Raw genomic sequence first — 56,363 nt, 5'->3', positions numbered from 1 at the left:
GCGGCGGTGACGGTCACGAGGTTCCGCTCGCAGCCGTTGCCTTCCGGCGTGACCGACGGGGTGGCTGAAGGGGATGCTGTGGGTTCCGGGCCGACGGCGGGTCCCGATTCCTGCCCGGCCGGAGATGTTCCCCCGCCCGGGTCTGTCTGACCGCCGTTAAGAACGCTTGAGACGGCGGCAAATCCCCCGATGGCGACGGCAATGACGAGGAGCAGGGCGGCGCCCACGAACAGCCGGCGGCGGCGGTAAACGGGGCTCACCGGTTTCCGCGAAGGTTTGCGGACCGACTTCCGGGCAGGCTGGGGCGCCGGCTTGCGCGGGGACTTGCCCGCCGACGGGCCGGACCTGCCGCCCGCGGCGGAGCCGTTGCCGGATGCCCTTGACCCTCGGGATCCTGAATTGCCATGCGTGCCCATCCTTCTAGGCTAGAGAACCGGGCCGGGTATGCGGCCCTCCCACGCCGCAGGCGGACTGTGGCCCTCATCTATTAGGCTGAATCCATCAAAGCTCCCGCCGTTTCCCCCGCTTCCCCCGCCGCTGCCGCGCGCCGCCCGGCGGACCAGCCCGCACCCCTTCCGCTGTCCGCCATCCACGAGACCCTGGCCGGCTGGTTTGCAGCAAACGCCCGCGACCTTCCGTGGCGGGATGCAGACTGCACGCCGTGGGGTGTGCTGGTGAGCGAGGTCATGCTCCAGCAGACACCCGTGGTGCGGGTCCAGCCGGTCTGGGAGGAGTGGCTGCGGCGCTGGCCGGAGCCGTCCGACCTGGCCCGCGAGCCCTCCGGGGAAGCCGTCCGGGCCTGGGGCCGGCTGGGGTATCCCCGGCGCGCGCTCCGGCTGCATGCGGCCGCCGCCGCCATATGCGCCGGCCACGGCGGGAACGTCCCCGGAACGTACGCGGAACTCCTGGAGCTGCCGGGGGTGGGGAGCTACACGGCGGCGGCTGTCGCCGCCTTCGCCTTCGGACGCCGGGAAACAGTGGTGGACACCAACATCCGCCGGGTGCATGCACGCCTGTTCTCCGGCGCGGCCCTGCCGTCGCCGGCGCTGACCGCCGCGGAGATGCGCCTCGCCGCGGAGTCCCTGCCGGCCGGGCCCGGCCCTTCGGTCAGGTGGAACGCCGCCGTCATGGAACTCGGCGCCCTGGTGTGCACCGCGCGGGCACCGAAGTGCCGGGAATGCCCGGTCAGCGCCTCCTGCGCCTGGCTGGCCGCCGGCGAGCCGCCGCCCACGTACACGCCGAAGGGCCAGTCCTGGCACGGCACCGACCGCCAGGTGCGCGGTGCCGTCATGGCGGTGCTCCGCGAGGCCGAGTCGCCGGTGGCCCCGGAGTTGTTCCGGCAGCCTGCAGCGGACCTTGGCTTCGAACCGGCCGGGATCGGCATTCCGCTGGCCGCCCTGCACCGGCTCAATCCCGCCCCGGAGCAGCTGGAGCGGGCCCTGGCAGGGCTACTGGGCGACGGGCTGGCGGAACTGCATCCCGCAGGGTTCCGGCTTCCCGCCTGAGCCCGCCGCCACGGGCCGGGGCGGTCCCTAGGGTTCGCCGAAGCCCGCCGTGATCAGTTCGCGCAGGTAGTCCACAGCTTTGGCGGCATCCGGTCCGCTGGCCTCAACGTGCAGCACCGTACCCTTCACGGCGCCGAGCATCATCAGCTCCGTCATCGACGCACCGTCGGCGCCGTTGACGGTCACCTCGGCGTCCATGCCGGACAGCCCGCCGGCAATTTTCGCCGCCGGGCGGGCATGCATGCCGGCCTGGTTGATGAGCTCGAAGTCCCCCGCGGCCTCCGGGGGCAGGTGCCCGTGCGGGTGGGCAGGCGCGGCCGGAGGCCGGTACACAGCCTCCGCGGCCTCCTTCACACCCGCGGCGTCCGCTCCGGCCTGGGCGGCCACAGCCGCCGCGACCAGCCCTTCAACGAGGGGCGCGTCGGCGAGCAGCACAGAGGAGGGGTCCGCCAGGAATTCCACGGCGGATTCGGCCGTCATCACGGCCGAGCCCAGGTCCGTCAGGACCACTGTGCCGTCCGTGTTGGCATCTACCGCCTGTTCCAGCGCCCCCATGACCCGCTCGAGGCTGGTGCCGATCCGGCCGTCGTCGGTGCCCCCAGCCGCGAGGATAAGGACGTCGGGGGCCATCTGGGCCGCCAGCTCGACGGCGCCGTCGGCGATCTTTTCACTGTGGGAGACGACGACGAGCTTGACCGTCATCCGGCTGCCCCGACGGCGGCACGCAGGATCAGCGCGCTGGACACCGCGCCGGGATCCCGGTGCCCGATGCTCCGCTCCCCCAGATAGCTGGCGCGTCCCTTCCGGGCGAGCATGGGATCCGTCGAGACGGCGCCCGCCTCCGCAGCCTCCGCGGCGGCGACCAGGACCTTGTGCACATCGCTGTCCCCGGCGGCGGCTACTGCCGCGTCGACGGCCGGCGTCCAGGCATCAACCATCGTTTTGTCGCCGGATTCCGCCTTGCCGCGGGCCACAATGCCGTCCCTGGCGGCCTGGAGCGCCGCGGCCAGGGTAGCGGCGTCAATGTCGTCCGCATCGCCCAGCGCCGTGGCGGCCCGGAGGAACGCGGTGCCGTAGAGGGGGCCGGCGGCTCCGCCGACTTTGGACATCAGGGTCATCGCGGTCAGTTTGAGGGCCGCGCCCGCCGTATCCGGCGGCGCCTCCGAAATCTTGACCATCACGGCTTTGAAGCCGCGGTCCATGTTCTCGCCGTGGTCCGAATCGCCGATCGGCCGGTCCAGTTCGATGAGCTCTTCGCGGTGCTCGTCCATGGCCTCGGCGGACAGTGCCAGCCACCGCAGTGCCCACTGGACATCCAGCCCCACGGTCAGACGCCCCAGCGGAGGGCCGGGGTGTGGACCGGCGCATCCCAGAGCGCCGTCATCTCATCATCGAGGCGCAGGACGGTGATGGAGCAGCCCTGCATTTCGAGGGAGGTGATGTAGTTGCCCACCAGCGAGCGGGCCACGGTGATGCCCTTCCCGGCCAGCTGTTGCGCTGCCCGGCGGTAGACAATGTAGAGCTCGCTCTGCGGGGTGCCGCCCATGCCGTTGACGAACAGGAGCACCTTGTCCCCGGAGGCCAGGCCCAGGTCGCTCACCACCGGCTCCAGCAGGCGGTCGGTGATGCCGTCCGCGTTTTCCATGGCAATGCGGTGCCGGCCGGGTTCGCCGTGGATGCCGATGCCGATCTCTATTTCGTTTTCCTCAAGGACAAAGCTTGGCGCCCCCGCGTGCGGGACGGTGCAGGCGGTCAAAGCGACGCCCATGCTGCGCACGTTCTGGTTGACCCGGTCACCGACGGCGGCCACGGCGTCGAGGCTGTCCCCGCGTTCGGCGGCGGCACCGGCGATCTTCTCCACCAGGACTGTCCCGCCGACGCCCCGCCGCCCGGCGGTGTACAGCGAGTCCTCCACGGCGACGTCGTCGTTGACCAGCACGGTGCGGACGTCCACGCCTTCGGCCTGGGCCAACTCCGCGGCGGTCTCGAAGTTGAGCACGTCGCCGGTGTAGTTCTTGACGATATGCACGACGCCGGCGCCTGAGTTGACGGCGAGGGTGGCCGGAAGGATCTGGTCCGGCGTGGGCGAGGTGAAGACGGCGCCCGGCACCGCGGCGTCGAGCATTCCCATGCCGACGTAGCCGCCGTGCAGCGGCTCGTGGCCGCTGCCGCCGCCGGAGACGAGTCCGACCTTCCCGGCCACCGGCGCGTCTTTGCGCACGATGTAGGCGGGGTCCGCAAAGACGGTCACGAGGTCGGCATGGGCAAGCCCGAAGCCCTCCACTGACTCGTCAACCACGGCGCGGGGATCATTGATGAGTTTCTTCATGGCTGTGCTCCCTGGATGGTGTCCTGGCTGCTTGCTTAGACCCTACTACCGGGGCCTTGCCAGCGGTAGGCTCCGGTTTTCCAACCTCTCACGCGGAACTTGGGGTTCCCTCGGACGGTCGCCAACCCCCTGGATCCGGCGTGCCTCAACTTGTTTAGCCGCCCGGCGGGAAGCTCGGCCAGGCGTCGCTGCCCAGCCAGGAGAACGGCGGCGCGTTAAGCCGGCCCGGTTTGGTCCCTGCCCTCGGGCCCGGAACGGGCTGATGGCCCGGCGCCGGGCCTGCCGGCGGTTCTACCCGGCCACCGGGTACCCGGGTGCCCGCAGCCGGGACTGCAACAGTCATTTGGAATGCGGAGAAATCTGGAAAAATCACGCGATCGTGCAATTTCTTGCCTCCGGTGCTCGGGCGGTCCACCCCTGGACCGGAGCCAGTTTATCCATCAAGTTTATTGATGGGAAGGCCCGGCCTGCCCTATCTAGAGGGCCTTGATCATCCGGGTGTTGCCGAGGGTGTTGGGCTTGACCCGGGCCAGGTCCAGGAACTCCGCCACGCCTTCGTCGTGGGAGCGCAGCAGTTCCGAATAGACCACGGGGTCGACGGCGGTCTGGTCGGCCATGACTTCAAACCCGTGCTTCTTGAAGAAATCCACTTCGAAGGTCAGGCAGAACACGCGGGAAACGCCCAGCGCACGGGCTTCCTCCAGCAGCCGCTCCACCAGCAGGTGGCCCACGCCCTTCCCGCGCCAGCCGTCCGAAGCCGCGAGCGTGCGCACTTCAGCGAGGTCCTCCCACATGACATGCAGCGCTCCGCAGCCGATCACTTCGCCGTCGGGTGACTCGGCGATCCGGAACTCCTGCAGGCTTTCGTAGTAGGCCACCGTTTCCTTGGCCATGAGAATCCGCTGGTCGGCCAGGGGCGCCACAAGGGTTTTGATCGCCCCGACATCGCTGGTGCGGGCAGGGCGGATGCGGATTGTCTCAGTCACAGACCAATCCTACTGGCGGCACCGGCAGCGCTCCGGCCCGGGCCCGGCCCACCTGGCTGGCAGCAGTCCGCCAGCCAGGCGGGCCGGAAGCGGGGGCTAGAGGCCCAGTTCGGCCGGGACAGGCAGGTCTTTATCGAGCAGGTTCCTGGCGAGGAAGTGCTCGACGACGCCGTACCAGACCTTGGCGTGCTGGGGCTGCAGGATCCAGTGGTTCTCGTCCGGGAAGTAGAGGAACCGGTGCTCGGTCTCACCGTTCGCATCGGCGGCGAGCTGCGACTTGGAGAGGAGTTCGTACCAGAGGCGCAGGCCCTCGCCGATCGGAACGCGGTAGTCCTTGTCGCCGTGGATCACGAGCATGGGGGTGCTGATGTTTTCCACGTGCAGGTGCGGAGAGTTCTCCAGCGCCATGTCCGCCGTCATTTCCTTGAGCCAGTACTGCGCGGCGTCCGTGGTGGGGCCGAACTGGTCCAGGGCCCACAGGCTGGCGTGGGTGACGATGGCCTTGAACCGGCCGGTCTGCCCGGCCACCCAGTTGGCCATGTAGCCGCCAAAGGAGCCGCCCATGGCAGCCGTGCGGGTCTCGTCGATGTCCGGCCGCTGCACAACGGCGTCGGTGATGGCCATCAGGTCGGTGAAGGGGGCCTTGCCCCATTCGCCCCAGCCGCGCTGGATGTGGTGCTGGCCGTAGCCGGTGGAAAGTGCCGGGTCCGGCAGCAGCACGGCGTAGCCCCGGGCCACCAGCAGCCAAGGGTTCCAGCGCCAGGTCCAGGCGTTCCACGAGCCCAGGGGGCCGCCGTGGATCCAGAGCAGCAGCGGTGCCGGGTTCCCTGCGGTGGCGCCTTCGGGCAGCGCCAGGTACGCCGGCACGCGGGTTCCGTCGGCCGCCGTGGTCTCCACCCGCTCCAGTGAGCCCTGGTAGCGGGGGCGCTCGGCGGGGGCGGGGAGCCGGACGACGCCGCCGGCGAGGTCGATCCGCACCGCTTCGGCCGGGAACTCGTAGGAGCTGCGCAGCGCGTAGGCCGTTTTTCCGTCGGGGGCAACCACCACGTCGGTGTAGGCGGAGTCGTCCGGGGTCAGGCGGACCACCTGCCCGGTTCCCCTGTCTGCGCCCACGCTGATCCGGAAGACCGGCGAGGCGCCGTCCTCGTCGGCGGTGGCTAGCACGGCCGAGCCGTCCGGGAGCCACGCGGCGGGCCGCGGCCAGCGGTCCCAGTCGTGCGCGAGGGGCGTCAGGGCGGATCCGGCGCCGGGCACGCCGCCGGACACGTCCAGCAGGTGCAGCTTGACCTGCGGCGCGGACGCCGGGGTGGTCTCGCTCTCGCTTACCACCACCAGGGTCCGGTTGTCCGGGCTGACCGGGCCGGGGAAGTAGCTCATGCCCTCGGTGTCCAGCAGGACCCTGCGGGTGCCGGTGGCTACGTCGATCGCGACCAGGACGGACCGGGAATCGGCGCGGGCCAGCGGTTTGCTGAAGCTGGTGTAGATGGTGGCCCCGTCCGGGCTGACCACGGCGTCGGCGTCGCGGAGCCCGCTCCCGGCGTCGGGCGTCAGGTTGCGGAGCTTCAGCGGCGCCGCGGCGTCCACGGTTGCGGGCTTGCCGGGTTCCGGATCCGGGCCCGGTTCGACGGCGAAAAGCCTCGGCTGGGCGGGGCCCAGGTCCGCGTCCCAGTAGCGGACGGGGTAGCCGCTGTGCAGGATGGCGGCGACTTTGTTGTCCTTGCGCGCCTTGCGGCGTTCCTCGTCGCTGTCCTCGTCGGTCGAACCCGCCAGCACAGAGGCGTTGACGAAGAGGGCGCCGGTGTCCTTGGCGGCCAGCAGCCCACTGACTCCGCCGGCGCGGGTGAGCACAACGCGTGCCTCGCCGCCGTCCACGGGCAGCATCCACAGCGCGTTCACGGGGTCCGCGTCGGGGGTTTCCGGGTCGGGGCGGGCGGAGGTGAAGTACAGGTCGCCGCTGGCGGCGAACACGGCCCCCGCTTCGCCTTTCGCGCTGCGGGTGATCCGGCGGGCCTGTTTGCGCCCTTCCGGATCCAGCTCCCACAGGGCGGTGCCGTACTCGGTGCCCTTGGCGTTGAGGGTGGCTACCGTGGTGACCAGCCGCCTGCCGTCGGGACTCAGCGCCAGGCCGCTGACCCTCGGGATGGCGAGGTAGTGGTCCAGGTCGTGGAAGGGTGTTTCGGGGTTTTCGCCCAGGGTCTCTGAATCGGTGGAAGACATGCACCGATTCAACACCCCCTGTGTACTGGATCACACCGATTTCACCGACAGTGAAACACTGCTTTCACACTGTCCGGGTGCCGGGCCCACAGCAAAGGCCCCGCCTCCCTTCCGGGAAGACGGGGCCTTCAGCATCGCGCCCAGGCGGGCGGTTAGACGCTCGGAGCGATTTCCGGGATGCGCGGCTTCGCGTTGCCGGCGAAGGTGAACTTGGCGTCGTCGCCTTCGCCGTCCACATCCACTACAACAATGTCGCCGGCGTGGAGTTCGCCGAAGAGGATCTTCTCGGAGAGCTGGTCCTCGATCTCGCGCTGGATGGTCCGGCGCAGCGGCCGGGCACCCATGGCGGGGTCGTAGCCGCGGGTCGCCAGGAGCACCTTGGCCGCGGGCGTGAGCTCGATGCCCATGTCCTTGTCCTTGAGGCGCTTCTCCAGACGGGCGACAAACATGTCCACGATCTCGATGATCTCGTCCTGGGTCAGCTGCGGGAAGACCACAACGTCGTCAACACGGTTCAGGAACTCGGGACGGAAGTGCTGCTTGAGCTCCTCCGTAACGCGGGCCCGCATCCGGTTGTAGCCGGTCTGCGTGTCCGTGCCGGACTGGAAGCCGGTGGCAACGCTCTTGGAGATGTCCCGGGTGCCGAGGTTGGTGGTCATGATGATCACGGTGTTCTTGAAGTCCACCACGCGGCCCTGGGAGTCGGTCAGGCGGCCGTCTTCCAGGATCTGCAGCAGCGAGTTGAAGAGGTCGGCGTGCGCCTTCTCCACTTCGTCGAACAGGACCACGGAGAACGGACGGCGGCGGACCTTCTCGGTCAGCTGCCCGCCTTCCTCGTAGCCCACATAGCCCGGAGGGGCACCGAAGAGGCGCGACACCGTGTGCTTCTCCGAGTACTCGGACATATCCAGGGTGATCAGGGCGTCCTCCTCGCCGAAGAGGAATTCGGCCAGCGCCTTGGCGAGTTCGGTCTTGCCGACGCCGGTGGGGCCGGCGAAGATGAACGAACCGCCCGGACGCTTGGGGTCCTTCAGGCCGGCACGGGTGCGGCGGATCGCCTGGGACAGGGACTTGATGGCCTCGTTCTGGCCGACGACGCGCTTGTGCAGCTCGTCTTCCATCTTCAGCAGCCGCGAGGATTCTTCCTCGGTCAGCTTGAAGACCGGAATGCCGGTGGAGTTCGCCAGCACTTCGGCGATCAGGTCCTCGTCAACCTCGGAGATGTCGTCCATGCCGCCGGTCTTCCACTGGCGTTCCTTCTCGGCACGCTCGGCAATGAGCTTCTGCTCCTTGTCGCGCAGCGAGGCGGCGCCTTCGAAGTCCTGCGCGTCAATCGCGGATTCCTTCTCCAGCTTCATGGCGGCGATCTTCTCGTCCATGACCTTGAGCTCCGGCGGGGCGGTCATCCGGCGGATGCGCAGCCGTGCGCCAGCCTCATCGATCAGGTCGATGGCCTTGTCCGGCAGGAAGCGGTCCGAGATGTAGCGCTCGGAGAGGCTGGCCGCCGAGGCCAGGGCGCCGTCGGTGATGGTGACGCGGTGGTGCGCCTCGTACCGGTCACGGAGGCCCTTGAGGATCTCGATCGCGTGGGCGACGGAGGGCTCCTTGACCTGGATCGGCTGGAAGCGGCGTTCCAGGGCAGCATCCTTCTCGATGTGCTTGCGGTACTCGTCCAGCGTGGTGGCCCCAATGGTCTGGAGCTCGCCGCGGGCCAGCATGGGCTTGAGGATCGACGCGGCGTCGATGGCACCCTCGGCGGCACCGGCACCCACCAGGGTGTGGATTTCATCGATGAACAGGATGATGTCGCCGCGGGTGCGGATCTCCTTGAGGACCTTCTTGAGGCGCTCTTCGAAGTCGCCGCGGTAGCGGGAACCGGCCACGAGGGACCCGAGGTCCAGCGTGTACAGCTGCTTGTCCTTGATGGTTTCCGGAACATCGCCGCGGACAATCGCCTGGGCGAGGCCTTCGACGACGGCGGTCTTGCCGACGCCGGGCTCGCCGATCAGCACGGGGTTGTTCTTGGTGCGGCGGGACAGGACCTGCATGACGCGTTCCATTTCGGATTCGCGCCCAATGACGGGGTCCAGTTTGTTCTCGCGCGCGGCCTGGGTCAGGTTCCGGCCGAACTGGTCCAGGACGACGGAACCGGCAGGAGTGCCTTCGGCCTGGCCGGGGCCCACGCCTGCTCCGGTGGTTTCCTTGCCCTGGTAGCCCGAGAGCAGCTGGATGACCTGCTGACGGACACGGTTGAGGTCTGCGCCGAGCTTGACCAGCACCTGGGCGGCTACACCTTCACCCTCGCGGATGAGGCCGAGCAGGATGTGCTCGGTGCCGATGTAGTTGTGTCCCAGCTGCAGGGCCTCGCGGAGCGAGAGTTCCAGAACCTTCTTGGCGCGCGGGGTGAAGGGGATATGCCCGGACGGGGCCTGCTGGCCCTGGCCGATGATCTCCTGCACCTGTTCGCGGACGCCGTCGAGCGAAATGCTCAAGGACTCAAGGGCTTTGGCCGCAACACCTTCACCTTCATGGATCAGACCCAAGAGGATGTGTTCGGTACCAATGTAATTGTGGTTCAGCATGCGTGCCTCTTCTTGGGCAAGCACAACTACGCGACGGGCACGGTCCGTAAATCGCTCAAACATTTCGCCACACTCCTAGCTACGACGTACTTTGAATGCTACGTGGCCGGGTTCCGGATTTGGGGCTTGTTCGCCACAGGGGAAACCGGGACGTCTTGCCGGTGTTCCGTCAGCGCCCCTGACGGCGCGTGCTGCGGCCCGGGGCGGCGTCCGGACACCGGGTGCTGGAACGCCGCGCATCACCCCGGCGGGTCCGCCGTCGCACTTCGGGCGGATACGACAATGCCCCCGCCGGACAGCGGGGGCATTAAGTCGCAATGCGCCGGGGGCACGACTTCGACGCGGCGCTCCTGGTGCGCGGGCTAGGAATTGGCCTTTTGGTAGGCTTCCTGAATTTCTGCCTGAATGCGGCCGCGGCTGTTTACTGCATAGCCGTTATCGCGGGCCCACTGCCGGATCTGGGCGGAGTCCTGATTCCGGCCAGAGGAAATCTTGGTGCGCGTTGCCCGGCCGCTGGAAGTCTTGCGTGCGTGGGCGGTAAAACGCTCGACGGCGGAGCGGAGTTCTGCTGCGTTGCCCGATGACAGGTCGATTTCGTAGCTGACGCCGTCAAGGCCGAACCGGACGGTCTCGTCCGCGGTTCCCCCATCCAGATCATCGACGAGGATGATTTTTACTTTCTGTGCCATTAAAGACTCTCTTTCCAAATGGATGAGTTTTTAGGAAAAGCAGGATGTATCTGGTTAAAAGTATCCTCTGCTTTAAGGCAGCGAGTCAAAGCGAAAAAGAGTTTCCAAAGGAAAACCCAAGGCGGAATAGCCCGCTATTAGTTCTGGCCGCTGGAATGGCCGTCGCGGCGGGGGGTATCCGCTCCGGGGGCATTTCCTTCGGCTTCCGCCTGGGCGCGCGCCTCGGCCTGGCGCTCCGATTTGTCGGCATTGAATATCGATTTCATGGCGAACCAGAAGATCAGGCCCACCACCACGGAGGGCAGCAATACCGCGATGTACTCCATGGTCAGTGTCCCTCGGGCTTGAGCAGCGGGAACAGGATGGTTTCGCGGATGCCGGCACCGGTGAAGAGCATGACCAGCCGGTCGATACCCAGGCCGATCCCGCCCATGGGCGGGGCGCCGTATTCGAGGGCGCGGAGGAAGTCGTCGTCCAGCTGCATGGCCTCGACGTCGCCCGCGGCGGAGCGCCGGGACTGCTCGGTAAGCCGTTCACGCTGGATCACCGGGTCAATGAGCTCCGAGAACGCCGTACCGCGCTCCATGCCGCCGATGATCAGGTCCCAGGCCTCGATCAACCGGCCATCCTCGCGGTGCTGGCGGGCCAGCGGCTGCGCGGAGGGCGGGTAGTCGTAGACGAAGGTGGGGTTCAGGAGAGTCGGTTCCACCAGCTCGCCGAAGAGTTCCACCGCAAGCTTCTCGGCGTCCCAGCTGGCGTCCACCTTCACCTCGTGCTTGGCGGCCAGCGCCAGCAGTTCCGCGGCGGGGGTGTCCGGCGTGACTTCCTGGCCCACAAAGTCGGACAGGCCCGGGTAGACCGCCATCCAGGCCCAGTCGCCGTCGAGGTTGATCTCCCCGGCTTCGGTCTGCAGCACGCGGCCCACTCCGGCTGCGTCCGCGGCGTCGAGGATGATTTCCTTGATCCGGTCCGCCATCACGAACTGGTCGGCCCAGGCCTCATAGCTTTCCAGGGTGGTGAATTCCGGGCTGTGCGTGGAGTCCACGCCCTCATTGCGGAATACACGGCCCATGTCGTAGACGCGGTCGATGCCGCCGACGACGGTGCGCTTGAGGTACAGCTCGGTGGCGATCCGCAGGGTCATCTTCTGGTCGAACGCATTCATGTGCGTCTCGAAGGGGCGGGCCGTGGCGCCTCCGTGGACCAGCTGCAGCATGGGGGTCTCCACCTCCACGTAGCCCTGGCGGTGCAGGGTCTCGCGGATGGACCGTGTGATCGCGGCGCGGGTGTACACCATTTCGCGGGCTTCGTCGCGGACGATCAGGTCCACGTAGCGCTGGCGGACGCGGGTCTCCTCATTGAGCCCGGCATGCAGCACCGGCAGCGGGCGCAGCGCCTTGGACGCCATGGTCCAGGACTCGGCCATGACGGACAGTTCACCGCGCCGGGAGGAGATGACCTCGCCCTTGATAAAGACGTGGTCGCCCAGGTCCACCAGGGCCTTCCAGTCGGCGAGCGCCTCCTCGCCGACGTTGGCCAGGCTCAACATGACCTGGAGCCGGACGGCTTTGCCGTCAACACCGCCCTCCTGGAGCGTGGCGAAGCACAGCTTGCCGGTGTTGCGGATGAAGACAATGCGGCCGGTCACACCGACGACGGCGCCGGTGGTCTCGTCAGCCTGCAGGTGCGCGTACTTTTCGCGGATTTCGCCGAGGGAATGTGTGCGTTCAACACCCACCGGATACGCCTCGACGCCGCGCTCGATCAGCTTGGCGCGCTTTTCCATGCGGATGCGCGTCTGTTCGCTGGCGTCGTGGGAGTCGGCGGCGGTGTGCGGGGCGGAGGTGTTTTGGGAAGTCACAATCCCCAAGTTTACCGGGGATTCCCCCGGGGCAGGTCCGGCCCGGGTTCCCGCACGGCCCAGCACCCCGGAGCGGGCACCAGGATCCTGGCGCCAAACACCTGGCACCAGGAAGCACACACTGCGGAATAGACTCGAGGCTGTGGAGACGCGGACCATCAGCACCGACGACGGCGAGGGGCACTTGGAGCTGCACTCCTTCCGCCCGGCCGCGGGACCGGCCCCGGGACTGGCACCGGCACTGGCACCGGCACAGGCACCGCCTTCGGCGCGTGCAGCGGAGGCGCCCGGCATCGTCGTCGTGCATGGAACCCTGGTCACCGACGCGCTGTACCGCCCGTTTGCGCGAAAGATCAGCCGCCTCCTGGGCCGCCCGGTGCACTGCTACAACCGGCGCGGACGGGCCGGGTCCTCCCCGCAGCCGGCCGGCTATTCGGCGGTCTCGGAGGTCAGCGATCTCGCCGCCGTGCTGCGGGAGACCGGGTCGACCGACGTGGTGGCCCACAGCTATGGCGGCTTTGTGGCCCTGCAGGCGGCGCGGACGGTGCCGATCCGCCGGATGGTGACCTATGACGCGGCCGTGTCCCTCTCCGGCAGCCTCACCCGTCGCTGGCGGCCCGAGCTGGAGCGTTCGGTGGCCGCGGGCCAGCTGGATGAGGCCTGGGCGCACCTGGTCCAGGGCCTTGAGACGGCGGGGCCGGTGTCCAAGCTCCCGCTGGGTGCGCTGCGGATGCTCAGCATCGTCTCGGCGCGCACCAGCGTGGGCGCCGAGATGCGCGAGCTGCTGCCCACCGCCGTCGCGGAGATGCGGGCCGTGCTGGACGCCGACGCCGACCTCGCCGACTTCGCGTCCGTGACCACCCCCACGCTGATGCTAAGCGGCGGGTGGAGTCCCGAGTACTTCGCCGAAACCGGCCGGCAGCTCGCTGCCGCAGTACCGTCCATCGAGTTCGCGGTCCTTCCGGGGCAGCTTCACGAAAGCCCGCTCCGGCCCGGGATCCGGCTGCCCCGGGCCGCCGCGCGGTTCCTCCTCGCGGACGAAGGAATCCTGCACCCACTCCCGGCGCGCAGGCACCGGCCGAAGCTGGGCCGCTGAGGGGCGCGCCTTTACAATCGGTGGGCGACCCTTTCGAAAGGACCCCCTTGGCCAAGCTCTACTTCCGCTACGGCGCGATGAACTCCGGCAAGTCGACGGGCCTCCTGCAGGCCGCCTTCAACTATGAGGAACGCGGCCAGCGGGTCCTGCTGGCCAAGCCGGACGTGGACACCAAGGGCGACGCCGACGTCGTGTCCCGGCTGGGCATGACCCGTTCGGTGGATTTCCTAATCCCGGCCGGGGCCTCCGCCCGCGACCTGTTCACGGCCCAGGCCCATGGGGATGACCCCGACGCCCTGCTGGAACACGTAGACACCCAGCCGGTGGCGTGCCTGCTGGTGGATGAGGCGCAGTTCCTTGAGCCGGCCCAGGTGGACGACCTGTTCCGGATCGCCGTGCTGGACAACGTCCCGGTGCTGGCCTACGGCATCCGCACGGACTTCCGCACCCGGGCGTTCCCCGGTTCACTGCGCCTGCTGGAGATCGCGCACACCCTTGAAGAGCTCAAGACCATCTGCCGCTGCGGCCGCAAAGCCATCTTCAACACCCGCCGCTCAGGCGACGCAGTAGTGTTCGACGGCGACCAGGTCGCGATCGACGGCCAGGACGTCTGGTACGAGTCCCTGTGCGGCTCCTGCTACCTTGAGGTGTCCGGCGGGCGGCTGGGCGGCTGACCGCCCGCGGGCGCCCGGATTCCTACTACGCCGTAGCTGCCGCCTCGGCTAGGCTCGGGGCATGACCCGCGAGAACATCAGAACCCCCGACGGCGGAACGATAGAGCTTTTCAGCACGGGTGCCGAGCTGGCCTCGGCGGGCTCCGGCGTCGTCGTCGTTGCGGCCTCCATGGTGACCGCCGCCGACTACACCCGTTTCGCCCAGAAACTGAGCGCCTCCCTGGGGCGCCCGGTGCACACGTTCAACCGGCGCGGCCGCGGCTCCTCCTCCCCGCAGCCGGAGGACTACACCCTCGACGTGGACATCAGGGACCTCGACGCGGTCATGAAGCACACGTCCAGCACGGACGTTTTCGGGCACAGCTTCGGCGGCGCCGTGGCCCTACACGCCGCCCGCACCCTCCCGGTGGAGCGCCTGGCCGTGTACGACCCCGCCGTCTCCGTGAACCACAGCGTCACCGCGGACTGGACCAGCGACTATGAGAAGGCGACGGCGGCCGGGGACGACGACCGTGCCCTCGCCGTCCTGCTCCGGGGCCTGGAGACGGGCAGCGCCGTGTCCCGCATGCCGCTGTCCATGCTGACCCTGGCGAACAAACTGTCCGCCGGCACACCGCTGGGCAAGCAGATGCGCGAGCTAATGACCACCGGAGTCCGGGAAATCAAGGCGATTATCGCCGCCGACATGCCGGCCGAGCCGTTCCTGGAACTGCCGCTGGAGACGCTGATCATTGTCGGCGAGAAGAGCCCGGCCTACTTCGGCGTGGCCTGCGCCCAGATCCACGAGGTGCTCTCCGGGTCGAGCTACACCATCCTGCCGGGCATGGGGCACGACGGCGTCAACAAGGCGCCGGACAAGCTCATCACCGCGCTCAGCGAGTTCTTCGCCAGCTAGCAACACCACAAACAACGCGGGGTCAGTTGGCGTCCATCCGGAGGTCCGGGATGGGCGCCAACTGACCCCGCGTTGCTTTATTTAAGGGTCAGTGGGCTGTGGGACCGGCCGGCTGCTCCACCGCAGCTGTCTTGCGCATCAGGGATGCCAGCACGATGGCCGCGACGGCGATGACGGACGCTGTGAGGAAGGCGGCATGCATTCCCGCGACCATCCCCGAGCCGGCGGCCACGGCCGCGTAGATCGAGACAAGCAGCGCCGTGCCGGCGGCTCCTGCCACCTGCTGCAGCGTGCTCATGATGGCGGAGCCGTGCGAGTACAGGTGCGGCGGCAGCGGGTTCAGCCCGGTGGTGAACGCCGGGGTGAAGATCAACGCCAGCCCCAGGCTGAGGCCCACGTGCAGCGCGACGATCCAGGCGATGGGGGTGCCCTCGTCAAGCCGTGAGAACTGGAACAGGGCCACCGCCATCAGGACCGAGCCGGTGACTGTCAGCGGCAGGGGGCCCACCTTGTCGAAGAGGCGCCCGATGAAGGGGCCCAGCAGGCCCATCGCGAGGCCTCCGGGGAGCAGGGTGAGTCCGGTCTCCAGGGACGTCAGCCCGCGGATCTCCTGAAGGTACAGCGGCAGGAGAATCACGGTGCCAAACAGGGCAATCATGGCCACCACCAGGAGGAGGACGGAGACCGTGAACATCCGGAAGGTGAAGGCCCGCAGGTCAAGCAGGGGCGCCTCGGCTTTCTGCAGCCGCAGCTGGCGCAGGACAAACGCCACCATGGCAATGGCACCGACGGTCAGGGCGGCCACCGCGGGCACGCCGTGGCCGCCGCCGCCCTCGCCGATCTGGCTGAGGCCGTAGACCAGGCCTCCGAAGGCCGGAACCGTCAGCACCACGGACAAGGCGTCAAGCCGGGTTTTTTCCTTTTCGCCGATGTTGGTCAGGAACCGGGCGCCGATGGCGAACGCGGCCACGGCGATGGGCAGCACAAAGACGAAGAGGAAGCGCCAGGAGAAGTGCTCAAGGATCAATCCGGACACCGTGGGGCCCATGGCCGGCGCCACCGAGATGGCGATGCTCACGTTGCCCATCACAAAGCCGCGCCGGGCCACGGGGACCAGCGTCAGAATGGTGGTCATCAGCAGGGGCAGCATGATGGCCGTGCCGCCGGCCTGGACAATCCGGGCGAGGAGGAGCAGCTCGAAGCCCGGGGCCAGCGCCGCGAGCAGCGTGCCGCCGGAGAACAGGCCCATGGCCAGCATAAAGACAGCGCGGGTGGTCAGCCGCTGCAGGATGAAGCCCGTCGTGGGGATCACCACCGCCATGGTGAGCATGAATCCGGTGGACAGCCACTGCACGGTGGGCGCGGTGACGCCCAGGTCCACCATCAGCCGCTGCAGCGCAACGTTCATGATGGTTTCGTTCAGGATCACCACGAACGTGGCCACCAGCAGGGTGGCGATGACGGTGACCGATTCCCGGGACATCTTCGCCGGCGGCGCGGCCGCCCCGGCGGCGGCCTGGGATGGCCCTGCCGGGGCGGGACCGCCGGGGGACTTTGAAGAGACGTCTGTAGACATAAGGGTTCCCTCGGGGAGTTTTTGAAGTGGGGACGGCGAGCGTCGTCGCTACACAACAGATGCCAACCAGCGATGCGCCGCGGTAATTCCCGCCGGCGGAAAACAACGCGGGGTCAGCTACGGTCCGTGGAAGGCCTCAACATGGGCCACATCCGACCCCGCGTTGCTTAAAGAGGGCGGGCCCGCGGGTTCAGGAGTCCAGCGGGACGTTGTCGATCAGCCGGACCGGGCCGACCCTGGCCGCAATGAGCGCCAGGGCCTCGCCGCGGAACGGTGTCTCGCGGCAGTTCTCCGCGAGCGGTTCGAGGGTGCGGGGGTCCACCACCTCGAAGTAGTCCAGGTCCACCAGCGGCTGGGACTCGACCAAAGCCCGGGCGGAATCGAGGTCCAGCGGCTGGCGGGCATTGGCCCTTTCCTCGATGAGCCGGAGCACCCGCGAGAGGACCAGTGCCGCCTCGCGTTCCTCCGCGGAAAGGAACCGGTTGCGGCTGGACAGCGCCAGGCCGTCCGCGGAACGCACGGTAGGCACCGGCACAATCTCCACCGGGAAGTTCAGGTCGGCCACCATGCGCTGGACGAGGGCCAGCTGCTGGGCATCCTTCTGGCCGAAGTACGCCCGGTACGCGGGCACTCCGGTGCCCGCGGCCGCGCCGGGCATCCCGTAGTGCAGCAGCTTGGCCACCACTGTCAGGGCGCCGTCGAAGTGCCCGGGCCGGGACGCGCCCTCCCATTTCTCGGCCATCGGCCCCGCGCTGATCCGGACCCTGGGTTCCCCGCCGGGATAGACCTCGTCCACGTCCGGAGCGAACACCAGGTCCACCCCCGCCGCGTCCAGCAGCGCCAGGTCCGCCTCCAATGTGCGGGGGTAGCGCTCCAGGTCCACGGCCTCACCGAACTGCAAGGGGTTCACGAAGATGCTGGCCACCACCACGTCGTTCTGCCCGACGGCGGTGCGCGCGAGTTCGGCGTGCCCCTCATGCAGGGCGCCCATGGTGGGCACCAGTGCCTGGGAGGAGCCGCCCTTTTCCCTGAGCAGCCGGGCGCTCTCGGCCCGGAGCCGGGCCGCCGTGGTCACGAGTTGGATCGCCAAAGTCAGGGACCTTCCTTAAGGTTGCGGGGGGTTGTGGTCCGGGCCCTCAAGCGCCCGTTCGATGCCCTCGAGCTGCTCTGGCTTGAGCAGCCCGCGGTGTTCCGCCCGGTGGGCCGTCGCCCGGGCCATGGCCAGGTAGGCCTCCAGAATATCGCCGCGGGAGCCGCCGTCGTGTTCCCGCAGCGACTCGGCGTGCGCGGCCACGGTGCCGGCGTCGCCGCGGGCCACCGGCCCGGTCAGGGCCGATTCACCCGAGGCGAGGGCGTTCTCCAGGGTGGCGCGCAGCAGCGGGCCCAGCATGCGTTCGGGGGTCTCGACGCCCACCTCCCGGAGCAGCTGCGACGCCTGCGCCACGAGGGTGACGAGGTGGTTGGAGCCGTGCGCGAGGGCCACGTGGTACAGCACGCGGTCCGCCTCGGCGATGACAACGGGCTCCGCCCCCATCTCCACGACGAGCGCCTGTGCAATGGGCAGCATCGCGGCGTCGGCGGTGACGCCGAAGGTGCAGTCAAGCAGCCGGGTGAGGTCCAGGCTCATGCCGGTGAAGGTCATGGCCGGGTGCAGTGCCAGCGGAATGGCGCCCGCGGCGCGGGCCGGGTGCAGGATTCCGACGCCGAAGCGGCCGGACGTGTGGGCCACAAGCTGGCCGGGCTGCCAGGCGCCAAGCTTCGCCAGACCCTCGACCAGCGGGCCGAGGGCGTCGTCGGGCACGGCGAGGAGCACCAGCTCGGCGCGCTCGACGATGTCCTGCACGTCGAGGACCGGGACGCCGGGCAGCAGGGTTTCCGCGCGTTCGCGGCTTGCATCCGACACCGCGGAGACTCCGATGATGGCGTGCTCCGCGCCGCGCAGCGCCGCCCCCAGGACGGCGCCGACTTTGCCCGCGCCGACGATTCCGATGCCGAGTCGTCCTGGTTTAGCCATGGTGGCGGTTTTCCTGCCTGTCGGGTTCTTCGGGAGGGGTGGTTGCGTCGGGGCGGGCGGGCTCTGCCGGGGGTGCGGGGAACGCCGGGGACCCGGGGCCGGCGGCCAGCGTCCGGACCTGGGCCAGCCACTGCTCGCTGGTCTGGCGTTTGCGGGCGGTGCGGGCCCGGGCCGCCTGCGCGTCCAGCAGCGCCCGCCCCTCATCCAGTCCGGCCTGGACCAGGCGCGGCGTGACCGGCCCGGCCGTGGTGTGCAGCACCAGGTCCGCCACGCGGAAGCGCCGCGCCAGGGGCCCCTGCTCCAGGGCCATGGATTGGGTGCGCTGGTGCGGGACCAGCGCCAGGTGGCGCCACCACCGGCCCGAGCGGATCAGCAGGGCCGTGTCCGTGGCGGTGAAGCCGTTGCGCCGCCAGCCCAGCGGTGCCAGCAGCCGGGCGCGCCGCGGGGTGGTGACGAAGCCGCCGTCGTCCGGGGCCGGGATTCCCGGTGCCGCGGCCGGGCCGGCAAGGCCGCTAATGCCTGCGCGGAAGGTGGCCACCGGGTCCGGGGTGCCGGGATCGGGCAGGACCAGGGAGAGCATGGTGAGGACGTCGGGAAAGGTCCCCACCGGGAGGAGCGTGGTGCGGGAGGTGCCCTCGCCGTCGATTCCGGCCGCGCCGTAGCCGGCGACGTTGACCTGGATGCGGTACCAGCCCAAGGCCCGCCAGAGGGGCGGCTGGCTGATGCGCAGCGCCTGGATCCGGCCCGGGGGGAGGGTCTGGGCCTGCGTGTCGAGCAGCCCGTAGCGCAGCCGGATGCCGTCCGGGGAAATGGCGGCGGTGAAGTTGTAGCCGCGGTTGATGGAGTTCCAGTAGCCGGCCGCGATGCCCAGTAGGGCCGGGATGAGGAAGAGGTAGAAGCTGCGGTTCTCGGTCAGGGCGGAGAGTGCCACCGAAACCGCGCCGCCGAGCACAAGGAAGACGCTTTGTTCGCTCAGCACCAGGGACCCGATGAGGCGCCGCGGCGGGACGGTCAGAACGGCGTGCTCGGGCGCCTCCGGCGGCACCTCACCGCCGCGGGCTGGGTCCGGGACCAGTCCGGCGGCGCTGGCCAGGATCGCCGCGCGGAGCCGGCGGGCTTCATCCATGCGGAGGTAGGAGAGCCGCACCGCCGACTCCCCGGCATCGGCCACCTCGAACTTCAGCTCGGCCAGCCCGAAGATCCTGGCCAGCAGCGGCTGCACAAGGTCAATGGCCTGGACGCGGTCCAGCCGGGCCTGCCGCTGCTGCTTGAAAAGGAAGCCCGTGTTCAGCCGGACGTAGCCGCCGGCCACCTGGTAGCGGGTGAAGTACCAGCTCAGAACGTAGCCGAGGACGGTGAGCACCAGCACCACGCCCCCGCCCAGCACCAGCCACGGCGCCCGGCCCGCGAGCTGCTCATCGATCAGGGGCCCGCCGCGGAGCATGCGCTCGAACGTGTCCCGGAAGAAGAAGAAGGCGATGGCGGCCAGCGCCACCCAGCCGCGCACGAACGGCGAGGCGGGGTGCACGCGCAGCCACCCGGCGTCGGGGGTTCCCGGTCCGGCCCCGGGCGCTGCCTCCGGGACGGCACCCGGGGCCACCGGACCGCCTTCACTGGACGGCCTCACGGCGCAGCCGTCACAGTCCGGCCAGCCGGGCTTCGCCGCGGGCGGAGAGCTGCTCCCGGAGCCGGGCTCCTTCCGCGGCGGGCAGGCCCGGGATTTCCGCGTTGGTGCCGGCGGAGGCCGTGTGCAGTTTCAGCGTGCACAGTCCCAGCCCGCGTTCCACCGGCCCGACGCCGATGTCCACGTACTGCATGCGGCCGTACGGGACCACCAGCGTGCGCTGGAAGAAGATGCCGCGGCGGATGAGCAGGTCATCCTCCCGCTCGGCGTAGCCGATGGCCCGCACCTGGCGGGGAATGAGCACCAGCCGCCACAGGGACAGGACCAGCATGGCGGCCGGAAGGGCAACCGCCAGCCAGAGCGGGTAGGCCGTCCACCAGCCGCCCAGGGTCAGGACCAGCGGCACGCACAGCAGCGCCACGACCACGACGGTGGCCACCGCCCAGCCCACCAGCCGCACCGTGACGTATTTGGGTGAGACGCGCAGCCACGTGATGCCCGGAGGATCAATCGCCTCGGTATGCATACTCGCCTTCCGACTTGGGCTTGCGCGGCTCCGGGCGCCCCGGGGCCGCCTCGCCGTCGCCGTCCTCGGGGGGTATCCGGCAGAACCGCTCCACCATCAGGCCCACGCCCACCATCACCAGGCCGCCGCCGGCCATGGCCAGGGCCGTCCAGGCGAGGGTCTGGTCGCTGCGCAGGTTCCAGAGCTGCAGCTGGTCAAGGAAAATCCCGGCGTGCCAGCCCAGCAGCACGCTGCCCGTGTAGGCACAGGCCTGGGCGAGGACCAGGGTCCAGGCCGCCAGGATGGGGTTGAGCATTTTCTTTTTGTCGCCGTTGCGCCACCGGCGCACCCTGAGACCCAGAATGAGCGTGAGCACCACGATGATGCCCATCGTGATGAGCCCGTTGAGCGGCAGCACCGGGGTGTTGAGGCTGTAGCGGGTGGCCAGCACGGCGGCGACCCAGCCGAGCACCCCGACGGCCCCGCTGATCGCCAGCAGCACCCAGGGGCTGGTCAGCTTCATCATTCCGCAGCCTCGGCCACGCCGTGGAGGTTCTCGAACCCGTCGAAGGGAACCAGGCCGGCAAAGTCGTCCGCCCGGGCGGCGAGGTCGCCGACGCGTTCACCGTCCAGTTCGGCGGCGGGGTCGATCAGCGACCACGGGTACAGGACGAACGCCCGCTGGGCTGCCCGCGGGTGGGGAAGGGTCAGTTCCGGGTCGGAGCTGACCACGTCACCGTAGGTGATGATGTCGACGTCGAGGGTCCGCGGCCCCCAGTGCACCTCGCGGACCCGGAGGTGCTTCTGCTCCACCGCGTGGCAGTGCGCCAGCAGTTCGCGGGGCGTCAGCGTAGTCTCGACGGCGATCACCATGTTGAGGAAGTCCGGCTGGCCGGCCGGTCCGCCGACGGCTTTTGTCTGCACGATCGGCGAGATCGCCAGGAGGCGGACCTCCGGCGGGTCGACGAGGTCCGCGACGGCCGCCGAGAGCGTGTCGCTGCGCTCCCCCAGGTTGCTGCCGAGGGCCAGGACGGCCCGGGTGTAGTTCATGACTGCCCCGCCCGGGTCCGGCGGACGCTGACGGAGACATCGCCGAACTCGACCTCGATCGGGGCCTTTGGTTTGTGCACGGTGATGTCCACGGCGGCGACGGCGAATTTCTGCAGCACGTCCTCGGCGATCCGCACGGCGAGTGCCTCGATCAGGTTCAGCGGCTCCCCCGTGATCCAGCCGCGGATGCATTCGGCCACTTCACCGTAGTGCGCGGTGTCCAGCACGTCGTCGGAGGCGGCGGCGCGGCTGAAGTCCAGGTGCAGGACGGCGTCGACGACGAACGGCTGCCCGTTGCGCCGTTCGAAATCGAACACTCCGTGATGGCCGACGGCGGTGACGCCGCTCAGCGTGATCTGGTCCATGGGCGGGGGGCGGTTCAGCTGTGGCCGGCGGCGGCGGGAGCCATGCGGGCGGCGACTTTGACGGCGTCGAGGCTGGGCCCGACGTCGTGCACGCGGACCGCCCAGACGCCCCGGGAGGCGCTGATGGCGGTCACGGCGGCGGTGGCTGCGTCACGTTCGGCGGGCGGCGCGGCCTTGCCCGCGACGGTCAGGAGGCTGCCGAGGAAGCGTTTGCGGGAGGCAGCCACCAGGACCTTGTGACCCATGGCCTGGAGGACGTCGAGGCGCCGGAGGAGCTCCCAGTTGTGCTCCTCGTTCTTGGAGAAGCCCAGGCCCGGGTCCAGGATGATCTGGTCCGGGGCGGCGCCGGCAGCGTAGAGCTTGTCGCGGACACCGGTGAGTTCGGCGGCCACCTCGTCCGCGACGTTCCCGTACTCGGCCAGGGAATCCATGGTGCTGGCGTTGCCGCGGCGGTGCGTGAGGATGTACGGGGCCTTGCTGCGGGCCACGAGTTCGGCCATTTCCGGCTCCATGGTCAGTCCGGAGACATCGTTGATGATCGCGGCGCCGGCGTCCAGGGCCGCGGCGGCGGTGGCGGCGTGCGTCGTGTCGATGCTGACCAGGGCGCCGGCCTTGACCAGCGCCTGGATCACGGGCAGGACCCGCTGCTGCTCTTCCTCGACGCTCACCTCGGCTGCGCCCGGGCGGGTGGATTCACCGCCGACGTCGATGATGTCCGCTCCGGCGTAGAACATCCGCAGACCGGCGGCGATTGCTGTGTCCGCCGTGGCGTGCCTGCCGCCGTCACTGAAGGAGTCCGGGGTGACGTTGAGGATCCCCATCACGAGCGTGCGGTCCGTGGGGAGATCGGCGAACTTGGCGGCCGGGCGCGACTTGCGCAGCACGGGCAGGGGCGAGGTCGCGGGTCCGGTGCCAGGGGCGGCGGCGAGGGAGTCCATAGTCTGTGTTCTTACCTTCCGATGATGAGGCTCATGGCCTCGGCGCGCGTGGCCGGGTCATGGAGTTGCCCGCGGACCGCGCTGGTGACGGTCTTGGCGCCGGGCTTGCGGATGCCGCGCATGGACATGCAGAGGTGTTCGCATTCGACGACGACAATTGCGCCGCGCGGCTGGAGGTGGGTGACGAGGGCTTCGACGATCTGGGTGGTGAGCCGTTCCTGCACCTGGGGCCGGCGGGCGAACATGTCCACCAGCCGCGCCAGTTTGCTCAGCCCGGTGACCTTGCCGTCGTGCGAGGGAATGTAGCCCACGTGGGCCATCCCGTGGAACGGCACCAGGTGGTGCTCGCAGGTGGAGTAGAACGGGATGTCCTTGACCAGGACCAGTTCCTCGTGGTCCAGGTCGAAGGTGGTGGCGAGGATTTCGGCGGGATCATGGTGGAGTCCGGCGAACATTTCGGTGTAGGCCTTGGCCACCCGCTTGGGGGTGTCCAGAAGGCCACCGCGGTCCGGGTCCTCGCCGATAGCCAGCAGGATCTCGCGGACGGCCGCTTCGATCCGCGCCTGGTCCACGGGGGTGGCGCCGGGGACCGGCCCTCCCGCCGTCAGGGCCTGGCCGGCGGGAGCGTCGTCGTCGTCATTGAAGAAAGAAGTCACGAAAGAAGCCTAGCCGGGATGGCCGTCAGGCCCGAGATCGGTTACACCGCCCTGGAACGGCTCCTGCCCGGGAACGCCCTGCGCGTGCGGCGGGAACGTGTCCAGCGGTTCTTCCAGGCGGGCTTCCTTGGCTTCTTCCTGCGCTTCGCGTTCAGCCTTCTCCTGACGGGATTCCACGGGGCCCACGTTCTGGATGGGGCGGGTCTCCTTGGAGAGCCAGATCTCACGGAAATCGCGCTTGCGGATGTTGGTGAAGACCTGCGCGATTTCCGCCTGGTTCAGCGTTTCGCGCTCCAGCAGTTCGAGGGCCAGCTGGTCCAGGACATCGCGGTTCTCGGTGAGGATCGCGTAGGCCTCGTCGTGGGCGCCCTCGATCAGGCGGCGCACTTCCTCGTCGACGATGTAGGCGATCTGGTCGGAGTAGTTCCGCTCATGGCCGGCGTCGCGGCCCAGGAACGGCTCGCCGCCGCCCTGGCCGAGCCGGACGGCGCCGACCCGTTCGCTCATGCCAAACTCGGTGACCATCTTGCGGGCAATCCCGGTGGCCTTTTCGATGTCGTTGGACGCACCGGTGGACGGGTCGTGGAACACCAGTTCCTCGGCGACGCGCCCGCCCATGGCGTAGGCCATCTGGTCGAGCAGTTCGTTGCGGGTGACGGAGTATTTGTCGTTTTCCGGGACCACCATGGTGTAGCCCAGGGCACGGCCACGGGGCAGGATGGTGATTTTGGTGACCGGTGCGGAGTTCCGCAGCGCCGCGGCCACCAGGGCGTGTCCGCCCTCGTGGTAGGCGGTGACTTTGCGTTCGTGTTCCTTCATCACGCGGCTGCGCTTCTGCGGCCCGGCCATCACACGGTCAATGGCTTCGTCGAGCGCGCGGTCGTCGATCAGGTTCGCGTTGGAACGCGCCGTCAGGAGGGCGGCCTCGTTGAGGACGTTGGCGAGGTCCGCGCCGGTGTAGCCGGGGGTCTTCTTCGCCACCGCCTTCAGGTCGACGTCAGGGGCCATCGGCTTGCCCTTGGCGTGGACCTTGAGGATCTGGTCGCGGCCGATCAGGTCGGGGGCCTCGACGCCGATCTGCCGGTCGAAGCGGCCCGGCCGCAGCAGCGCGGGGTCGAGGACGTCGGGACGGTTGGTGGCGGCGATCAGGATGACGTTGGTCTTGACGTCGAAGCCGTCCATCTCCACCAGGAGCTGGTTGAGGGTCTGCTCGCGTTCGTCATTGCCCCCGCCGATGCCGGCGCCGCGGTGGCGGCCGACGGCGTCGATCTCGTCGACGAAGATGATGGCCGGCGAGTTGGCCTTGGCCTGCTCAAAGAGGTCGCGGACGCGGGACGCGCCGACGCCGACGAACATCTCCACGAAGTCGGAACCGGAGATGGAGAAGAAGGGGACCCCGGCTTCGCCGGCGACGGCGCGGGCAAGGAGGGTCTTGCCGGTGCCGGGAGGGCCGTACAGCAGCACACCCTTGGGGATCTTGGCCCCGACGGCCTGGAATTTCGCGGGTTCCTGGAGGAATTCCTTGATTTCTTCGAGTTCCTCGACGGCCTCGTCCGCACCGGCGACGTCACTGAACGTGACCTGCGGCATGTCCTTGCTGACCATCTTGGCCTTGGACTTGCCGAACTGCATGACCTTGGAGCCGCCGCCCTGCATCCGGGAGAGCAGGAACCAGAAAAGGACACCCAGGAGGAGGACCGGGATCAGGAGGGAGAACAGCCCGGCGAACCAGTTGTTCTCGACCGGCTGGTCGGTGTAGCCGCTCGGGGGACGGGAGTCGGTGACAGCCTTGACCACATCGTCGGCGCGGGCGTTGACGTAGTAGAACTGGATGTTCTTGCCCTTGTCCTGGCCGTCAACCTGCAGGTTTTCCTTCAGGACCAGGTCCACACGGTTTTCCGCGTCGAAGATCTTGGCCTGTTCAACCTTGCCGCCGTCGGTCAGCAGCGCGAGACCCTTGTCGGTGTCGATCCGGGTCGAGCCGCCCGGAGTCAGGGTGGCAAAGGCCAGCAGCAGCATGCCGATGACAACGACAATCCAGATGCCCGGGCCCTTGAAGAAACTCTTAGCTTTCATCTGTTCGGGGCAGGCCCCGTCCCTCCTGGTAGTGCTGCACGGCGGCCGATCTGCGCGCGTGTGGTGCTGCGTCAGGTTCTAGCTATACACCGTCGCAGTAAAGTCACGCACGATCTGGCCCAAAAGTTCCCTGAGGGCGTAGCGCGGCGCGGCAGGCCGGGGCCCGCCCCGCCCGGGCCTGTCCTGCCGGACCTGTTCTGCCGGCCTTGTGCCTGCCGGGGCCCCGGCTGCCGGTTACTCGTAGACGTGCGGGGCCAGGGTGCCGACGAAGTCCAGGTTGCGGTACTTTTCGGCGTAGTCCAGGCCGTAGCCCACCACGAACTCGTTGGGGATGTCGTAGCCGACGTACTTGACGTCAATCTGGACCTTCGCGGCCGTGGGCTTGCGGAACGCGGTGCAGATTTCCACCGACGCGGTGCCGCGGGATTCGAGGTTGGTCTTGAGCCAGGACAGGGTCAGGCCGGAGTCGATGATGTCCTCGACGATCAGCACATCCTTGCCCATGAGGTCGGTGTCGAGGTCCTTGAGGATGCGGACCACGCCGGACGACTGCGTGCCGGAGCCGTAGGACGAGACGGCCATCCAGTCCATGGACACGTGGCTGTGCAGCGCGCGGGCGAGGTCGGCCATGACCATAACAGCGCCCTTGAGCACGCCGACGATCAGCAGATCGCGGCCTTCGTAGTCCTTGTCGATCTCCGCCGCTAGTTCGGTGATCCGTGACTGGATCTGCTCCTTGGAGTACAGAACGTGCTTGAGATCTGCCTGGACGTCGTTTGAATCCACCAATAACTCCTGTGTAGATGCGGGGGCAACTATATGTTGGGCGGTTTTTGAGGCCGGAATACTAGCTTCCCACAGCGGGCCGCTTCACGGGGAACCCCGTCGGGGCCGGACTGCCCCTCGGCCAGGAGCTGCGCGAGCGGGATCCGGTAGGCGCTGACCCCGCCGGGGAGCTCCACGGGACCGGCCGACCCCTGCCGGCGGAGCAGTGCTTCCGCGGCCAGCAGGCGCTGGTAGCTGGGCTGGACGCCTCCGACGGCGGCCGCGGCCTTGGCGATGACGCGGAACCTCACGGCCGGGGCAAGGTCCCGCAGGGCTTCCTCCGGAAGGCTGACAGCAGCGCCGTCCTGTTCCCGCAGCCGGAGATAGGTGCCGTTCGCCACATCGTCGAGGTAGTCCGCGTCCAGCTGCAGGATGGCGGCGGTGCGGGCCAAGGACTCGGCAACGCCGGGGCCCAGCTTTTCCTCCAGCATGGGCAGCACCTCCACCCGCGTGCGGGACCGCGCAAACGAGGGATCCGTGTTGCTGGGGTCGTGCCAGGGGTCCAGGTCTTCGGCGTCGCAGATGGCCAGCGTGTCCGCGCGCCGCAGGCCCAGGAACGGACGCAGCAGACGGCCCCGGACGGGCCGCATTCCGGCCAGGGAACGGGTTCCGGAGCCGCGGGCCAGCCCCAGCAGTACCTGTTCTGCCTGATCGTCCAGGGTGTGGCCGAGCAGGATGGCTCCGGCGCCGGTGTCGTCAGCGGCGGCTTCCAGGGCGGCGTGCCGGGCGTCCCGGGCTGCCGCTTCGGGGCCCATCCCGGTGGCGGCGACGTCCACCGTGCGGACCTGCACGGGCGAGAGCCCCAGTTCCTGCAGGGTGGCCGCGGTGGCGGCGGCCACCGCGGCGGAGCCTGGCTGGAGCTGGTGGTCCACCACCACGGCGCCCACGGAGACGGGCCGGCCGTCAACGTGCCCGCGGCGGGCGAAGTAGGCGGCGACGGCGGCGAGCGCCAGCGAGTCGGGCCCCCCGCTGCAGGCCACCAGGACCCGCTCCGGATAGCCGGCTCCGGCCAGCGCGTCCTGCAACATTTTTCGAGCAGTGCCGACGACGGGCGCCAGCCGCCCGGGCCGGCGCCGGCCGCTGGAAAGGCCGCTGGAGTGTCCGCCGGAAGCGGGGGAAGACGTCACGGGACCTAGTGCCCCATCCGTTCAAGCCAGAGCTTGGAATTGTGGATCTCGGCCTCGCTGGGCAGGTGGTCCGCGGACTCCCAGACCTTGTTGAAGCCCTCCATGCCGGCCACGTCCACCACTTCGCGGACAAACTTGGAGCCGTCGCTGTACTGGCGCATTTTGGCGTCCAGCCCGAGCAGGTTGCGGATGAACTTTTCAACCACGCCGCGGTCCTTCGCCCGGGAGTTGAAGCGCTGCCGGATGGTCTTCACCGACGGGACAATGCTGGCGTCGACGGCGTCCATCACCACGTTGGCGTGCCCCTCGAGCAGGCTCATCAGTGCGGTCAGTCGTGAGATGGCGGCCTTTTCCTCGGGGTTCTGCAGGAGGTCGACGATGGCGCCCCGGCTGGGTGCTGCGCCGGACGCCGTGCGGTCCTTCAGCGATTTCGCCGCGGCGGAGGCCCGCTCCATCAGGGAGTCCATGTTGCCGAGCAACTGGCCGCTGAGGTTTTCGATCTCGTCCAGCATGTGGTGCCGCAGCCAGGGCGCGGCGGCGAACTGCACCCGGTGGGTCTGCTCGTGGAGGCAGACCCAGAGCCGGAAGTCTTCGGGTTCGACGTTGATTTCACGTTCAACGGAGATGATGTTCGGCGCCACGAGCAGCAGGCGTCCGGCGGCAGGGGCGGAGGAGTTCTCGGCGAGCGCGGAGAAGGGATCGTACTGGCCCAGGACCTTGCTGGAGAGGAACGCCAGGATGGCGCCCAGCTGGCTGCCCGTGATGGCGCCGCTGACGCTGGCGGCGCCGGAGTTCAGTGTGTCGCGGCGGCCCTCCAGCATTTTCTCCATGGCCGGCTGGAGCATCACGGCGAAGCTCTGGGTGTTGGCCTTGGACCAGGAGGCCCGGTCCACCACCAGCACCGAGGAATCGCGCAGGTCACGGGCGGCTTCGAGCCCGGTGATGTCATGGACATGCGGCACGGAAATGTCCGCCATGAGCCGCAGGTTGTCCACGGCGGCGCCGATCTCTGCCGCGCCCAGGGTGGGCCCGGCCGGCGTCAGGCGTGCGGCGGTGGAAGCGGCGAGCTCCCAGTTGATGAGTGCTTGGGCTTGGGCTGATGTCTCGCGGGCAGAGGGCTCCATAGGTCCCATCAGATCACAGCGGCCCGGCATTGCGCCTTAAATTCGCCGGGCGGCGAACGCCGGCCGGCTCATCGCAGCCGCCGTCGCGTCAGCGGCAGCCGCAGGCGGCGAGGACGGAGGCGGTGCGGTCCAGCGCAGCCTTGTTCGCCGCCCCCGGGGTCAGGCCGTTGCCAATGAAGGAAAACACCAGGAGCCGGCCGTCGGCGTCCACCACGTAGCCGCTCAGCGAGATCACGGTGTTCAGGGTGCCGGTCTTGGCCCGGACCAGCCCCGCGCCGCGGGCCGAGGCCGCGTCCAGGTAGCGGTCCCCCAGGGTCCCGGTCAGCCCGGCCACCGGGAACCCCGGCAATGCGGCGCGCAGCCGGGTGTCCGCGCCCGAGGTGATGGCCCGCACCACGTCGGCGAGCTGCCGGGCGGAGACCTGGTTGGCGAGCGCCAGCCCGGAAACGTCGGCCGCGCGCAGCGTGCCGGCCGGGATGCCCAGTTCTTCAAGTTGCTGCAGCACCACCGCGACGGCGCCGTCGTTGCTGGCCGGCTTGCCGGCCGCGACGGCGGCCAGGCGGCCGATCACTTCCGTGAGGTAGTTGTCGGAGGTGCGCAGCATCAGGTCCACCTGCTGGCCGACGGTGGCGGACTTGACCTCCGCCAGGACCCGGGCGGCGCCGGTGTCCGGTTCTGCGCCGTCTGCCGTTCCGGCGGGAATCCGCGCGACGCCCGGCGCCACCGTCAGCCCGGCCGTGGCGGCCGCGGCCGCGAGCTCGGCCGAGAACGCCTCGGCGGCGGTCATCGCGGCATCCTGCGGGCGGGGCCCGGTGGTCTGGGCGGGATCGTAGCGGGCCGAGTTCAGTGCGAGCGGGAACAGCGGGGCCACCTCACCGGCGGCGACGTCTTCCAGGCTCCAGGCCGGGTTCAGGGCGGGGCCGGTGAAGAGCGAGTCGTCCAACAGGACCGTCACGGGGACGGACACGCCGTCGTCCTGCAGCGCGCGGACGGTGGCCTGCGCCAGGCTGGCCAGCCCGGCACGGCCCAGGACCGCGCCGGGGACGGATTCGCCGGCGCCCAGGAGCACATCCCCGCCGCCGGTGAGGACCACGGAGCCGGGGGCGGTGCCGGCCACTGCCCGGGTGCTGAAGCGGTGGTCCGGGCCCAGGGTGCTCAGGGCCGCTGCCGCCGTGAGCAGTTTCATGTTGGAGGCGGGGACCCGCGCCGCGTCGCCGGACCGGTCGAAAAGGACTTCCCCGGTGGCGGCGTCCTGCACCACGCCGGTGAAGCTGCCGGCGCCGTCGGTCTTCAGGGTCTCGTTCAGCTGGGCCGCGAGGGCGGCCGGGACCGGGAGGGGAGCGGTGGCGGAGAGCGTTTCGACGCCGTCGACAGTCCCGTCAGGGGTGAGGGCGCCGGGGACCTGGTGCCAGGGCGGGACGGTGTGCTCCGCGCTGGCCGGGGTCCGGGGTCCGAGGAAGGCCGGTGCCACGGCAAAGCCTGCGGGGAGGGCGAGCGCTGCGACCAGCAGGGTCTGGAGCAGCAGCGGCAGGCTCCGCCGCAGCGGCCCGGAGGTTGGTTCCGTGCCTGCGGGGCGGGTTCTGCGTTTCATGCTGCTGCTGGTCCTTTAGTCCTGAAATGTCCCCACTAGTTCCTGAAACCAGGGCCTCTCGCTATATCCTCAATAGTAGTCGGCGGCACCGGCCCTCCTTTTGGTGGATGCCACGGGTGCCGCGAACCCCCTGAATTCGTCAAGGAGCAGTCCATGAAGCATGACGTGACCATCGAGATCCCCAAGGGATCCCGCGTCAAGTACGAAGTCGACCACGAAACGGGCCGCGTCCGCCTGGACCGCGTCCTGTTCACCTCCATGCAGTACCCGACGCACTACGGTTTCTTTGAGAACACCCTGGGTGAGGACGGCGACCCGCTGGACGCCCTGGTGCTGCTGCAGGACTTCGACCTGCACCCCGGCGTCATCGTCGAATCCCGCCCGATCGGCGTGTTCAACATGACGGACGACGGCGGCGGAGACGCCAAGGTGCTGTGCGTTCCGGCCGACGCGCGCTTTGACCACATCAATGAGATCAGCGACGTCAGCGAATTCCTGATCAAGGAAATCGAGCACTTCTTCACCCGTTACAAGGACCTGGAGCCGGGCAAGTGGGTCAAGGCCGAGGGGTGGGGCGACCGCGCCGCCGCCGAGGCCGAGCTCGAAGCCTCCATCAAGCGCTACGTTCCGCACACGCACTAACGTTCCGCACCTCCAACGCGGGGTCACTTCCCGCCCATAAATCCCCTCGGGATGGGCGCGGAGTGACCCCGCGTTGCTGTTTAAGCTCTCAGTGGCGTGTCAGGAATGTGTGAAATCGTTGGTTCATGAACTCCGCCCCTGCCTTTGATCCTCCCTGCGGACCGGTGACCGGATGGCGGGACGGCAACGTGGTCCGCGCCACCGGAATCCCGTACGCGACGGCGGCACGGTTCCGGCCGCCGTCGGCCGCCCCCGACTGGACCGAACCCTTCCCGGCGACGTCCCTGGCGCCCGCATGCCCGCAGGGCCCGGTGCCGTTCCTGGATGACATCCTGGGCACCCGCTACGGGGAGCTTCCCGGCAGCGAAGACTGCCAGCGGCTCTCGGTCACCATGCCGGAGGGCCTGCGCGAGGGCGAGCGGGTGCCGGTGATGGTGTGGCTCCACGGCGGCTCCTACACTTCCGGCTCCGGCGACCTGGCGATCTTTGATCCCCGCGCACTGGTGGCAGAGAACCGCGTGATTGTGGTCTCCGTGACGTACCGCCTGGGCCTGTTCGGCTACCTCGCGACCGGCACGGGCCGGCCGGCCAACCTCGGGCTGCTGGACCAGCTCGAGGCGTTCCGCTGGGTCCAGCGCAACATCGGCGCCTTCGGCGGCGACCCGGGCCGTGTCACGGCCTTCGGGCAGTCCGCCGGGGGCGACGCCGTCGCGCACCTCATGGCCGCCCCCGAGGCCCCTGCCCTGTTCCAGCGCGCCATCATCCAGAGCGCGCCGCTCGGCATTACGCGGGGCCGGGAAAGGATGAGCACCGCGATGGGCATCGCGGCGGAACACGTCACCGAGGACACCCCGGCGATGGAGGTCGTGGCGATCGAGGAGCACGTGTCGCGGGTGGCCCGGAAGTTCGGGCTGGTCGCGGCCATGCCGTTCGGCACCCAGTACGGGCACGCCCCGCTGCCGCCGGAATCCGGCATCGAGGACGCGTGGAATGCCACGGCCCCGGGGATTGAGGTCCTGATCGGGCACACGACCGAGGAGGCCCGGCTGTTCCTGCCGCGGAACCGCTTCATGGGCCGCCTGGCCCGGGTCCCGGTTGCCGGGGCCGTTGCCGTCAGGGCCGTCAACTGGGCCGTGACCGAGGCGGTGTACGGCAGGGCCGCCCGGAAGTTCGCGCGCCGGCACGCCCGGGCGGGCGGCACGGCTTACAGCTACGTGCTCTCCTGGGCGGCGCCGGGCAACGTCTACGGCGCCGCGCACACCGTGGACCTGCCGCTGCTGTTCGGCGACGAGCAGACCTGGTCCGGGGCGGGGCTGCTGGCGGGGGCCAGCTGGGAGGACGTCAATGTCCCCGGCAAGGCGATGCGCGCCCTCTGGGCCCGTTTCGCGTCCGGCGAGGGGCTGGATGACGACGGCGGGATCCCCGGCGCCCTCCGCTACCGCGCGGCCTGAACCATGCGGACCCTCGGGGTGGACCTCGCCGCGGCGGCCAAGAAGACCGCGGCCGCCGTCGTCGAATGGGGCGATGGGGGCGCCCGCCTCGCGCACCTGGACCTCGGCGTCGACGACGCGGAGGTTGTGCGCCTCTTCGGCACCTGCGAGATGACCGGGATCGACTGCCCTGTGGGCTGGCCGGACGCGTTCCTGCCCTTCATCGCCGGGCACCTCGCCGGGGACGCGGACCCGGTGCTGGGTTACGACGGCATCGAGGGCCGGCGGCTGCTCGCCTACCGGGACACCGACCGGTTCGTCACGGCCCGGACCGGCCTGATTCCGCTGAGCGTCTCGGCCGACCGGCTGGCCCACCCGGCCATGCGGTGTGCCGTCATCCAGGCCAAGGTTGCCGCGGAGTTCGGCGCCCAGGCCAGGGACGGCAGCGGCCGGCTGGCGGAGGTCTACCCGGCGGCGTCCCTGAAGTCCTGGGGCCTGCTGGCCCGCGGCTACAAGGGCCGCGGCGGGACCGAGGCGCAGCGGCTGGGCGGCCTCGTCGACGCGCTGCAGCAGGCCGCCCCCTGGCTGGACCTGGCCGGCCACGAGGACCGGCTGGCGGGCTCCGACGACATGTTCGATGCGCTGATCGCCTCCCTCACCGCGCGGGCCGTGGCCCTGGGCGCGACCATCCGCCCGGATGCCGGCCACGCCGGCCCGGCCCGGACCGAGGGCTGGATCCACCTGCCCACCGGCGGGCTGGACGGGCTCCGGCCGTAGCCCGGCCCCGGGGCTGAGCCTTGCTACCGGGGCTGAGCCTTGCTACCGGGGCACTACCTGGCCGAGGGTCCAGCCGCTGATGTCCTCGGAATCCTCGCCGTGGTCCCGGGTGTGGTTGTGTGCCCTGATCCGGTTGTCCTGCAGCGCCTGCCGCAGAAGCGAGTGCTTCTCCGCCAGGCCGGGCACGCGGTCAATCGCGTCGATGGCGAGCTGGAAACGGTCAATCCCGTTGAGCATGGCCATGTCGAACGCCGTGGTGGTGGTGCCCTCCTCCTTGTAGCCGCGGACGTGCAGCCCCTCCTGGTTGGTCCGCCGGTACGCCAGCCGGTGGATCAGGGACGGGTAGCCGTGGTACGCGAAGATGATGGGCTTGTCCGCGGTGAAAATCCCGTCGAAATCGCGCGACGTCAGGCCGTGCGGGTGCTCGCTGGCGTCCTGGAGCCGCATGAGGTCAACCACGTTGACCACGCGGATCTTCAGGCCCGGGGCACCGGCCTTCAACAGTTCCGCCGCGGCCACGGTCTCCACGGTGGGCACATCCCCTGCGCAGGCCAGCACGACGTCGGGTTCCTCGCCGGGGACCTCGGACCCGGCGAACTCCCAGATCCCGAGCCCGCGCTGGCAGTGGTGCGCGGCCTCGGCGGGACCGAGCCAGGTGGGCGAGGGCTGCTTGCCGCTGACCACGATGTTCACATAGTCCCGTGAGGCGAGGCAGTGCTCCATCACGGACAGCAGCGTGTTCGCGTCCGGGGGCAGGTAGACCCGGATGACCTCGGCTTTTTTGTTCACGGCGTGGTCGATGAACCCGGGGTCCTGGTGGGAGAAGCCGTTGTGGTCCTGCTGCCAGACGTGGGAGGACAGCAGGTAGTTGAGCGAGGCCACCGGCTGCCGCCAGGCCAGTTCGCGGTGCACCTTGAGCCACTTGGCGTGCTGGTTGAACATGGAGTCGACGATGTGGATGAACGCCTCGTAGCAGCTGAAGACGCCGTGCCGGCCGGTGAGCAGGTACCCCTCCAGCCAGCCCTGGCACAGGTGTTCGCTGAGGACCTCCATCACCCGTCCGGCGCGGGCCACGTGCTCGTCGAGTTCCTCGATGCGGTACTGCCACACCTTGTCCGTGACCTCGTAGACGTCCTGCAGCCGGTTCGAGGCCGTCTCGTCCGGGCCGAACAGCCGGAACGTCTCGGGGTTCAACCTGATGACATCCCGCAGCCAGGATCCCAGCGTCACCATGGCACTGACCCGCTCGACGCCGGGCTGGGCCACCGGGACGGCATGGTCCGCGTACTCCGGCAGCTTGAGGTCGCGCAGCAGGATGCCGCCGTTGGCGTACGGGGTGGCGCTCATCCGAAGCGCGCCCGCGGGCGCATTCGCCGCGACGTCGGGGCGGAGCCGCCCGGCGTCGTCGAAGAGTTCGCCGGGCCGGTACGATTCGAGCCACTCCCCCAGCTGCGCCAGGTGCTCCGGGTTGGTGCGCACCCCGGACAACGGCACCTGGTGGCTCCGCCACGTCCCCTCGACCTGGAGCCCGTCCACCATCCGGGGCCCGGTCCAGCCTTTCGGCGAGCGCAGCACGATCACCGGCCAGCGCGCGGCGGGGGCATCCCCGGCGGACGCGCCGGAACTGTGGGCGTCGCCCGGTGTTCCCCCGCCGGATGCGTCCCCGTTGCGGCGGGCCGCCTGGATGGTCCGGATGTCGGCGAGGCAGCGGTCCAGGACGGCGGCGAAATCGCGGTGCGCGGCCTCCGTGTCGTCCGGGTCGGCCACGGTCACAAAGTGCGGCTCGTGGCCGTAGCCGCGAAGAAGCTGCTCCAGCTGGGCCTCGGGCATGCGGGCCAGGACCGTGGGGTTGGCGATCTTGTAGCCGTTCAGGTGCAGGATGGGCAGCACGGCGCCGTCGTGCACCGGGTCCAGGAAGTTGTGGGAATGCCAGCTGGCCGCCAGCGGCCCGGTCTCAGCCTCGCCGTCGCCGATCACGACGGCGGTGACCAGGTCCGGGTTGTCGAAGACGGAGCCGTAGGCGTGCGCCAGGGAATAGCCCAGCTCGCCGCCCTCGCTGATGGAGCCCGGGGTTTCCGGGGCCGCGTGGCTGGGGATCCCGCCGGGGTAGGAGAACTGCCGGAAGAGCTCGGCCAGGCCCTGCTCGTCGTCGCCGACGTTGCTGTAGACCTCGGAATAGGTGCCCTCCAGCCAGGCGTTCGCCACCACGGCCGGCCCGCCGTGGCCGGGACCGGCGATGAACAGCATCTCCTGGCTGTCCCGGCGGATGACCCGGTTCAGGTGGGCGTAGACAAAGTTCAGCCCGGGCGTGGTGCCCCAGTGGCCCAGCAGCCTCGACTTGGTGTGGCCGGCGTCCAGGGGTTCGCGCAGCAGCGGGTTGGACCGCAGGTAGATCTGCCCCACGGACAGGTAGTTCGCGGCCCGCCACCAGCGGTCTACGAGGTCCAGTTCCGCGTGGGCGGGCGGGCTTGTGGGCAGGCTTGTGGGCAGGCTACTGGGCAATGGGAGTCCTCGCTTCACGGGGCTGGCTGCGGTGCGCAACCTCCATCGCAACACGTCGCGGGACGGGATACAAGCCCGCCACGGGGTGCCGGATGGGCCTCGTTTGCCAGCCCTTAGCCACCGGGTAGTGTGGTCCCAGAATGTTCACGCTGACCATCAACCAGACCGACAGCCGGCGCGACGGCGACCGCGTGCCGCAGCTCCTCAGGGACCTGCGGCACATCCCGGCGCGCCTCGACTTCGACCGTTCGGTGGAGGATGAGGTCCAGGGCATTGTGGATTTTCCGCATCAGGCCGTCGACGCGGCGATGGTGGCGCTGCGCACGGGCAGCTGGTACGTGGGCATCGGCGTCGGGCCCGTCAACGAGCCCCTGCCGAACCAGATCAAGGACGCCTCCGGACACGGGCTGGTTTACGCCCGCCGGGCCGTGGACCGGCTGCGCAACGGCAAGGACCGGATCCCGGTGGCCGTGGAGGGCCCGCTGGCCGACCTCGCCGCGGAGTCCGAAGCCGTGCTGAGGCTGCTGGGGCACATTGTGCACGACCGGAGCCCGGCGGAATGGCGGGTCCTGGACCTGATGACCCCGGGGGTCCGCGGGCAGCAGAAAGCGGTGGCCGAGGAACTTGGCATCACCACGCAGGCGGTCAGCAAGGCCGTGGCCCGCGCGCAGTGGAACGAGGAACACGCGGCGCGTCCCGCCGCGGCCAGGCTGCTCGGCCTGATCCTCGACGTGCGCTGACCCAGGTTCCGGGCCGCGGGGCCGGAGCGCCCCGCTACAGCAGGAGGCTGCGCAGCACGTGCGCGGCGCCGTCGTCGAACACGGAGTGGGTGACCTCGTCCGCGGCGGCGATGACTTCCTCGGGCGCCTGGCCCATGGCCACACCGCGGGCGGCCCACGTGAGCATCTCGATGTCGTTGCGGCCGTCACCGACGGCCACCGTGCGGTGCGTCTCGATGCTCAGCCGCCCCCGGAGATGCTCCAGCGCGCTGGCCTTCGTAACGCCCTCCGCGGCGATATCCAGCCAGGCCGTCCAGCCCACCGAATAGGTCACGCCGGAAAGCCCGATGTGGTGGATCGCGGCGTTGAAGTCCTCGGGAGTGTTCTCGGCGCTGAAGACCACCACACGGACCGCGGTGGCTTCCAGCATGGTCTGGAAGTCGACGCCGATGGCCTCCACCCCGAAGCTGGCGTCCTGGAAACGCTCGGTGGACAGGAAGTTTCCGTCCGCGTCCTCAAGGGCGTACTTGGCCGTGGGCAGCCGGCGGCGCAGGGCGCGGAGCACGGGTGCGGGATCGAACGTGGCCTTGTGCACGATCTCGTAGCCGTCGCTGAGGCTGGAATCCAGCCGCAGCGTGACGCCGCCGTTGGAGCAGACCGCGTAGCCGTTCTCGATGCCGATGTGCTCGATGATGGGCAGCGTGGCGTTGAGTGAGCGGCCGGTGGCGATGGTGACGTGGTGCCCGGCGGCGACGACGTCCTGGGCGGCTTCGCGGACGGGCACGGACATGTGGCCGTCGTGGTCTACGAGGGTGCCGTCGACGTCGAGCGCGACCATCAGCTTGTGCGCTGCGGCCGTTCCGTTGTTCTGGTTGTTCCGGTTGTTCTCGCGCCGGTCATCGTTGCCGGCGACTGAGGATTCAGTCAATGTTGTCATCCCACAAGTAGAGCAGACACCTCCGACAGCCGCTAGGATCCAGGCCACAGCAGGCCGTGAACCCGGCGTGAACAGTTGTCGACGGGACTAGCCGCGGCGGTTCAGAGGACGGGGAAGACCGTCATGCCCCCGAGGTACTTCTGCAGGGCCGCCGGAATGTTGACGGAGCCGTCCGGGTTCTGGTGGTGCTCCAGGATGGCCACGATCCAGCGGGTGGTGGCCAGGGTGCCGTTCAGCGTGGCGACGGCGCGGGTTCCCTTGGGAGCCCCGTCCTCGCCGAGCACCCGCTCGCGGACGTTCAGCCGGCGTGCCTGGAAGGTGGTGCAGTTGGACGTGGAGGTGAGCTCGCGGTAGGCGCCCTGCGTCGGGACCCAGGCCTCGCAGTCGAACTTCCGGGCGGCGGAGTTGCCGAGGTCGCCGGCGGCGGTGTCGATCACCCGGTAGGGCAGCTCGCACTTGGCCAGCATATCCTCTTCCCAGACCAGCAGCCGGGCGTGCTCGGCAGCGGCCTCCTCAACGGTGGTGTAGATGAACATCTCCACCTTGTTGAACTGGTGGACGCGGATGATGCCGCGGGTGTCCTTGCCGTGTGAACCGGCCTCCCTGCGGTAGCAGGAGCTCTGCCCGGCGTACCGGATGGGCCCCGCGGACAGGTCCAGGATCTCGTCGGCGTGGTAGCCGGCGAGCGCTACCTCGGAGGTGCCCACGAGGTAGAGGTCGTCTTCGGCGAGGCGGTAGATCTCGGCGTCGTGCTTGACGTCGAAACCGGTGCCCTGCATGGTTTCCGGGCGTACCAGCGTGGGGGTGATCATCGGGACGAACCCGGCGTCGATGGCCTGCTCCATGGCCATCTGCAGGAGGGCCATTTCCAGCCGGGCTCCCACACCGCGCAGGAAGTAGAACCGGGACCCGGACACCTTGGCGCCGCGCTCCATGTCGATGGCGCCGATCAGCTCGCCGATTTCCAGGTGGTCCCTGGGCTCGAAGTCGGGGAATTCCCGGGGGGTGCCCACGGTCTTGACCACGATGTAGTCGTCCTCGCCGCCCTCGGGGACGCCGTCCTCGATGAGGTTGGGGATGCCGCGCAGCAGTTCCTCCTGTGCGGCCTGTGCGACGTCGGCCTCGGCGGAGGCGGCCTTGACCTCGCCGGCGAGGACCTTGACCTCGGCCAGCAGGGCCTGCTTCTCCTCGCCCTTGGCCTGCGCCACCTTCTTGCCGAAGGCATTCTGCTCGGCCCTCAGGTTCTCGAAGCGGATCAGGGCAGCACGGCGGGCAGAGTCTGCGGCGATGATCGCGTCCACCACGGACTCATCGGCGCCGCGGGCGCGCTGGCTGGCCCGGAACTTGTCCGGATTTTCGCTGAGGTCTTTTACGTCGATCACGGAACTAGACTATCCAATCCGGGCACCATTACAGGGCAATCCCCTGGCAATCCGGCCACCGGGCACCGGCGGGATAGTGTTGGAGCACAATGCGCGACTGGCTGCTCTACCTCATCATCGCTGGAGTCCTGGCGTTTGCCGTCTCCAGCTGGTGGGGAGTGCGCCGGCTCAAGGCCAAGCACACACGGAGCGCCGCGTGGGAGGAAACCCACAGCCCGGAGCTGGGCCAGCAAAAGGTGGCCGTGGTGATGAACCCGATCAAGTCCCGGTCCGCCGAAGCCCGCCTCCTGATTGAGGATGCGTGCGCCGCGGCTGGCTGGGCGCCGCCGCGCTTTTTCGACACCACCGCCGAGGACCCCGGATTCGTGCAGGCGCGGGCCGCCGTCGACTACGGCGCCGACGTCGTCGTGGTGGGCGGCGGCGACGGCACGGTACGCGTGGTGGCGGATGTCCTGGCGGGCACGGACACCGCCATGGGCCTGATTCCGCTCGGCACCGGAAACCTGCTGGCCCGCAATATCCACCTCGATGTGGGCGACCTGCACGGAAGCGTCCAGACAGCGCTCTTCGGACACCAGCGCTTTATTGATACGGCCAAGATGACCGTGGAGAACTCCCGCACCAACGAGGCGGCCGAGCACACGTTCTTGGTCATTGCCGGTATCGGCATGGACGCCGAAGTGGTGGGCGACACCAACGACGGTCTGAAGAAGGCTGTGGGCTGGCTGGCGTACACCGAGGCGGGCGTGCGGCACCTCCCCGGCCGCCGCAAGAAGGTGTCCATCTCGCTGGACGACCAGCCGGAGCAGAGCCGGAAGATCCGCAGCGTGCTGTTCGCGAACTGCGGGCTGATCCCCGGCGGGATCGACTTCATCCCCCAGGCCATGATCGACGACGGGATGCTCGACGTGGTGGTGATGAGCCCGCGCAGCGCAATCGGGTGGCTCGCGATGTACTGGAAGATCGTGCTCAAACACAAGAGGAACCTGCCGGTGATGACGTACTACCGCTCCGGTAAGGTCACCATCCGCTGCGCTGAGCCGATGGCCACGCAGGTGGACGGCGATCCGTCCGGCGATGCCACTAAAGTCACCGTGCAGGTTGCCCCCGGCTCACTGCTGATCCGGGTCAAGGACGGTTCCGGGCAGGACTAGGCGCTTGCTTCCTTCGGGGCGTCCGGCTTGCCGGCGCCCTTGTCCGCGGCGGTCTTTTCCTCAGCGGACTTTTTCGCCTCGGCGGCGGCCTTGGCGGCGCGCGCCTCGGACTGCTCGCGGATCATCGCCTGCTCCTCTTCGAAGCGCAGCCGGTCCGCACGGTCGGCGTCGTCGCCGTCCCAGTCCTGGTTGTCAGCGGTCGGCTTGGGATTGACAATCATTCCCTGGCCGTCATTTTCAAGGCTGGTGTCTGCCATGACCTGCTCCCTCGTAGAGGACTTCCCCAATATGGATCAGGTAAGCATACGCACAGTTTCATAGGGGCGGAAGTGCCTGATGTGGCATTTGTCTAAGCTGTGGGCGAAGCCCCGGACGTATATTCCGGCACCACGGATGCCCCGGACAGTATGTCTTTAACCCACGCATGGGCGGCACGGAATGCCTGGTCCGAGGTGTGCGGCTCCACCACGGTCCGGTGCCCGTCGGCCCGGCCGTAGGAGCCCAGGAAGCGGGTGGCCGGGCTGATCCGGTGCAGTCCCGCGAGGGCGTCCGCCACCCGGGCGTCGGCCACGTGGCCGTCGGCGTCGATGCTGAAGAAGTAGTGGCCCAGGTACTGACCCGTGGGCCGGGACTCGATCCGGCTGAGGTTGACCCCGCGGGTGGCGAACTGGTCGAGGATCTCCATGAGCGCGCCGGGGCGGTCCTCCGGAAGCGGGACCACGACGGTCGTTTTATCGGCGCCGGTGGGTTCCGGGAGGGCACCGGGCCGGCCCACGAGCACGAAGCGGGTCACCGCCCCGGGGTTGTCGCCGATGTTCTCGGCCAGGACAGCGAGTCCCGGCTGCTCGGCCGCCACAATCGGGGCGCAGATGGCCGCGTCGTAGTGGATGTCGCCCTCCAGCAGCCCCATGGCCGCGGCGGCGGTGGACGATCCGGGGATGTATTCCGCGTCCGGAATGTTTTTGTCGGCCCAAAGCCGGCACTGCGCCCAGGCGTGGCTGTGCGTCGAGATCCGGCGGATGTCCTCGATCCGGGTGCCGGGCCGGGCCGCCAGGACGAAGCTGATCGGCACCAGGGCCTCGCGCAGGATCCGCAGTTCCTGTCCCGTGGCGATGGCGTCCAAGGTGGCGGTGACGCCGCCCTCCACGGAGTTCTCGATCGGGACCATCGCAGCGTCCGCCGAGCCGTCCCGGACCTTGTCCAGCGCCGTGTTGACGTTCGACGACGGGATCCGGACGGCGTCCGCCGCGTCGGGAACCTGCATCAGGGCCGCCTCGGTGAAGGTGCCCGCGGGCCCGAGGAAGGTGTAGGTGACAGGCAGTGCGGACATCGGCGCTTCTTTCTTCAACTACAGGATGACGGGCTTGAGTCCGTTGTCGGACACCAGCGGCATTCCGGTTTCCAGCCACTGGTCCATTCCCCCGGCCACATTCAAGGCGGAGTAGCCCTGCCCGGAGAGCCACTGGGCGGCGCGGAACGAACGGCCGCCGGTGCGGCAAATGACGTAGACGTCCTCGTCCGGGTCCAGTTCCTCCAGCCGGGCGGGGAGCTGGTCCAGGGGAATGTGCAGCGCTCCGGCTGCGTGCCCGGCGGCCCACTCGTAGTCCTCGCGGACGTCAAGGATCCTGGCCCCTTCGGGGATGTCGGACACGGTCACGGTATCGAAGTCGCTCATGGTCGTCCTTCCGCAGAGTGCATGGTCTGCCTCCAGCGTATCGCCAGCCGCCGGTGCCGGAGCCCTCCCCGGCAGCAGGTTACGCTTCTGGGATGGCGCCAAGGAGACCCGCAGCATCCCCCCGCCGCGGGACATGCCCTCCGTTCGCGCCCGCCACCGGACACAATGCCACCATGTTCACCCGCGCGCCCCGCCACTGGACATGTCCCCCGGAGCGCCACACCACCTCCCGCGGGACATGCCCTCCGTTCGCGCCGGCCACCGGACACAATGCCACCATGTTCACCCGCGCGCCCCGCCACTGGACATGTCCCCCGGCTGGCATGAACTGGTCCAGCACGGCCGGGAAGCCACGGTCCCGTGGCTGAGATCCATGAGCTGTCCGCCGTGGAGCTGCGCAATGCGCTGCGCTCGGGCGACGTGTCCGCGCGGCAGGCCACGCACCATTACCTGGACCGGATCGCCGCCGAAAACCGGCACCTCGGCGCCTTCATCACCGTGACCGCGGAGCAGGCGCTGCTGGACGCGGCCGCAGCGGACCAGGCCCACGCCCGGAGCGCCCGGGACGGGACGGCCCTGGCGCCGCTGCACGGGATGCCGGTGGCCTTCAAGGACCTGACGGACGTCGCCGGCGTCGTGACCACCCACGGCAGCGCCGCCCTGGACCACAAACCCGCCTTGGCCGACGGGGCACTGGTCACTGTGCTCAAGACCGCCGGGGTCATCTCGCTGGGCAAGACCCAGGTTCCGGAGTTTGGCCTCACGGCGTACAGCGAGAACCGGATCGCACCGCCTTCCCGCAACCCGCACGCCCCCAGCCGCAGCTCGGGAGGCTCCTCCGGCGGCAGCGCCGCGGCCGTGGCCGCCGGGCTGGTGCCCTTCGCGCCGGGATCCGACGGCGGCGGATCGGTCCGCATCCCGGCGGCGGCCTGCGGACTGGTGGGCCTGAAACCCGGCCGCGGGCTGGTGCCGGCAGGGGAAAGCACCGGCGACCCCGCCGGGCTGGTGGTCTCCGGCCCGCTGGCCCGCTCCGCTGCGGATGCTGCGCTCCTGCTGGACGCCATGGTGCCCCGCCCTCCGGAGGCTTCCCGGCCGGCCGGCGCGCCGGCCCCCGGCTACCTCGGACTCGCCGCACAGGACCCGCCCCGGCTCCGCATCGGGGTGAGCCTGGACAGCCCGTGGCAGACGATCTTCCCCTTCACCCCAGACGCTGAGGCCCTCGACGCCCTCGCCGAAGCCGTCCGCCGGCTGGAAGCTGCCGGCCATCACATCGCGGAAGCCGCCGTCCGCTACGACAACCGCTACCCGGCGGCCTTCACCACTGCCTGGACCGCCGCCGTCGGGGAGGCCCGGATCGCCCCGCAGCGCGAGGCGCTCCTGACCCCGCTGACACGGACGTTCCGGCGCCGCGCCCAGCAGCGCGGTCCCGCGAAACTTGCCGAAGCCCTCGGTTTCCTGCGCCAGTTCCGGCGGGACACCATCACCCAGTACGCCGCCTGGGACCTGATGCTGATGCCGGCGCTGGCGCAGACCCCCCGCCCGGTGGGCTGGTTCACCGGCGCGGCCCACGGCGACGGCTACTGGCCGGCCGCGGAATGGACCGGGGACGCTGACGGAGACTACCGCAAGCAATGCGAGTACGCGCCCTGGTCCTCCATGGTGAACGTCTGCGGGCTGCCCGCCATCAGCATCCCGGTGCACTGGACCGGCGGGGCCGCAGGAGCCGGGCTGCCGATGGGCGTGCAGCTGATCGGGCCGATGGGGTCCGAGGCCCTCCTGCTGCAACTGGCCGTACAGCTGGGCTGCTGACCCTGCCGTCCGGCGCGGGCAGGTCCCGGAGCATGAATTCACCGTCCGGTGCCGATACGGTTTAGCTGAGCAGCGCCACGAACATCACCAGCTAAGGACACCACACGAGAGGGATCGATGAAGATCACCGGTGCAGTACTTGAGGAAATCGGCCGCCCCCGCCCGTTCGCGGACTCCCGGCCCATCACGGTCGCCGAGCTGGACCTGGAGGGCCCCGGCCCTACCGAGGTCCTGGTCAGGATCGAGGCGGCGGGGATCTGCCACTCGGACCTGAGCGTTGTGGACGGCAACCGGGTGCGTCCGGTGCCGATGCTGCTGGGCCACGAGGCGGCGGGGCGCGTGGTCGAGGTGGGGTCCGGGGTGACGGACCTGGCGCCGGGCCAGCGCGTGGTGATGTCCTTCCTGCCGCGCTGCGAGCAGTGCGAGAACTGCGCCGAAGACGGCCGGCTCCCCTGCACCACCGGCTCGAAAAGCAACAACGAGGGCACCCTCCTGCACGGATCGATGCACCTGGACCGCGGCGGGGAGAAGATCTTCCATCACCTGGGCGTCTCCGGCTTCGCCACTCACGCCGTGGTGGACCGCGCCTCCGCCGTCGCGGTGGGTGATGACATCCCGGCGGACATCGCCGCCGTCCTCGGCTGCGCTGTCCTCACCGGGGGCGGCGCCGTCCTGAACGCCGCCCGGCCGCGGCCGCAGGACAGCATCATGATCGTGGGACTCGGCGGCGTGGGCATGGCTGCGCTGATCACGGCGATCTCGCAGGGCGTGTCGCGGATCGTTGCCGTGGACACCCTGGCCGAAAAGCTGGAGCACGCCCGCCGCCTGGGCGCCCACGAAACCTACACCCCGCAGGAAGTCCTGGCGGAGGGCATCAAGGCCAGGTACGTGATCGAGTGCGCCGGGAACCCGCGGGCCTTCGAGACGGCTTTCGCCGCGACAGCGCCGGGCGGCACCACCGTCACGGCGGGACTGCCGCACCCGGACGCCCGCGCACAGATCTCCCCGCTGGCCATCACCGCCGAAGCCCGGACCGTCGTCGGCAGCTACCTCGGCTCCGCGGTGCCGTCCCGGGACATCCCCAAGTACGCCCAGCTGTGGCGGGAGGGCAAGCTGCCGGTCGAGGAGCTGATCTCCTCGCGGATCGCCCTGGCGGACATCAACCACGCCATGGACCAGCTGGCTGACGGGAAGGCCGTGCGCCAGGTCATCATGTTCGACGCCGGGTAGCCCCGCCCGCGCGCACCCGCCGCACCACCCCTGTTGCCCTGGCAGATATCGCAGCCATTCCGCCCGGATAGCAGCATTATCTGCCAGAGCAACGTGCGGGACAGCAAGGCGAAACACCCGGCAATTGACTTGCCCCGAGGCTCCGCGAATGTGACAATCGCGCGTCACACTGTCAGCATTAAGTAAATGAGCACAACTCATTTATCCAATCCCCCCGCTACAACGCCGGGCGATACGTCCTTTTTCGGCCACCCAAAGATGCTGGCCAGCCTCTTCTCCGTAGAGATGTGGGAGCGCTTCTCCTTCTACGGCATGCAGGGCATCCTGCTGTACTACATGTACTTCACGGCCGCTGAAGGCGGCCTCGGGATCGACAAGGCCCTGGCCGCCGGCCTGGTCGGCGCGTACGGCGGCGGCGTGTACCTCTCCACCATCCTGGGGGCCTGGCTCGCGGACCGGCTCCTGGGTTCGGAGAAGGTGCTGTTCGGCTCCGCCATCCTGATCATGGCCGGGCACATCGGCCTCGCCCTGGTGCCCGGCATTCCCGGCCTGATCACCGGCCTGGTGCTGGTGGGCATCGGTTCCGGCGGCCTGAAAGCCAACGCCACGGCCCTGGTGGGGAGCCTCTACCGGGAGAAGGACGAACGGCGCGACGCCGGATTCTCCATCTTCTACATGGGCATCAACGCCGGCGCCCTGATCGGCCCGCTGGTCACCGGCTGGCTGCAGGAAAGCCAGGGCTTCCACTGGGGCTTCGGCGCCGCCGCCGTCGGCATGGGCGTGGGCCTGGTCATCTATGCACTGGGCCGCAAGAACCTGCCGGAAGAGGCGCACCGGGTGCACAACCCGCTGCCCGCCGCCGAGCGCACCAAGTACGGCCTGCGCTTCGGCGCCATCGCCGCCGTGATCGCGGTCCTGCTGGCCACCGGCATCGTGAACGCCGAGAACCTGGCCATGTCCATGGCCTACGCAGCCATCGGCGCGTCCGTGCTCTACTTCGCCCTCATCTTCAGCAGCAAGAAGGTCAACGGCACCGAACGCCGCCGCGTGGGCGCGTTCATCCCGCTGTACATCGCCTCGGCCGCCTTCTGGGCCCTGTTCCAGCAGCAGTTCACCTTCATCGCCGTGTACTCGGAGGAAAAGCTGGACCGCAACCTGTTCGGCTGGGAAATGCCCGCGGCCTGGGTCCAGTCCATCAACCCGGTGTTCATCATCATCTTCGCCGGCGTGATGGCTGCCCTGTGGACCCGGCTGGGCCGCAAGCAGCCCGGTTCCGCGCTGAAGTTCTCGATCGGTCTCTTTGTGATGGGCCTGGCCTTCCTGGCGTTCATCCCGCTGGCCGGCGAGGGCAAGACCCCGCTGCTGGCCCTGGTGGGCATCCTGTTCCTGTTCACGCTCGCGGAACTGTTCCTGTCCCCCATCGGCCTGTCCGTGACCACCAAGCTGGCGCCGGCGGCCTTCCGCACGCAGATGGTGGCGCTGTTCTTCCTGTCGGTGTCGCTGGGCACCACGCTGGCCGGCATGCTCTCGGGCCTGTACAACCCGGAGGACGAGCTGCCCTACTTCATCGGCATCGGCGGCACGGCCATGCTGCTGGCCGTCGGCCTGGCCGCGGCCTCGCCGGCGATCAAGAAGCTCATGGGCGGCGTACGCTGAGCCGATGAGCTCCAGGCACCGCACGCCGGTTGAGTCCCGCCGGTACGTCCCCGCCCCCGGCGAGGCGTCCGACGTCGAACTCATGCCGGCGGGCGATGTCACCGACGGTGTTGTGCGGGTGGGCGGAACCATCCGCCGCCCGCACCAGCCGCAATCCCTGGCGGTCGCCGCGTACCTCGACTGGCTGGAGGACGCCGGATTCGACGGCGCCCCGCGGTTCCTGGGCAGGGACCCCGAGGGGCGGGACGTCCTGACCTTCCTGCCTGGGCGGTGCGCCGGTCCCGTCCCGGAAGCGTGGGCACAGTCCGAGGAGCTGCTGGTCTCCGTGGCGCAGCTGCTGCGCCGCCTGCACACGGCGTCGGAGGGCTTCGTGCCGGCCGCCCATCCGTTCCCGCCCCGGCCGGGCCGGCAGGAGGCGGCGCAACTGGTCTGCCATCTGGACGTGACGCCGCAGAACGTGGTGGTCCGGGACGGCCGTGCCGCCGGGCTGGTGGACTTCGACCTGGCCGGCCCCACCACGGCGTACAGGGATTCCTTCAACACCGCGATGCACTGGGTGCCGCTCCGGGACCCGGCCGATGCATGGGCCGGCTGGGAGGCAGCGGACCCGTTCCGGCGGCTCCGGATCTTCGCGGACGCCTACGGCTGGGATGACGACGAACGACGGCGGCTGCCGGCCTTCGGGGTCGAGGCCGCGGCGCTGAGCTACGAGCGGATGCAGCACAACGCCCGGACCCTCGGCGGCGGCTGGGCGCGGATGTGGGACGACGGCGTGGGCGGCCTGATCCGCCGCCGCGGCGAGTGGATGGCGGCCAACGCCGGGGAGATCGTGGCCGCGCTTACGGCCGGCGGAAGCCCTTAGGCCCCGTACATGTAGGTGGAGCTGCCGACGGCCAGGCCCACCACGATGAGCACGATCACCAGGAGGGCCAACGCAATCCCCGCATAGCCCATCACCAGGCCCGCAATGGCCATGCCGCGGCCAGCCGGCTCGCGCTTGAGGGCCATGTGCCCCAGGATGACGGCGGCCAGCTGCGGCAGCAGGAAGAACCCCAGCCCCACGAAAGCGGCAATGCCGCAGCACATGCTGGCGATGCTCAGGCCCTTGGGCTCCGGCGGAACCCCGTAATACGACGGCTGCCCGTAATCGTTGAACGGCCCGCTGGACTGGCCGTATTGCGCGGGCGCACCGTACGGCTGCTGGCCGTAGGGCTGCTGGCCATACTGTTGCTGGCCATATTGCGACGGCGTGCCGAACGGCTCGGCGGGCTGGCTGTAGCCTGCGGCGCCCTGGCCGTACTGGTTCTCCGGCTGGCCCTGCGCCCCGGACGGCTGCTGCCCGTAGCCCTGCTGATCGAACCGCGACGTCGGCGGAACGTCGGACTCCGGCGAAGGGCTGTACGACGGCGGCCGGTAGCCCTCCGGGGTCTCGTCTTTGTCCGGTTTCGGCTGGTCAGTCATGGTTTTCCCCTCGTGAAGTCGCTGGCTCCAGCCTACCGCCGCGGCGCGTCGGCGAGCAGGATATTTCTTACGTCACAGGCGCCGTAATCATGTCCGGTTCCGCGCCCGTCTGGCATGCTGGTGCCATGGCTAGCCGCGCGGGCACTGTTGCCCAACCCCAAGACCTTGTTGACCTCACTGCGCTTCTGGATGCGTACTACGATGTTTCCCCCGATCTGGGCGACCCCGGGCAGCGGGTGGTCTTCGGCACGTCCGGACACCGGGGCTCGAGCCTGAAAGCCTCCTTCAACGAGCCCCACATCCTCGCCATCACCCAGGCGATCGTGGAGTACCGGGCAGGCCAGGGCATCACCGGACCGCTGTACCTCGCCAAAGACACCCACGCCCTCAGCGAACCGGCCCAGAACTCGGCCCTGGAAGTCCTCGCCGCGAACGGCGTCAACGTGCTGATCGACGCCCGCCACGGCTACACCCCCACCCCGTCACTGAGCCACGCCATCCTGACGCACAACAACAACTCCCCCGCCGGGGCACCCCAGGCGGACGGCATCGTGGTGACACCGAGCCACAACCCGCCCGGCGACGGCGGCTTCAAGTACAACCCGCCGCACGGCGGGCCGGCCGACTCGGACGCCACCGGCTGGATCGCCAACCGCGCCAATGAACTGCTCGAGAACGGGCTGCGCGGGGTCAAGCGGATCCCCATCGCCGACGCCCTCAGCGCCGACACCACCGGCAAGTTCGACTTCCTCAGCAGCTATGTGGACGACCTCCCCTCGGTCCTGGACCTCAACGCCATCCGCGAGGCCGGGGTCCGGATCGGAGCCGACCCGATGGGCGGGGCGTCGGTGGACTATTGGGGTGAGATCGGTGAACGCCACCACCTGAACCTCACGGTGGTCAACCCCACGGTCGATCCGCAGTGGGCGTTTATGACGCTGGACTGGGACGAGAAGATCCGGATGGACTGCTCCTCGCCGTCGGCCATGGCCTCGCTGATCCAGCGGATGGCTGTTGGTCCGGACGGGTCCACACCCTTCGACATCGCCACCGGCAACGACGCCGACGCCGACCGGCACGGCATTGTTACACCGGTTGTCGACGGAGCGGGAGGGCTGATGAACCCGAATCACTACCTCGCCGTCGCGATCGACTACCTCTACCGCCACCGCACCGGGTGGAACCCGCAGTCCGTGATCGGGAAGACCCTGGTGTCCTCCTCGATCATCGACCGCGTTGCCGAAAGCCTGGGCCGCAAACTGGTCGAGGTGCCCGTGGGCTTCAAGTGGTTCGTTCCGGGGCTGCTCTCCGGCGAAGGCGCCTTCGGCGGCGAGGAATCCGCCGGCGCCTCCTTTAACAAGTTGGACGGCAGTGTCTGGACCACCGACAAGGACGGCATCCTGCTGGCCCTGCTGGCGTCCGAGATCACGGCGGTGACCGGCAAATCGCCGTCGCAGCTGTACAAGGGCCTCACGGACCAGTTCGGCGACCCGGTGTACGCGCGGATCGACGCCGCGGCCACCCGGGAGCAGAAGTCCGCGCTCGGGAAGCTGTCATCGTCCGATGTCACCGCTACCGAGCTCGCAGGTGAGACCATCACCGCAAAACTGACGGAAGCGCCGGGCAACGGGGCTGCCATCGGCGGGCTCAAGGTGGTCACCGAGAATGCCTGGTTCGCGGCCCGGCCCTCCGGCACGGAGGACGTCTACAAGATCTACGCCGAGTCCTTCAAGGGGGCCGACCACCTCAAGCAGGTCCAGGCCGAGGCGAAGGCACTGGTGGACGGCATCATCTCCTAGCGCCACCTAGGCGGGGCCGCCGCAATCATGAACTGCTCCCCGAAAGTTGGACTGGAAACTCAGTTCTGACTTACGGGGAGCAGTTCTATGTCCAAAAGCAGTTCGTCGAGCTCACGGCACTCACCCATTGCGGGGGATGCAGAGGGAGTCCGAACTGGGAGAGGATGACCTCATCTGCCAGCGAGGCAAGAAGGAGGCGCACTGTGACGACAAGCCAGAACAACGAAGAGCAACCCGTTCTCATCTCGGGTGACAACGGGCGCGGGAAGCACCACTGCGAGGTCCTCATCATGAACAGGGACGCAGACGGTCCCGGAGGATCGGGTCACTACTACAACACCCTTGGGGTGGTCGATGACGTCTCCGACGAGGACTTCGACGCACGCTTTCTGGCACTCGATCCGGAGGAGTTGAGAAAGGAACACGGCGGAGACGGGATCCGCTTCAACGGTCCACGCCGCTTCCTGGCTGACCGGTTCGAAGGGGAGGCCTTCGACGGGGGCAGGATCAAAATGCTTGGCCCCATCCCCATGTACCTGTACGGCACTTTCGTCGTTCCGGATTTCGACGCATTCATCGCCGGCAAGCAGACTCCGTACCGGGAGACGGTCTCCAAGCGCACCACCACATGGTTCTTCGAGGCCGGCTCAGAGGTTTACGAGCTGGTTTCCCCCGAGGAAACCGTGTTCGTTATGCAAAGCGCCTCGTTGAGAATTGACCCGGACAACACTGTCGACAAGCTGCCGACACTCGGCGAACGCCTGGCGTTGCCGGAGGGATGGACCTACCGGACCCGGACGCTCGAGAACGAACTTGTCATGCGGGCCACCTATGACAGTGACCCGCCAAACACGGTCGTCCTCGACGAGCTCGAGAACAACTACCAGCGCCTCCGGGCCGTATAGGCCGCGGGCTGCGGCGCGGGCACGCGGACAGCTACCAGAAGATCGAGAACCAGTAGGTTTCGGATTCCGGAAAGGCGAATCATGACGAAGACCGGATCCGAGCGGCCGGCAATCGCGGCGCCCCCGCCCGCGGAGAAGCTCGACTGGCGCGCGGAGTACGCCTACACCGCCGGGGTGCAGGCCTTCATCTACGGTTTCCCCTACATCTATAACGCCAAGCTCCGGCATGAGTGGGTGACGCACAAGCAGGACCCGGACCTCGTCCCGTATGCCGCGGTCAACCAGTTCTGGCACGCCAAGCGGCTCATGGACGCCAGTTTCCGGGCCGGAGGGTGTCCGAGCACGGACTCGCTGTACTCCCTGGCCTGGCTGGACCTCAGCGAGGAGCCGATCATCCTGTCCCATCCGGACATGGGCGAACGGTACTTCACCTTCCAGCTGGCGGCGTTCACGTCGGACAACTTCGGCTACGTCGGCCAACGCGCCACCGGCCCGGGTGCCGGCGCCTTCGCCATTGTCGGCCCCGGCTGGGGCGGCGAGCTGCCGCCTGGGGTACAACCGGTCCGGCCTTCGCCCACCCCGTGGGCACTGGTGCTCGGCCGCACCGCCGTCAACGGGGTCGAGGATCTGACCAACGCAGCCGCCCTGCAAAGTCAGTACCGGCTCACCCCGCTCAGCCATTGGGGCACGGCCGGGGCGGCGGTCCCGGAGCGGCGGGAGGTCTATGCCCCGGTGCCGGTGACCGAGGACCCTCTGGGCCCCTGGAGGACCCTCAATGCGATGCTGGCCGAGAACCCGCCGCCGCCCCAGCACGCCCTGATGCTGGAGCAGTTCAGCGGCCTGGGCGTCGGTCCCGGGCTGGACTTGGACGCTCAGCCCGGGTCGGTCCGCCAGGGCCTTGCCCGTGCAGCTACCGCCGGGATGGCTCTGCTCAGGGCGCAGTTCATCAGCGGCGACTGGGCAACCATCGTCAATGGCTGGCGGTACCCTCCACCGGCGGAGGGACGGTTCGGCAACGACTTCCTGCGCAGGGCCGCCGACCAGTCGTTAGCCGGTATCGCCGCCAACGACCCTGCGGAGTCGGTGTACCTGCTGAACTTCCAGGACGTTGACGGGGCCAGCCTCGACCCGAAGCATCGATACACGCTGCATTTCCCGCCCGGCGAACGACCCCCGGTGGATGCATTCTGGTCCTTGACCGCCTACACGGCGGAGGACCTCAACCTCATACCGAACCCGGTCCACCGGTACTCGGTCGGTGACCACGCGTCTGCACTGCGGATGGATGACGATGGCGGGCTGACACTCCACCTGCAGCCGGACCCGCCTCCGGCCGGGCGGGAGCCGAACTGGCTGCCGACCTCGCCAAATGGCCCTTGGTTTGTCATCCTCAGGCTGTACCGGCCCGGGCCCGCGGCCCTCGACGGGTCCTGGAGCTGCCCGGGCATCACCCGGACGGACTGAGCTCACCGGCATGCGAAGCGCGGAGGCAGCGAGATGATTTGGGCCCTTCTGGTGTTCGTGGGGGTGCCATTGTGGCTCTGCGCCGTCGGCATCTTCACCGTCATCTACCGCAACCGTGCGCTGCGCAAGCGCCGCGGCGACATCCCGGTGCGGGTGCTCAAGCCCGGCAAGACCCGCTGGGTGCGCGGGCACGGCGTATGGATCTCGGACGTGTTTGCCTGGCGCGGCAGCCCCGCCGCGTGGAGCGAAGGGCTGCTCCACGTCACCGCCGCGAGTGTGGCCCCGGCAGGACCCGAGGAGCTCAAGCGGCTCCGCCGGCTTGGTGAGGAGCCCGTGGTGGCGACCCTGACCGTGCACGAGGGACCCGTGCTCCGGGTTGCTGTTGCGAGCGGCGACCGCGCCGCCGTGCTCGGACCCTTCCAATCGATGCCTACCGGAACACCTTAGGGGAAGACGTGAAGCAGCCGAGACGTAGGGGTCCGACGTGGAGCTAACAGTCCTGGTTCTCATCGCCGCCGCCTTGTTCGTGTGGGCGCTGGTGTCGGCGCGGCTGGAGCGGGCGGACCTGACCGCGCCTGTCGTGTTCACCGCTGTGGGCGCGGCCATGGCCTGGTCCGGGCTGGTCGATGACGCCTCGCCTCCCCCTGGCGTCACCACTGTTGTCGAGGTCACCCTGGTGTGGGTGCTGTTCTCCGACGCCGCCCGCCTGCCGCTCCAGCAACTGCGCCGGGACGTGGGTCGGTATGTGCGGCTGCTGGGAATCGGCCTGCCCCTGACGATAGTGTTCGGATGGGGTCTGGCCGCCTGGTTCTTCCCCCAGTTCGGGCTGTGGCTGGCGCTCCTGGTCGGCGCAGCCCTGGCCCCTACCGACGCCGCGCTCGGGATCCCGGTGGTGACGAACCCGGCGGTGCCGTCGCGCATCCGCCAGCTGATCACTGTCGAGAGCGGCCTCAACGACGGCATCGCCACCCCCGTCGTCATGATCGCGATCGCCGGCGCCGCCACCGCGGCAGGCATGGAGAGCGCCGGCGGTCCCGGCGGCGCGGCCGTCGAGCTTCTTATCGGTGCCGGTGTCGGTGCGGCCGCCGGCGCCGCGGGCGGGTGGCTGCTGCGGCTGGCCCGCCGGCACGGAACCGCCGCCGAGGACTTCGCCGGCATCGGGGTCCTTGCCCTGAGCCTGCTCGCCTACACCGGCGCCCTCGCCGCGGGCGGCAACGGGTTCGTTGCCGCGTTCTGCGCCGGGCTGGCGTTCGGCACGTGCGCCGGCCGACGGGGTCCGGCCGAACTGGTCTTCGTCGAGCAGGTAGGCGGACTGGTTTCACTGCTGGTGTGGCTGGCCTTCGGGGCAATCGCCGTACCGACGATGCTGGCGCACTTCGTCCCCCTGACCATCGTGTACGCCGTGCTGAGCCTCACGGTGGTGCGCATGCTGCCGGTGGCTCTGGCCACGATCGGGACCGGCCTGGACCGGCGCACCGTCCTGTTTGTCGGCTGGTTCGGTCCGCGTGGCCTGGCGTCGCTCGTGTTCGCCCTGCTGGCGCTGGAAGCCATCGGACCCGCGTCCGACCAGGCGGTGGCCGTCATCACGACCACCGTGCTGCTCAGTGTCCTGGCCCACGGCATTAGCGCCGCGCCATTGGCCGCCCGGTACGGGCGCGCCGCCGCCGCAGCCGGCCCCGAGCCCGGCGGTCCGGTGCCGGTCACCCCCGCTCCCTCCCGCGGCCTCAGCCGAAAATTCAGGGCCCACCGCCCTTTCGAGTCCCGCGGACCATAGAAGCGAATCCGACTGACACCAGGACGCAGGCCGGTGCGCTGAGGCCGCGGCGCGGGACCTTAGACGGCGGGTTCGACGGGCGGGAACGTCCAGGTTCCGTCGAGGACCTCGGGCCGTGGCTGGTACAACCGCACGGTGTAGTTCCAGCCGTCCATCAGTCGCAGGCAGTTCGACCGGCCATCGGAGCACGCTCCGAGGTGGACGATAACTGAACCGTCCGGCTCCTTCCGGGCCGTGAGCTGGTTGACACTGCAGAGGCCGGCGGCGCTTTCTTCGAAAAAGCCGTCGGCGTTGTAGAGCGAGATCGACCAGAACGCGTCCACCGGCACGTCACGGACGACGATCCGGTACTGGCCCACCGGGAGGCCGGGCTCGACGATCTCGTAGAACGTTTCCTGTTCGGGAAGACCTCCCCAGCCCACAGCGGTGCCGATGAGGTGTCTGACCGGATCGACGGTTTCGCGGGAGCCAAACATCCGTTCCGTTCCGGACAGGGTCCGGCCGAGATCGGTGAGCGCGTCGCGGACAGTGTTGAACGACTCCTTGTCGTAGTCAGGGAATATCAGCGGCTCGGCCGACCCTGCGGTCACCTCCAGGCCGTCCTGGATGGCGTTCGCCTCGGCCACGTCCATGGGGTCGTCCGGGTCGGCCAGAACCCGCATGACCAGGAGTACGTAGCGGGTGCCGAAGTCGGCGGGCATGAGCTTATGGTCCCCTGGCGAGTGGATGACGCGGTTAATGAAGTGGTCCTGATCGATGACCGCTAGCGAGACGTAGCGGCCATTGCCGTCAGGCATGGTGACGGTGGCACCACCGGCGAGGTCGACCACGGCGAAGCTGTAGAGAGTGTCGCGGTTCATCCGCACCACGGTCTGCTGATCGAGCGGTGTCGGCACCCGAATGTGGTGCCATCGGTTGATCCCACCGGCACCGGCCATCAGCGCCGCCATCATGCGGTTGGATTCAGCCCGCACGAACGTCTCGACGGTCACCGGGATCTTCTCGCCCATACGGTTCAGTCCCAGGGGTCGAAGTTGGCGACGTCCGCGGTGCAACCCTGATACATGTTGTCCAGGTCGTCGGCGACGATGTGCGCCAGCCCGTTCGTATCCAGGATCAGGTTCCGGTCGAGCGTCTTCGCCTTGAAATGCCATCCCCCGGCCAGCTCCAGCCGGTCACCGAGCGTCGGCAGATCAGCCTCGGTGAGGTCGGAGGCCTTGTGGTTGGTGTAGGTCTGCATGACCCAGGTGACGCCTTCGGGTGAGCGCAGCAAGAAGACGGGCCGCCCGGCCAGGTATTCGTATTTCGAGACACGGCTGATCTGACCGGGACGATAGGCGAGGGCAGCCTGGCCGGCTTGGGGGGTGAAGTTGGCCGGCATCTGCATCTTGGCCACAAAGTTGAACTCGAGACCTTGGAATTCGCGGGGTTCGCCGGCCAAGGCAAAGGTCAGGTGATCCATCATCCAGAACCGGCGCGGGTTCTTCCACACCGCATCCGACCCGGTCTCGCCGGCTAGCGCGCCGACATCGATTGCGTCGAACAGCTCCGGCGGGCACTGGTTGAACCCGGTGGTGTTGAACACCAGAGCATTGAGACTCTCCGCTTCGCCTTGCATCAGGAAAATCTCACCCTGCGCGTACCCACGGGAATCGTCAACGTAAAGGGAATCCGATGTCATGATCGACGCCTTTCGCCTAGTGGTGTAAGGACAGCCTGCTGCGGCCGAAGCGACAGCAGTAGGGGCGAAGGTCACTGGATGCTGTGCCCGGCCCGGCGACGGTTTACGCCGCCCGCAGGCTCTTGCACAGCGCCAAGCGGGGGAACCGGCACCCTTCAGGCCGGTTTTGCCTCGAAGCTCCCCGCGAGCACAGAGCGGTTCCGGCCCAGGGTCTTGGCCCGGTACAGGGCAGCATCCGCGGCGGCGATCATCGCGTCAAGGTCCACGCGGCCGGGCGCGGTGGACGCGATCCCGTAGCTGGAGGTGGGGAGCCGCGGGATAGCGGTCGACGTCGAGGCCTGCAGCCGGGCGCTGATGTCCGCGGCGATTTCCCCGGCCCGTTCCGGCGTCACGCCCGGCAGGAGGATGATGAACTCCTCGCCGCCGTAGCGCCCCACGAGGTCGGTGGACCGGACCGTGGAGGTGCAGGCGTCCGCGAACGCCTGCAGCGCGGTGTCCCCGGCCGAGTGACCGTACTCGTCGTTGATCCCCTTGAAGTGGTCCAGATCCGCCAGAATGAGCGACGCCGAGGTCCTGGCCCGGTTGAGGCGGCGCAGTTCGTTCTCGGCCAGGTCCAGGAACGCGGTCCGGTTCAAGAGCCCGGTGAGCCCGTCCACCGTAGCCCGGGCTCGAAGGTCCTGGGTCTGTTGCTCGTAGCTCAGCTCCGCCATGGTGAAGGACGCCACCACCATAATCACCGCCGAACAGATGGTCATGGGCACGGATCCGAAGAGGGTTCCGAACACGGCGCCGTCCGGGCCGTCCAGGACAAACGCGGCGAAGCGGCCCAGATAGAAGGCGGCCAGGAGGCCGGAGCCCACCGCCAGGGTGAGGTGCACGCGCGAAAATTGCCGGTCCAGCAGGAACAGTTCGCGGCAGCCGAGGCCGATCAGCAGGCACATGAATCCCAGATAGGCGGGTCCGCCCGACCAGACGTTGGTGGCCGGCTGGTCCAGCACCGAGGCCACGGCCGTGACCGCGGGCCCGGCGGCGAGGTACCAGAGCCTGGGCACCGTGGTCCG

Annotated in this window: 53 protein-coding genes (2 of these 53 only partly in view); 18 read left to right on the top strand and 35 right to left on the bottom strand. The window is 69.1% G+C overall.

Going from position 1 to position 56,363, the window contains the following annotated elements:
* A protein-coding gene (locus ACTWQD_RS02125; protein WP_443194546.1) for a hypothetical protein crosses the window boundary here: on the bottom strand, positions 1-260 show its 5' end (the start). Its footprint begins 355 nt before the window's first position; 260 of the gene's 615 nt are visible here — the first part of the coding sequence; the start codon lies at positions 258-260; its stop codon lies off the left edge, out of view.
* Positions 261-668: 408 nt separating this feature from the next.
* On the opposite strand from ACTWQD_RS02125, the gene ACTWQD_RS02120 reads away from it, so the two are divergent.
* Positions 669-1,505, top strand: coding sequence for an A/G-specific adenine glycosylase (locus ACTWQD_RS02120; RefSeq protein ID WP_443194545.1), 837 nt, complete (start codon positions 669-671; stop codon positions 1,503-1,505).
* Positions 1,506-1,532: 27 nt separating this feature from the next.
* On the opposite strand, the gene dhaM is transcribed toward ACTWQD_RS02120, so the two are convergent.
* The 9 genes from dhaM to lysS all read right to left on the bottom strand — a co-directional run bounded on the left by dhaM (position 1,533) and on the right by lysS (position 12,169).
* On the bottom strand, positions 1,533-2,207 hold the full coding sequence (dhaM, locus tag ACTWQD_RS02115) for a dihydroxyacetone kinase phosphoryl donor subunit DhaM (protein WP_443194544.1): 675 nt from the start codon (positions 2,205-2,207) through the stop codon (positions 1,533-1,535).
* On the bottom strand, positions 2,204-2,830 hold the full coding sequence (gene dhaL / locus ACTWQD_RS02110; protein ID WP_443194543.1) for a dihydroxyacetone kinase subunit DhaL: 627 nt from the start codon (positions 2,828-2,830) through the stop codon (positions 2,204-2,206). The genes dhaM and dhaL overlap by 4 nt, the downstream gene beginning before the upstream one ends.
* Positions 2,831-2,832: 2 nt before the next feature.
* Complete coding sequence (gene dhaK, locus ACTWQD_RS02105; protein WP_443194542.1) at positions 2,833-3,834, bottom strand: dihydroxyacetone kinase subunit DhaK; 1,002 nt, start codon at positions 3,832-3,834, stop codon at positions 2,833-2,835.
* A gap of 476 nt (positions 3,835-4,310) precedes the next feature.
* The gene (locus tag ACTWQD_RS02100) at positions 4,311-4,820 is read right to left on the bottom strand and encodes an amino-acid N-acetyltransferase (protein WP_443194541.1); all 510 of its coding nucleotides are present in this window, start codon (positions 4,818-4,820) and stop codon (positions 4,311-4,313) included.
* A 96-nt stretch (positions 4,821-4,916) separates the two neighbouring features.
* Positions 4,917-7,037, bottom strand: a complete 2,121-nt coding sequence (locus ACTWQD_RS02095; protein WP_443194540.1) for a prolyl oligopeptidase family serine peptidase — start codon at positions 7,035-7,037, stop codon at positions 4,917-4,919.
* 152 nt (positions 7,038-7,189) lie between these two features.
* A complete protein-coding gene (locus tag ACTWQD_RS02090) occupies positions 7,190-9,682 on the bottom strand; it encodes an ATP-dependent Clp protease ATP-binding subunit (RefSeq protein WP_443194539.1) in 2,493 nt (830 codons plus the stop codon).
* Positions 9,683-9,981: 299 nt separating this feature from the next.
* On the bottom strand, positions 9,982-10,308 hold the full coding sequence (locus ACTWQD_RS02085) for a histone-like nucleoid-structuring protein Lsr2 (protein WP_443194538.1): 327 nt from the start codon (positions 10,306-10,308) through the stop codon (positions 9,982-9,984).
* Between the two features lie 137 nt (positions 10,309-10,445).
* Positions 10,446-10,634 (bottom strand): hypothetical protein, encoded by a 189-nt coding sequence (locus ACTWQD_RS02080; protein WP_443194537.1) that lies wholly within the window; start codon positions 10,632-10,634, stop codon positions 10,446-10,448.
* Between the two features lie 2 nt (positions 10,635-10,636).
* Positions 10,637-12,169, bottom strand: a complete 1,533-nt coding sequence (lysS, locus tag ACTWQD_RS02075) for a lysine--tRNA ligase (RefSeq protein WP_443194536.1) — start codon at positions 12,167-12,169, stop codon at positions 10,637-10,639.
* A 142-nt stretch (positions 12,170-12,311) separates the two neighbouring features.
* Between lysS and ACTWQD_RS02070 the strand changes: the two genes are divergently transcribed.
* From ACTWQD_RS02070 to ACTWQD_RS02060, 3 genes are all read left to right on the top strand, one after another.
* Positions 12,312-13,265 (top strand): alpha/beta fold hydrolase, encoded by a 954-nt coding sequence (locus tag ACTWQD_RS02070; RefSeq protein ID WP_443194535.1) that lies wholly within the window; start codon positions 12,312-12,314, stop codon positions 13,263-13,265.
* A 47-nt stretch (positions 13,266-13,312) separates the two neighbouring features.
* Positions 13,313-13,939: a thymidine kinase gene (locus ACTWQD_RS02065; RefSeq protein ID WP_443194534.1), complete on the top strand. Its 627-nt coding sequence runs from the start codon at positions 13,313-13,315 to the stop codon at positions 13,937-13,939.
* A gap of 61 nt (positions 13,940-14,000) precedes the next feature.
* Complete coding sequence (locus ACTWQD_RS02060) at positions 14,001-14,834, top strand: alpha/beta fold hydrolase (RefSeq protein ID WP_443194533.1); 834 nt, start codon at positions 14,001-14,003, stop codon at positions 14,832-14,834.
* An 88-nt stretch (positions 14,835-14,922) separates the two neighbouring features.
* Here the strand turns inward: ACTWQD_RS02060 and ACTWQD_RS02055 are convergent, their stop codons facing one another.
* The 15 genes from ACTWQD_RS02055 to dacB all read right to left on the bottom strand — a co-directional run bounded on the left by ACTWQD_RS02055 (position 14,923) and on the right by dacB (position 30,305).
* On the bottom strand, positions 14,923-16,410 hold the full coding sequence (locus ACTWQD_RS02055; RefSeq protein ID WP_443194532.1) for a DHA2 family efflux MFS transporter permease subunit: 1,488 nt from the start codon (positions 16,408-16,410) through the stop codon (positions 14,923-14,925).
* Between the two features lie 190 nt (positions 16,411-16,600).
* Positions 16,601-17,500 carry a pantoate--beta-alanine ligase gene (gene panC / locus ACTWQD_RS02050; RefSeq protein WP_443194531.1) on the bottom strand — a complete coding sequence of 300 codons (900 nt, stop codon included), beginning with the start codon at positions 17,498-17,500 and terminating at the stop codon, positions 16,601-16,603.
* A 15-nt stretch (positions 17,501-17,515) separates the two neighbouring features.
* Positions 17,516-18,424, bottom strand: coding sequence for a Rossmann-like and DUF2520 domain-containing protein (locus ACTWQD_RS02045; protein WP_443194530.1), 909 nt, complete (start codon positions 18,422-18,424; stop codon positions 17,516-17,518).
* A complete protein-coding gene (locus ACTWQD_RS02040) occupies positions 18,417-20,024 on the bottom strand; it encodes a PH domain-containing protein (protein WP_443194529.1) in 1,608 nt (535 codons plus the stop codon). Before ACTWQD_RS02040 ends, ACTWQD_RS02045 begins: the two co-directional genes overlap by 8 nt.
* 37 nt (positions 20,025-20,061) lie before the next feature.
* Positions 20,062-20,574, bottom strand: coding sequence for a PH domain-containing protein (locus ACTWQD_RS02035; RefSeq protein ID WP_443194528.1), 513 nt, complete (start codon positions 20,572-20,574; stop codon positions 20,062-20,064).
* Entirely contained in the window at positions 20,555-21,076 is a 522-nt protein-coding gene (locus tag ACTWQD_RS02030; RefSeq protein WP_443194904.1) for a DUF3180 domain-containing protein, read from the bottom strand. The genes ACTWQD_RS02035 and ACTWQD_RS02030 overlap by 20 nt, the downstream gene beginning before the upstream one ends.
* A complete protein-coding gene (gene folK / locus ACTWQD_RS02025; RefSeq protein WP_443194527.1) occupies positions 21,076-21,603 on the bottom strand; it encodes a 2-amino-4-hydroxy-6-hydroxymethyldihydropteridine diphosphokinase in 528 nt (175 codons plus the stop codon). The genes ACTWQD_RS02030 and folK overlap by 1 nt, the downstream gene beginning before the upstream one ends.
* Positions 21,600-21,968 (bottom strand): dihydroneopterin aldolase, encoded by a 369-nt coding sequence (folB, locus tag ACTWQD_RS02020; protein ID WP_443194526.1) that lies wholly within the window; start codon positions 21,966-21,968, stop codon positions 21,600-21,602. Before folB ends, folK begins: the two co-directional genes overlap by 4 nt.
* A gap of 14 nt (positions 21,969-21,982) precedes the next feature.
* Positions 21,983-22,906: a dihydropteroate synthase gene (gene folP, locus ACTWQD_RS02015; RefSeq protein ID WP_443194525.1), complete on the bottom strand. Its 924-nt coding sequence runs from the start codon at positions 22,904-22,906 to the stop codon at positions 21,983-21,985.
* An 11-nt stretch (positions 22,907-22,917) separates the two neighbouring features.
* The gene (gene folE, locus ACTWQD_RS02010; RefSeq protein ID WP_066433082.1) at positions 22,918-23,514 is read right to left on the bottom strand and encodes a GTP cyclohydrolase I FolE; all 597 of its coding nucleotides are present in this window, start codon (positions 23,512-23,514) and stop codon (positions 22,918-22,920) included.
* A gap of 57 nt (positions 23,515-23,571) precedes the next feature.
* Positions 23,572-25,638 (bottom strand): ATP-dependent zinc metalloprotease FtsH, encoded by a 2,067-nt coding sequence (gene ftsH, locus ACTWQD_RS02005; RefSeq protein WP_066432442.1) that lies wholly within the window; start codon positions 25,636-25,638, stop codon positions 23,572-23,574.
* A 234-nt stretch (positions 25,639-25,872) separates the two neighbouring features.
* Positions 25,873-26,424, bottom strand: a complete 552-nt coding sequence (gene hpt / locus ACTWQD_RS02000; protein WP_443194524.1) for a hypoxanthine phosphoribosyltransferase — start codon at positions 26,422-26,424, stop codon at positions 25,873-25,875.
* Positions 26,425-26,453: 29 nt separating this feature from the next.
* A complete protein-coding gene (gene tilS / locus ACTWQD_RS01995; RefSeq protein ID WP_443194903.1) occupies positions 26,454-27,491 on the bottom strand; it encodes a tRNA lysidine(34) synthetase TilS in 1,038 nt (345 codons plus the stop codon).
* Between the two features lie 104 nt (positions 27,492-27,595).
* Positions 27,596-28,714, bottom strand: coding sequence for a zinc-dependent metalloprotease (locus ACTWQD_RS01990; protein ID WP_443194523.1), 1,119 nt, complete (start codon positions 28,712-28,714; stop codon positions 27,596-27,598).
* Between the two features lie 88 nt (positions 28,715-28,802).
* Positions 28,803-30,305 (bottom strand): D-alanyl-D-alanine carboxypeptidase/D-alanyl-D-alanine endopeptidase, encoded by a 1,503-nt coding sequence (dacB, locus tag ACTWQD_RS01985; protein ID WP_443194522.1) that lies wholly within the window; start codon positions 30,303-30,305, stop codon positions 28,803-28,805.
* A 153-nt stretch (positions 30,306-30,458) separates the two neighbouring features.
* Here dacB and ACTWQD_RS01980 point away from each other — a divergent pair, with 153 nt between their 5' ends.
* From ACTWQD_RS01980 to ACTWQD_RS01970, 3 genes are all read left to right on the top strand, one after another.
* Entirely contained in the window at positions 30,459-30,947 is a 489-nt protein-coding gene (locus tag ACTWQD_RS01980) for an inorganic diphosphatase (protein WP_066432436.1), read from the top strand.
* A gap of 125 nt (positions 30,948-31,072) precedes the next feature.
* Positions 31,073-32,398 (top strand): carboxylesterase family protein, encoded by a 1,326-nt coding sequence (locus ACTWQD_RS01975; RefSeq protein ID WP_443194521.1) that lies wholly within the window; start codon positions 31,073-31,075, stop codon positions 32,396-32,398.
* Positions 32,399-32,401: 3 nt separating this feature from the next.
* On the top strand, positions 32,402-33,154 hold the full coding sequence (locus ACTWQD_RS01970; protein ID WP_443194520.1) for a DUF429 domain-containing protein: 753 nt from the start codon (positions 32,402-32,404) through the stop codon (positions 33,152-33,154).
* A gap of 42 nt (positions 33,155-33,196) precedes the next feature.
* Here the strand turns inward: ACTWQD_RS01970 and ACTWQD_RS01965 are convergent, their stop codons facing one another.
* Positions 33,197-35,656: a phosphoketolase family protein gene (locus tag ACTWQD_RS01965; RefSeq protein WP_443194519.1), complete on the bottom strand. Its 2,460-nt coding sequence runs from the start codon at positions 35,654-35,656 to the stop codon at positions 33,197-33,199.
* 140 nt (positions 35,657-35,796) lie between these two features.
* Between ACTWQD_RS01965 and ACTWQD_RS01960 the strand changes: the two genes are divergently transcribed.
* The gene (locus ACTWQD_RS01960) at positions 35,797-36,396 is read left to right on the top strand and encodes a MarR family transcriptional regulator (RefSeq protein ID WP_066432424.1); all 600 of its coding nucleotides are present in this window, start codon (positions 35,797-35,799) and stop codon (positions 36,394-36,396) included.
* 34 nt (positions 36,397-36,430) lie between these two features.
* Here ACTWQD_RS01960 and ACTWQD_RS01955 read toward each other — a convergent pair whose 3' ends face one another.
* Both ACTWQD_RS01955 and serS read right to left on the bottom strand, forming a co-directional pair.
* Positions 36,431-37,312 (bottom strand): HAD family hydrolase, encoded by an 882-nt coding sequence (locus ACTWQD_RS01955; RefSeq protein ID WP_443194518.1) that lies wholly within the window; start codon positions 37,310-37,312, stop codon positions 36,431-36,433.
* 101 nt (positions 37,313-37,413) lie between these two features.
* A complete protein-coding gene (serS, locus tag ACTWQD_RS01950; protein ID WP_443194517.1) occupies positions 37,414-38,694 on the bottom strand; it encodes a serine--tRNA ligase in 1,281 nt (426 codons plus the stop codon).
* 89 nt (positions 38,695-38,783) lie between these two features.
* Between serS and ACTWQD_RS01945 the strand changes: the two genes are divergently transcribed.
* Positions 38,784-39,848 (top strand): diacylglycerol/lipid kinase family protein, encoded by a 1,065-nt coding sequence (locus tag ACTWQD_RS01945; protein WP_443194516.1) that lies wholly within the window; start codon positions 38,784-38,786, stop codon positions 39,846-39,848.
* On the opposite strand, the gene ACTWQD_RS01940 is transcribed toward ACTWQD_RS01945, so the two are convergent.
* The 3 genes from ACTWQD_RS01940 to ACTWQD_RS01930 all read right to left on the bottom strand — a co-directional run bounded on the left by ACTWQD_RS01940 (position 39,845) and on the right by ACTWQD_RS01930 (position 41,523).
* Complete coding sequence (locus tag ACTWQD_RS01940) at positions 39,845-40,105, bottom strand: hypothetical protein (protein ID WP_443194515.1); 261 nt, start codon at positions 40,103-40,105, stop codon at positions 39,845-39,847. The two genes, ACTWQD_RS01945 and ACTWQD_RS01940, sit on opposite strands and share 4 nt — an antisense overlap.
* 92 nt (positions 40,106-40,197) lie before the next feature.
* Positions 40,198-41,178 carry a prephenate dehydratase gene (gene pheA, locus ACTWQD_RS01935; protein WP_443194514.1) on the bottom strand — a complete coding sequence of 327 codons (981 nt, stop codon included), beginning with the start codon at positions 41,176-41,178 and terminating at the stop codon, positions 40,198-40,200.
* Between the two features lie 18 nt (positions 41,179-41,196).
* Positions 41,197-41,523 (bottom strand): rhodanese-like domain-containing protein, encoded by a 327-nt coding sequence (locus ACTWQD_RS01930; protein ID WP_443194513.1) that lies wholly within the window; start codon positions 41,521-41,523, stop codon positions 41,197-41,199.
* A 360-nt stretch (positions 41,524-41,883) separates the two neighbouring features.
* Here ACTWQD_RS01930 and ACTWQD_RS01925 point away from each other — a divergent pair, with 360 nt between their 5' ends.
* The 4 genes from ACTWQD_RS01925 to ACTWQD_RS01910 all read left to right on the top strand — a co-directional run bounded on the left by ACTWQD_RS01925 (position 41,884) and on the right by ACTWQD_RS01910 (position 47,080).
* A complete protein-coding gene (locus ACTWQD_RS01925) occupies positions 41,884-43,332 on the top strand; it encodes an amidase (RefSeq protein ID WP_443194512.1) in 1,449 nt (482 codons plus the stop codon).
* A 117-nt stretch (positions 43,333-43,449) separates the two neighbouring features.
* A complete protein-coding gene (locus tag ACTWQD_RS01920; protein WP_443194511.1) occupies positions 43,450-44,562 on the top strand; it encodes an alcohol dehydrogenase catalytic domain-containing protein in 1,113 nt (370 codons plus the stop codon).
* Positions 44,563-44,748: 186 nt separating this feature from the next.
* Entirely contained in the window at positions 44,749-46,218 is a 1,470-nt protein-coding gene (locus tag ACTWQD_RS01915) for a peptide MFS transporter (RefSeq protein WP_443194510.1), read from the top strand.
* A gap of 4 nt (positions 46,219-46,222) precedes the next feature.
* Positions 46,223-47,080, top strand: a complete 858-nt coding sequence (locus tag ACTWQD_RS01910) for a phosphotransferase (RefSeq protein WP_443194509.1) — start codon at positions 46,223-46,225, stop codon at positions 47,078-47,080.
* On the opposite strand, the gene ACTWQD_RS01905 is transcribed toward ACTWQD_RS01910, so the two are convergent.
* Complete coding sequence (locus tag ACTWQD_RS01905) at positions 47,077-47,679, bottom strand: DUF4190 domain-containing protein (RefSeq protein WP_443194508.1); 603 nt, start codon at positions 47,677-47,679, stop codon at positions 47,077-47,079. The two genes, ACTWQD_RS01910 and ACTWQD_RS01905, sit on opposite strands and share 4 nt — an antisense overlap.
* 125 nt (positions 47,680-47,804) lie before the next feature.
* Between ACTWQD_RS01905 and pgm the strand changes: the two genes are divergently transcribed.
* The 5 genes from pgm (at position 47,805) to ACTWQD_RS01880 (ending at position 53,621) form a co-directional block, all read left to right on the top strand.
* On the top strand, positions 47,805-49,478 hold the full coding sequence (gene pgm, locus ACTWQD_RS01900) for a phosphoglucomutase (alpha-D-glucose-1,6-bisphosphate-dependent) (RefSeq protein WP_443194507.1): 1,674 nt from the start codon (positions 47,805-47,807) through the stop codon (positions 49,476-49,478).
* Positions 49,479-49,681: 203 nt separating this feature from the next.
* Positions 49,682-50,383 (top strand): hypothetical protein, encoded by a 702-nt coding sequence (locus ACTWQD_RS01895; protein ID WP_443194506.1) that lies wholly within the window; start codon positions 49,682-49,684, stop codon positions 50,381-50,383.
* An 81-nt stretch (positions 50,384-50,464) separates the two neighbouring features.
* Positions 50,465-51,847, top strand: coding sequence for a DUF1254 domain-containing protein (locus ACTWQD_RS01890; protein ID WP_443194505.1), 1,383 nt, complete (start codon positions 50,465-50,467; stop codon positions 51,845-51,847).
* Positions 51,848-51,880: 33 nt separating this feature from the next.
* Entirely contained in the window at positions 51,881-52,294 is a 414-nt protein-coding gene (locus ACTWQD_RS01885) for a hypothetical protein (protein WP_443194504.1), read from the top strand.
* Positions 52,295-52,331: 37 nt separating this feature from the next.
* Positions 52,332-53,621, top strand: coding sequence for a cation:proton antiporter domain-containing protein (locus ACTWQD_RS01880; protein ID WP_443194503.1), 1,290 nt, complete (start codon positions 52,332-52,334; stop codon positions 53,619-53,621).
* A 59-nt stretch (positions 53,622-53,680) separates the two neighbouring features.
* Here ACTWQD_RS01880 and ACTWQD_RS01875 read toward each other — a convergent pair whose 3' ends face one another.
* From ACTWQD_RS01875 to ACTWQD_RS01865, 3 genes are all read right to left on the bottom strand, one after another.
* Positions 53,681-54,631: a DUF1254 domain-containing protein gene (locus ACTWQD_RS01875; RefSeq protein ID WP_443194502.1), complete on the bottom strand. Its 951-nt coding sequence runs from the start codon at positions 54,629-54,631 to the stop codon at positions 53,681-53,683.
* A gap of 5 nt (positions 54,632-54,636) precedes the next feature.
* Positions 54,637-55,302 (bottom strand): hypothetical protein, encoded by a 666-nt coding sequence (locus tag ACTWQD_RS01870; RefSeq protein ID WP_443194501.1) that lies wholly within the window; start codon positions 55,300-55,302, stop codon positions 54,637-54,639.
* 155 nt (positions 55,303-55,457) lie between these two features.
* Positions 55,458-56,363 carry the 3' portion of a GGDEF domain-containing protein gene (locus ACTWQD_RS01865; RefSeq protein ID WP_443194500.1) on the bottom strand. 258 nt of this gene lie beyond the right edge of the window, so only the last 906 of its 1,164 coding nucleotides appear in the window; its start codon lies beyond the right edge, outside the window; its stop codon occupies positions 55,458-55,460.

It is taken from the genome of Pseudarthrobacter sp. 1C304 (assembly GCF_052245515.1).
Lineage (GTDB): Bacteria > Actinomycetota > Actinomycetes > Actinomycetales > Micrococcaceae > Arthrobacter.
The sequence above is the reverse complement of the archived record's forward strand: the minus strand, read 5'-3'. Positions and strand labels throughout refer to the sequence as shown.

Coding starts and splice junctions, on each gene's coding strand:
- dacB (WP_443194522.1), bottom strand. CDS start 30,305: ATGAAACGCAGAACCCGCCCCGCAGGCACGGAACCAACCTCCGGGCCG.
- ACTWQD_RS01920 (WP_443194511.1), top strand. CDS start 43,450: ATGAAGATCACCGGTGCAGTACTTGAGGAAATCGGCCGCCCCCGCCCG.
- ACTWQD_RS01870 (WP_443194501.1), bottom strand. CDS start 55,302: ATGACATCGGATTCCCTTTACGTTGACGATTCCCGTGGGTACGCGCAG.
- ACTWQD_RS01885 (WP_443194504.1), top strand. CDS start 51,881: ATGATTTGGGCCCTTCTGGTGTTCGTGGGGGTGCCATTGTGGCTCTGC.
- pheA (WP_443194514.1), bottom strand. CDS start 41,178: ATGTCCGCACTGCCTGTCACCTACACCTTCCTCGGGCCCGCGGGCACC.
- ACTWQD_RS01940 (WP_443194515.1), bottom strand. CDS start 40,105: ATGGCAGACACCAGCCTTGAAAATGACGGCCAGGGAATGATTGTCAAT.
- ACTWQD_RS01930 (WP_443194513.1), bottom strand. CDS start 41,523: ATGAGCGACTTCGATACCGTGACCGTGTCCGACATCCCCGAAGGGGCC.
- ACTWQD_RS01980 (WP_066432436.1), top strand. CDS start 30,459: ATGAAGCATGACGTGACCATCGAGATCCCCAAGGGATCCCGCGTCAAG.
- ACTWQD_RS01890 (WP_443194505.1), top strand. CDS start 50,465: ATGACGAAGACCGGATCCGAGCGGCCGGCAATCGCGGCGCCCCCGCCC.
- ACTWQD_RS02055 (WP_443194532.1), bottom strand. CDS start 16,410: ATGTCTACAGACGTCTCTTCAAAGTCCCCCGGCGGTCCCGCCCCGGCA.
- folB (WP_443194526.1), bottom strand. CDS start 21,968: ATGGACCAGATCACGCTGAGCGGCGTCACCGCCGTCGGCCATCACGGA.
- tilS (WP_443194903.1), bottom strand. CDS start 27,491: ATGTTGCAGGACGCGCTGGCCGGAGCCGGCTATCCGGAGCGGGTCCTG.
- ACTWQD_RS01905 (WP_443194508.1), bottom strand. CDS start 47,679: ATGACTGACCAGCCGAAACCGGACAAAGACGAGACCCCGGAGGGCTAC.
- pgm (WP_443194507.1), top strand. CDS start 47,805: ATGGCTAGCCGCGCGGGCACTGTTGCCCAACCCCAAGACCTTGTTGAC.
- dhaM (WP_443194544.1), bottom strand. CDS start 2,207: ATGACGGTCAAGCTCGTCGTCGTCTCCCACAGTGAAAAGATCGCCGAC.
- ACTWQD_RS01915 (WP_443194510.1), top strand. CDS start 44,749: ATGAGCACAACTCATTTATCCAATCCCCCCGCTACAACGCCGGGCGAT.
- ACTWQD_RS01875 (WP_443194502.1), bottom strand. CDS start 54,631: ATGGGCGAGAAGATCCCGGTGACCGTCGAGACGTTCGTGCGGGCTGAA.
- ACTWQD_RS02035 (WP_443194528.1), bottom strand. CDS start 20,574: ATGCATACCGAGGCGATTGATCCTCCGGGCATCACGTGGCTGCGCGTC.
- ACTWQD_RS02085 (WP_443194538.1), bottom strand. CDS start 10,308: ATGGCACAGAAAGTAAAAATCATCCTCGTCGATGATCTGGATGGGGGA.
- dhaK (WP_443194542.1), bottom strand. CDS start 3,834: ATGAAGAAACTCATCAATGATCCCCGCGCCGTGGTTGACGAGTCAGTG.
- ACTWQD_RS02030 (WP_443194904.1), bottom strand. CDS start 21,076: ATGAAGCTGACCAGCCCCTGGGTGCTGCTGGCGATCAGCGGGGCCGTC.
- ACTWQD_RS02090 (WP_443194539.1), bottom strand. CDS start 9,682: ATGTTTGAGCGATTTACGGACCGTGCCCGTCGCGTAGTTGTGCTTGCC.
- ACTWQD_RS02060 (WP_443194533.1), top strand. CDS start 14,001: ATGACCCGCGAGAACATCAGAACCCCCGACGGCGGAACGATAGAGCTT.
- folP (WP_443194525.1), bottom strand. CDS start 22,906: ATGGACTCCCTCGCCGCCGCCCCTGGCACCGGACCCGCGACCTCGCCC.
- folK (WP_443194527.1), bottom strand. CDS start 21,603: ATGAACTACACCCGGGCCGTCCTGGCCCTCGGCAGCAACCTGGGGGAG.
- ACTWQD_RS01945 (WP_443194516.1), top strand. CDS start 38,784: ATGCGCGACTGGCTGCTCTACCTCATCATCGCTGGAGTCCTGGCGTTT.
- ACTWQD_RS02045 (WP_443194530.1), bottom strand. CDS start 18,424: ATGGCTAAACCAGGACGACTCGGCATCGGAATCGTCGGCGCGGGCAAA.
- ACTWQD_RS01975 (WP_443194521.1), top strand. CDS start 31,073: ATGAACTCCGCCCCTGCCTTTGATCCTCCCTGCGGACCGGTGACCGGA.
- ACTWQD_RS02095 (WP_443194540.1), bottom strand. CDS start 7,037: ATGTCTTCCACCGATTCAGAGACCCTGGGCGAAAACCCCGAAACACCC.
- ACTWQD_RS01910 (WP_443194509.1), top strand. CDS start 46,223: ATGAGCTCCAGGCACCGCACGCCGGTTGAGTCCCGCCGGTACGTCCCC.
- ACTWQD_RS01970 (WP_443194520.1), top strand. CDS start 32,402: ATGCGGACCCTCGGGGTGGACCTCGCCGCGGCGGCCAAGAAGACCGCG.
- ACTWQD_RS02080 (WP_443194537.1), bottom strand. CDS start 10,634: ATGGAGTACATCGCGGTATTGCTGCCCTCCGTGGTGGTGGGCCTGATC.
- ACTWQD_RS01960 (WP_066432424.1), top strand. CDS start 35,797: ATGTTCACGCTGACCATCAACCAGACCGACAGCCGGCGCGACGGCGAC.
- ACTWQD_RS01955 (WP_443194518.1), bottom strand. CDS start 37,312: ATGACAACATTGACTGAATCCTCAGTCGCCGGCAACGATGACCGGCGC.
- ftsH (WP_066432442.1), bottom strand. CDS start 25,638: ATGAAAGCTAAGAGTTTCTTCAAGGGCCCGGGCATCTGGATTGTCGTT.
- ACTWQD_RS01990 (WP_443194523.1), bottom strand. CDS start 28,714: ATGGAGCCCTCTGCCCGCGAGACATCAGCCCAAGCCCAAGCACTCATC.